The following is a 57,187-nucleotide window of genomic DNA, read 5'->3' on the forward strand; positions in this document are numbered from 1 at the left end:
GATCTCACGCAGTGCGGCGGGCGGGACCCGGAGACCTCGGGCGTAGTATTCGTAGACCCTGCCGTAGACATTGGCCGCGAAGCTGTAGGTCAGCGGTGAAACGATTCCGGAGAAGCTCTCGATGATGTTGGCGTTGTCCCAGATCCGGAGTTCGCCTTCGCTCGGCCCTAACTCATCCTCCGATGGCTGGATCGCATCCGGCAGCGCGGTGATCGGGCGGGCCTGCAAAATCCACAGGGCGTCGTCCGTGAGCGCCCACTCGATGTCCTGCGGAGCGTCGAAGACCGTCGCGATGTGTGCCCCGGCCTCGTGCAGCCGCGTTATGTCCTTCGGCTCCAGCGACAGCTTCTCCCGGTCGGCCCGCTCCACTTCGGCGACCAGATATCCGGAACCCGCCGGATCCAGGTGAAAACGCTCCTGCTTGTCGCCGACCACGGTGTCGGCCACCGCTCCCGTGGCGCCGTCGAGGACGACGGTGTCGGCGTCCACCGCGCCCGAGACCAGGCCCTCGCCCAGTCCGTACACGGAACTGATCACATACTGCCGCCGGTTGCCGGTCACCGGGTTGGCGGTGAACATGACGCCGCTGCGCTCGGCGTCCACCATGTCCTGCACCACGACGGCGATGCCCGCGTCGCGCAGCGGCAGCCCGTGGCGCAGCCGATAGTGCAGCGACCGCTCGGAGAACGCCGAGGCCCAGCACTTCTTGACATGCGCTATCACTTCCGGGAGCCCGGACACATTGAGGAAGGTGGCGAACTGTCCGGCGAAGGACAGCTCCGAGCCGTCCTCCTCGACGCCGGAAGAGCGCACCGCGACCCGGGGGCGCCCCACATGCGCATATGCTTCTTCGACGACCGACGCGGCCTCGCCGCTCAACTCCCCCGACTCGATGATTTCGGCCAACTGCCGGGAGATTCGGTTCACATTGTCCTGAGTGACCTCGGCCAGCAGACCCTCGACGCGTCCCGCCTCGTCAAGTGCGGCGATGAATTCCTGGAACACATCGAGCCCGACGACTGCCCACCGGGGGACGGCGAGCCCGTTCCTGGAGAGCTCATGGAGATTCTTCCCCTTCCCGCCCGCCAGCTTCGCAGCCTCACCTGGGAGGCTGTCGTCGACTATGGCTCGCATCGGTTTCCTTGACCTCCGGGCACGCATGTCGCGAAACACACCCCGCTTGATCACGAGGAAGTTTCACCGTACCCCACGGGTCTGGCGATTGCGATCCTTCCCTCTTTACAAGGCCACTTCATGACGTCTTGATTGAAGACGCCCCGACACTTTGGCCGGTTGTTACGCATTTCCCCGGCGATTGCCGGCCAACCACCCCTGGTGCTCGGCGTTCGCTGGGGGTAGTAGTGAGCTGGTAACACTAGGATCCTTGCCATTGCTCCGCCCCGTTTCCTGCCCCCACGCCCTTTGTTCTCCCCGGCCGGTGACGAATCCCTGGTGGGCCGCACAAGCGGCCACTAGTGGCCACTGCCTCGTGGACGCCGGAGAACCGAGCGGACGCTGGACAACTGGAGAAAACCGATGTCCCTCCCTCCCGGCTCCCGGCAGCCCGCCCTTCTGCAGACCATGCGCATGCGCGACCCGGTCCACTACTTCGCGTCACTTCGGCGGCGCTACGGTCCGGTGTTCCGCATGCAGCTGATCGGCTTCCCGCCCCAGGTGGTGGTGTCCACCGCGGAACTCGCCGCGGAGATCTACGGCACGGACGGCGACGGCAACCGGGCCGGGGCGCTGCGCGCGGGATACGTGCCCTGGCTCGGCGACTATTCGCTGTTCACGAACGACGGCGAGCCGTGGTGGCGGCACCGCAAGCTGCTCAGCCCGGCCCTGCACGGCCGGTCCATCGCGAGCTACCCGGACCTCATCGCCGAGATCGCCGCGGAGGACATCCGGACCTGGCCGCTCGGCAGGCCGTTCGCGCTCCAGGAGCATATGCAGGCCATTACGCTGGAGGTCACCCTGCGGCTGGTCTTCGGGATCCGCGACGTCACCCAGCTGGCCCGGCTGCGGGCGTTACTCCTCACCCTGTCCAAGGCCAGTGGCTCCCCGCTCCTGTTCCTGATGCCCGCGCGACTGCGGGCCTGGGCGGAGAAGTCGCCGCTGGCGATGCGCATACCGGTCCTGCCCACGACCCGCACCATGAAGGCCAGCGCGGCGGTGGACGAGATCCTCTTCGCCGAGATCGCCCGGCGCAGGGACGAGGAGGACGGCGGCGCCACCGATGTACTGGGGCGGTTGCTCCAGGCGCGGGACGACCAGGGCCGCTCGATGAGCGACCAGGAGATCCGCGATGAGCTGCTCACCCTGCTGGAGGCCGGACTCGAGACCACGGCGACCGGCCTCTCCTGGGCCTTCGAACGGTTGATGCGCTCCCCGGACGTACTGCGGCGGCTGCGGGAGGAGTTGGAGCGGGGCGAGGACGACAGCTACCTCGAAGCGGTCGTCAAGGAGGTGCTGCGGCTGCGCCCGGTGATCACCGGTTCGGGGCGTCTGCTGGACAAGCCGCTGCGGCTCGGCGCATACGAGATCCCGGCCGGGTGGGTGGCCATCCCCATGTTCTCGCTCATCCACCAGGACAGCGAGGCGTATCCGGACCCCGGGGAGTTCCGGCCGGAGCGGTTCCTCGGCGAGGGCGCCCAAGCGGCCCAGAAGTCCTTCCTGCCGTTCGGCGGCGGCCGACGCTACTGCGTCGGCGCGCAACTCGCCATGATGGAGATGAAGGTGATCATTCGGGAGGTGCTGCGGAGGGTGGAGCTGACCGCCGCCGACCCCGCGCCGGAGGCCCAGCGCATGTGGCACGTCACCCTGGTCCCGGGAAAGCGCGCCGTCGCGGTGGCCCGCGAACAGCCCCTGAACCCGGCGCCGTTGAGCGAGTCGAGGTGCCCCGTGCACCCATCCCCGTCCGCATAGGCCATCACTCGCGCGGGGCAGCGGCGAGTCGGTCGCCGAGGGGACTTCGCCGGTACAGCACCTGCCGCCCGTGGCGCGCCCGGGTGACCAGCCCCGTGGCGTGCAGGACGCGCAGGTGCTGGGACACGGCGCTCGGAGTCACCCTCAGGCGGCGGGCGAGCTCAGCCGTGGGCAGGGGCTCCTCGAGGAGGCCGAGGAGCCTCGCCCGGGGCGCGCCGATGAGCGACACGAGCGCGGACGCGTCGTGACTGGGCGCCGAGGCCCACAGCGTCGCCACGCCACGGCTCGGGTAGACCAGCGACGGAGGTTCTTCCGGACTCACCGGGGGCGCGGGCTTGTGTGCGAAGACGGAGGGCAGGAGGAGCAGGCCTCGGCCGGATGCCACGACCCGGTGCCGGCTGATCATCTTGGCGATGTGCAGCACCCCATTGTGCCAGCGCAGATGGGGATGCATGTCGGCGAAGAGCAAGCGGGCGCCTCCCATGGCCAGTTGGCGCGCACGGTAGGTCATGTCCGCCTCCACGACGAGTCGCATCCGCGGCCACATCGGCTTGACGGCGATCTCCCAGTACTGGTGCAGGAGAGCGCAGATGGTGTCGCGGAGTGCGGCGACGGACGCGTCGTCGGCGGCGGTGGCATCGCGCAGTGCCGGGGGCAGCGGGTCCGGCGCGTGTGTGGCCGGCAGATCGCGGCGGACCAGGCCGGGAGGGGTCTGACGGACGACGGCGAGCTCGTCCTCGAAGGCCGGGGCGAAGCTCGCGGGCCGCGGAGTCAGAAAGTCCGGAAGGGTGCGCCGCCGCGCCACCAAGGACATCAGCAGGCCGGTGTCCAGGTCGCCGAGTCTGCCCAGCACGGATCTGCGCCACGGCAGATGCACCGCGGACAGGCTCGGATCGTGCAGCACCCGCAGGCTGAACACCGTCTCGTTCAAGGGCGATACGGCGAACCGCGTGTCCGCCAGGTCCTCGACATCGAGCACAAAGCTGATCATTAAGTCATACGCTACATCGATTGGCAGCGGAGCTCCGGTGCCATGGACTTCGCCCCATGACACATTCCGTGAGAGACCCCCTGCGCGTGCGGATCACGGCCGGATGAGCCGCCGTATGGTCCTGCTCCTCGCCATCACCTGCGCGGTGGCGGTGGGCAACATCTACTTCCCGCAGGCCACCGGCCCGCTGGTGGCCGACGGGCTGCGGGTGTCCGCCGACTCGGCCGCCGCGGTGGTCACCGCCACCCAGGTCGGCTACACGGCCGGAATCGTCCTGCTGGTGCCGCTCGGCGACCGGATTCCACACCGTACGTTCCTCGTCGTCCTGCTCGGCCTCACCGGCCTGGCGCTGCTCGCCGCGGGTTGCGCACCGGCCCTGCGCCCCCTCGTCGCCGCCAGCGCTCTCGTCGGCCTGACCACCGTGGCGGCGCAGATCGTCGGCCCGCTGGCGGCCGGTCTCGTGGCCGCCGACCGCCGGGGAGCGGTGATCGGCACCCTGCTGAGCGGATCGACCGGCGGCATGCTGCTGGCCCGCACCTTCAGCGGCACCCTCGGCGAGTGGCTGGGCTGGCGGGCGCCGTATCTCGTGGCCGCGGTCCTGGCCCTGCTGCTCGCCACCGTCCTGGCGTTCGCCGTCCCCGCCACGGCTCCGGCCTCTCGGCAGTCCTACCCCGCGCTCCTGGCCGAACCGCTGCGTCTGCTGCGCACCGAGCCGGAGCTGCGCCGCTCCTGCTGGTACCAGGCGACCGTCTTCGCCGGATTCTCGGCCGTCTGGACCTGCCTGGCGCTGCTCCTCACCAGTCCCGCCTACGGGCTCGGTGCCCAGGCCGTCGGCGTGCTCGCACTGGTCGGCGGGGCGACCATGCTGTGCACTCCGCTCGCCGGGCGCCTGGTGGACCGCCGAGGGCCCGATCCGGTGAACCTCGTCTGCCTGCTCGGGGTGCTCCTCTCCACCGCGATCCTCGCCATCGGCGCTCTGGGCGGGACGCCGGGCCTGGCCGCCCTGGCGTTCGGCACACTGCTGCTGGACGTGGCGATGCAGTCCGGCATGGTGGCCAACCAGGCCCGCGTCTACGCCCTGCGCCCGGACGCCCGCTCCAGGCTCAACACCGCCTATATGATCTGCGCCTATCTGGGCGGCAGCGCGGGTTCCTGGCTCGGGGTACGCGCCTGGGGCCGGGCCGGCTGGTGGGGCGTGTGCGCACTCGTCGCGCTTCTCGCCGTTCTCGCCCTGGTCCGCCATCTGACGGCCCCGCGTCGGCCTCGGGGGGAGCCCGCCGGTTCCGGCTCGGGCTCCATGCCGTAGCACGGCCCCTACGCCTCCGGACCCTCCCCTTACAGCACGGTGAGGAGTTCGTTCGTGCCCACCCACTTCCGGGACGCCCTCGGCGTCCTCTATGGTAGGTAGACCTACCTACCTAATCTGCCGGGGTGCATGCGATGAGTGAGACCGGTGTGAGGACGACCGAGCCCGGGAGGCGGCGGCCGGCACGGGAGCGTCTGCTGGCGGCCGCCGCGCGCCGCTTCTACGCCGACGGCCTGACGGCGACCGGGATCGACACGATCACCGCCGAAGCGGGCGTGGCGAAGATGAGCCTGTACAACAACTTCTCCTCCAAGGCCGATCTCGTCAGGGCCTATCTCGACGCCCGCCACGAGGAGTGGCTGGCGATGTACCGGTCACGGCTGGAGCCGGCCGAAAGCCCCCGCGACGGCGTCCTCGCGGTCTTCGACGCCTACGCCGACCACGCGGCGTTCGCCTACGAGCGCGGCTTCCGCGGCTGCGGCCTGCTCAACGCGGCCGCCGAGCTGCCCGCCGGAGACGAGGGGCGGACCGTCGTACGCCGCCACAAGGAGGAGGTCGAGCGGCTGATCTCCGGTCACCTCGAGGAGCTGCTGCCCGAGCGCCCCGACGACGCTCGGACGATGGCGGAGCACCTGGCGTTCCTGCTGGAGGGCGCGATGGCGCGCGCCGGTCTGGAAGGGGACGACAGCCGTCTGCGGCACGCCCGAGCGATGGCGGCCGCCCTGCTGGAACGGCTGTGACGGCCCCCGGACCCGGCGCCCGCTCGGCGGGCGCCGGGTCGCTGTGCGTGCTCGCCGCGTCCGTACTGTGGGGCACCACCGGCACGGCGGCGACCTTCGCCCCGGACGTCGGCCCGCTCGCCATCGGTGCCGTCGCCATGGGCCTGGGTGGACTGCTCCAGGCCCTGGTCGCCGCTCGCCGCATCGCCCGCCAGGCCCCTCGACTGCGAGCCCGGCGCGGCACCGTACTGCTCGGCGCGGTCGCGGTGGCGGCCTACCCCTTGGCGTTCTACAGCGCGATGCACCTGGCCGGAGTGGCCGTGGGCACAGTGGTGTCCATCGGCATGGCCCCGTCGGCCTCGGCCGTGATCGAACGCGTCATGGACCGGCGACGGCTGACGCGCCGCTGGAAACTCGGCGCCGCCCTGGGCCTGTTGGGCACCCTCATGCTGTGCGCGGGCCAAGCCGCCGGGGCCCCCGGCGGCGCGGAGCGGACATCCTCGGCCGCCACGATGCTCGGTGTCGGGCTGGGCCTCGTCGCGGCCACGGCCTACGCCCTCTACTCCTGGGCGGCTCACCGCCTGATCACCCAGGGGGTCATCGCACGCGCGGCGATGGGCGCGGTCTTCGACGCGGGCGGACTGCTCCTGGTGCCGGTGCTCCTGGTCACCGGCGCCCCGCTCCTCGACTCCGGGTCCAGCATGGCCGTCGGGGCGTACATGGCGCTGGTGCCCATGTACGCGGGTTACGTCCTGTTCGGCTGGGGGCTGGCGCATGTGCCCGCCAGCACGGCCACCACGCTCTCCCTGCTGGAACCGGCCGTCGCGGCCGTACTCGCCGTGCTGGTCATCGGCGAACGCCTCCCCGCCGTGGGCTGGGGCGGTATCGCACTCGTCCTCGCCTGTCTGGCCGTCCTCACGGCCCCGGCGGGCGTCTCCGGGCGGCGCCGACAGCGGCGAGACGGCGTGACGCTGCCGCGGCGCACAACGGTGGAGCACACCCTTGCCCAGTCGGACCCGGCGCCGTAGCAAGAGTCCGGCCCGACGGCAGGGCGTCCGCCGTGCCGTGATGTCATTCAGCCCGCCGCGGGCCGGAAAACCTCTCCGCGAGCCCGCGATGGTTTTCGGCGGCCAGCTTGGCCTGAGCCGTGCTGATAGCCGATCCGGCCATCCCTCCCAGACGTTCGACCTCGTCCGCGAAGCGCAGATGCTCCTGCCGCGCATGCTCACGGCAGGCGAGGCAGGTGACGTTCTCCGGGCGCGGCGAGGTCATCGCGTACGGCGCCCGCAGTCCGCATCCAGTATCGACGAGGCTCGGCAGGTCACCGGCCAGGCCGAACGTCGATGCCATCATCTCGCGGACGGCGGCCACGCCACGGACGACCTTCGACTCGACATGGATGTGCGGATCGTCCCCACCCAATGCGTCCTCCTCGTCACGGCACCGTGGCCGACCGGGAGCGCTCCCGGTCGGCCGCGGAGTGCGGGACGAGTCTCCCACGTCCGCGCTCACCGGCCCGCCCATCCGGCCGCCGCCCGCCGGGTCAGGTCGCGGTCCTTGGTGTACGGGTTCTCGACTACGCCGGGACGCCGGTGACCATGAACTTCGGCGGTGAGCCGAGCCGGTCGGGCCAGTTCCGGCGGACGAGGTCGTGATTGGCGCCGATACCGCCGGAGGTGACGATCACGACCGGGGCGTTGAGCTCGAAGTCGCGGTGACGGAACTTGAAGGTCACCCGGCCGTCCTTCGCGGCGGCCCGCACCTTCTTCTCGAACGGCTCGACCACGGCCGGACCAGTGCCCCAGGTGACATGGAAACGCGGCACCGAGTTGCCGTGGCCGTCCGCGAGACCGCCGCCGCGCTCGGCCCAGCCGACGATCGGGAACCACCGCACACCGAGCCCGTGCAGCCAGGACCGCTTCTCCCCGGAGGCGAAGTCCACATACGCTTCGGCCCACTTGTAGGCCCAGTAGTCCTGGCCACCGGGTCGGTGACACCGCGGTCGAAGCCGGAACCGCCGCCTGGGCGAGCGCGGCACCGGCGAGCACACCACCCGCCGCCGTCAGGGCGCGGCGGCGGCTGATCCCGCCGATCCCGGCGGGCGACGCGGAATTCTCTGTGGAGTTCTCCATGAGCTGCCCTACGTGGCAGGGGACTTCGCGCTCAGCGACCGCCCGGTGATGGCTCGGCCGAGGCACTCCCCCGCGGCGAGAAGGCGTACAGATCGAGGATGTCGGGCAGCGGTGCCACCCCGGGGCCGCCGGCCCGGACCCAGGCCACGATGTCCTCCGTCGCGTCCGGGTCGTTGACCAGGCCGAGCCACACCGGCCGGCCCCCGGCGGCCCGCCCGGCGGCCGACGGCTGCACCACGATCACATTGGCCTGGTCGCAGACGTCCAGACACTCGGAGACGCGTACGGGCGCCTCCGCACCGAGCCGCGCGAATTGCGCGGCATGGTCGACGCCGGTCACCTTGGGGCTGCCGCAACAGCAGTCCCGGCACACGGTCACCCGACACGGCAGCGGGTCGGTCGGCCTTACGGGCACGCCGCATCCCTCGTTCCGCCGTGGCCTTTGTCGCCCGGCATCATCGCATCCCGGGGCCCCGCTCACTCCCTCGGGGCTCCGCAGCGCGCACAGCGAGCGAAGTGGGCGGTGTCCTGGATCGCGCCGCAGTCGGCGCAGACCCGCTCCAGCCAGCAGGCGGGGTCCCCGCCCTCGGGCTCGGCGGGCGCCGGGTCCGCGGTCTCCGGGTCCGCCCTCCCCCGGTCCGCCCTCTCCGGGTCCGCCGCCTCCCGGTCCTCCGTCTCCGGGCCCGGGTCGCCGGGCCGAGCCGTGCCGCTCATCGTGTGCGCCTCCTCGTCCGGACCGTGCGCGGGCCCGCCAGCCGACCCTCTACCCCTGGCGTCGCCTCCGGAAGCAGCCAAGCCATAGATCCGATCTCTCACCCTCCCACGACCCTTGATGGGGCCTAATACCGTTCAACCCCTCCCCAGTTATCGGATGACTCGGTAACGTATCCGCCTCGGGAGGCAACGATGCCGAGATCTTACCGACGCTCCGCAGTGGCATTTCTGCTCTGCGGCGTCCTGGCCATGACGCTCTTCATCACCGGGCCCGCACAGGCGAAGGACTCCGCCTGGACCGTGCGCGGCCCCTCGCCCCACTCCGGTCCCCTCGCCCAGCTGCGGCTGGACGGCGCATCGGGAGCGCTGACGCTCCAGGTGTCCCGGGGCGGACGTACGGTGGTCGAGCCCTCGCCCGTGGGCATCGTCACCGAGCGGGCGGATCTGTCGCACGGGCTGCGCTATCTGGGACGCCACGACCGCACCGTCGTGGAGCGCTACCGGTCGACGGCCGGCAAGCAGCGCTCGCGCACGGCGCGGATGACCGAGACCCGCTTCCGGTTCCGGGGCGGCGGGAACGCCCGGCTGGACCTCGTGGTGCGGGTCTCGGACGACGGGGTCGCCTATCGCTACGACCTGCCCTCCGGCAGCGGCGATGTCCTCGGCGAGACCTCGGCCTTCACCCTGCCCCCGGACGCGGCCGCGTGGCTGGGCGACTACCGCAAGGACAACGAGAACCTGTTCAAGGAGTACACCGCGGCGACCGCGCCCACCGGTGAGTACATGGCACAGGCGCTCTTCGAGACGGGCGGCGGCTACGCCCTGATCGCGGAGTCGGACCTCACCGGCCGCTACTCCGCCGCCCGGCTGACCCACCAGCAGGGGCTGCCCACCTACCGCATCGGCCTGTGGGACGAGCGGGTCGAGTCCGACGGGCCGCTCAGCACACCCTGGCGCGCCCTGATCGTGGGCGACCTGCCGACCGTCACCCAGTCCACCTTCACCGACGATCTGGCACCGGCGTCGCGCGTCGCCGACACCTCGTGGATCCGGCCCGGCCCCGCCCTGTGGACCTGGCTCGCGGGCGGCAAGCCGGCCGGGCAGAGCCTGTCGATGCAGAAGGGGTACGTGGACTACGCGGCCCAGCGCGGATGGCCGTATGTGGTGGTGGACGCGGGCTGGTACTTCGACCCCGACCAGTGGGACGTCACCGATCCCGACTGGCAGCGCAACAGCTGGATCCCACAGCTCGTGGACTACGCCCGCGAGCGGCAGGTGGGCATCCAGGTCTGGATCCACCACCGTGACCTCGACACCGCCGAGGAGCGCGAGCAGTGGCTGCCCACGCTCGAGCGGTGGGGGGTGAAGGGCGTCAAGATCGACTTCATGGACTCCGAGTCCCAGGAGACGCTGCGCTGGTACGACGAGATCCTCAAGGACACCGCGGCCCACCATCTGCTCGTCAACTTCCATGGCTCGACGATCCCCAAGGGCATTCAGCGCACCTGGCCGCAGGTGATGTCGATGGAGGGCGTGAACGGCGAGGAGAAGCGGACCAACACCCCGCAGCACCTGGCGACGCTGCCCTTCACCCGCAATGTCATCGGCTCCATGGACTTCACCCCCGGGGCCTTCCACCGGCCCCAGCGGCCCAACGCGGCGTCGGACGCGGGCGAAGTCGGACTGTCGGTGCTCTACGAATCCGGGATCCAGAACCTGGCGGGCACCCCGGAGTCCTACGACGCCCGTCCGCTCGCCCGCCGGTTCCTGGAGCAGATCCCGGCCACCTGGGACCGCACCCGGCTGCTGGCGGGGCGGCCGGGTGAGAGCGCCGTACTCGCCCGCGCCAGCGGCTCACGGTGGTTCATCGGCGGTACGTTCACCGGCCCCGCGCACACCGCCGAGGTGCCGCTGCGGCTGGAGCCGGGCCGCTGGCTCGTCGATCTGATCCTGGACGGCCCGGACGGTCTGGTCCGTACGCCCACCGTGGTGCGCGGCGGGCAGACCCTGTCCGTGCCGGTCGCGGCGGACGGCGGATTCGCCGCCATCGCCTGCCGCTGGCGGCCCGGCCTGTCGACCTGCGACCGCTCCTGACCCTCCCCTACGACCCGCACTGACCACCCGTCACGCGGACACCCGTCGCGCGGACACCCCGTCCAGGACGCCCGTCCGGATGCCGATCGCCGGAAGGCAGACGCCGGCCGCGAAGACCCATGCGGCGGCGACGGCACGGGCGTAGGGGGCGGGGTGGCCGCCGGTCCACCCTTGGGAGAGGGCCGGCAGCCGGTCGGCCTTCTGCCGTGTCGGGTTCTTCTTCTGCTGAGCGGTGCGGAAGGCGGACAGCCGGTTCGCCGACTCCGCGTCCGTGACCGCCACGGCGTATGGGAGTGATGGCGAGGGCCGTCACCGCGTCGAAGCACACGGCGGCCTTCCCCGCCGCCGGCACGTCCCGGACGGTGGGTCTCTCGCCACCCTCCGTGCCCGTCCCGCCGGAGGCGGCGTCGCCGCGCAGACAGCGCTTGAGGTGGCCGACGGCGTCCCGCACTCCGCGGTGGACTGCCATGGCCACCGTCACCTCCCGTGTCCCGTACGGCGCGGAGGCCTGCGGGTGCGGGTCCAGTCCACCAACTGCCGGGCGGTCCAGGTGGTGATGACGCGCTCCGCCGGCACCCCGCATTCCACGGCCCGGGCGCATCCGCCCGGCTGCCAGTCGAGCTGGCCGGGCGCGTGGGCGTCGGTGTCGATGGAGAAGAACGTCCCCGCCCGCACGGCCTCCCGCAGCAGTCTGCGCGGTGGATCCAGCCGCTCCGGGCGGCAGTTGATCTCCACGGCGGTGCCCGCCTCCGCGCAGGCGCCGAAGACCTCCTCATGGTCGAAGGCCGACTCGGGGCGCTTGCCGCCGAGCAGCCGTCCGGTGCAGTGGCCCAGCACATCGACCAGCGGATCGCTGACGGCGGTGACCATCCGGCGGGTCATGGGGCGGGCGTCCATCCGCAGCTTGGAGTGGACCGAGGCCACCACCACGTCCAACTGGTCCAGCAGCTCAGGCTCCTGGTCCAGGGAGCCGTCGGGGAGGATGTCGACCTCGATCCCGGTGAGCAACTGGAACGGGGCGAGCTTCGCGCGCAGCTCCGCCACCACGTCCAGCTGGGCGCGCAGCCGGTCCGCCGAGAGGCCCCGGGCCACCGTCAGCCGCGGGGAATGGTCGGTGAGCACCGCCCACTTGTGCCCCAGCCGCGCCGCCGTGCGGGCCATCAGCTCGATCGGGGAACCGCCGTCGGACCAGTCCGAGTGCATATGGCAGTCCCCGCGCAGCGCGGCGCACAGCTTCGCCGCATCCTCCTCGGGCTCGCGCGCGGCCTCGGCGGCCTCGGTCTCCAGCTTCGCCAGATACCCGGGCACCTGGTCCTTCAGCGCCTCCTGTACCACCTGCGAGGTCTTGGGGCCGAGCCCTTTGAGCGACCGGAGGGTGCCGTTCGTGGCACGCCGCTCCACCTCCTGGGGGTCCAGATCGGCGAGCACCGACTGGGCCGCGCGGAAGGCACGTACCCGGTAGGTCGGCGCCTGGGCGCGCTCCAGGAGAAACGCGATCCGGTCCAGGGCCTCCAGGGGGTCCATCGAGCGCTCCTCGCTGTGGGTGGCGTGGCGTGCCGGGGGTTGTGACGTGCGGGGTGTCGTGACGTGGGGCGTCGGTGCCTCAGGCGCGGCGGTTCGGGCGGCGGCCGGGGGGCTGATGGGGTTCGGGACGTGCCGTCAGCTCGTCGATTTCGCAGGTCCGGGGGGTCTTCTCGGAGACGGTGATGGGCCGGCCGTAGTGCCGGATCTCCAGGGGGGCGCCCTCGGCCAGGGAGTAGGTGACGGAGCGGTTGGTGATCTCCACACGCAGCTTCCGGCCCAGCACCTGCATGGTGAAGGCGAGCCGGGCCAGCTTCTCGGGCAGCTTGGGCGAGAACTCCAGCCTGCCGTCGCGGTGCCGCATCCCGCCGAACCCGGCGACCAGGGCGATCCAGGTGCCGGCGAGCGAGGCGATGTGCAGACCGTCGCGGGTGTTGTGCTCCAGGTCCTTCAGGTCCATCAGGGCCGCCTCGCCCAGATAGTCGTAGGCGAGCCGCAGATGGCCGACCTCGGCGGCCATGACGGCCTGGGCACACGCGGAGAGCGAGGAGTCCCGGACCGTCAGCCGCTCGTAGTAGTCGAAGTTGCGTGCCTTCTCCTCCTCGGTGAAGCACTCGCCGCGCAGATACATCGCCAGCACCAGGTCGGCCTGTTTGACCACCTGTTTGCGGTACATGTCGAAGTACGGGAAGTGGAGCATCAGCGGGTACTGGTCGGAGCGGGTGCCCTGGAAGTCCCACTCCTGGTGGCCGGTGAAGTCCGCGGACTGCTCATGGACGCCCAGGACCTTGTTGTGCGGGACGGACATGGACTCGGCGGCGTCCCGCCAGGCGGCGGCCTCCTCGTCGTCGACGCCCAGTTCGGTGCCCTTGTCCGGGTGGCGTTCGACGATGTCCGCGGCGGCCCGCAGATTCGACTGGGCCATGAGGTTGGTGTACACGTTGTCGTCCGCGACGGCGCTGTATTCGTCCGGGCCGGTCACCCCGTCGATGTGGAAGCGGCCGTGGTGGTCGTGGTGGCCGAGGGAGCGCCACAGCCGGGCGGTCTCCACCAGCAGTTCCACGGCGGTCTCGCGCTCGAACTCGTCGTCGCCGGTGGCCGCCACATAGCGCACCACCGCGTCCGCCACATCGGCGTTGACGTGGAAGGCCGCGGTGCCGGCCGGCCAGTAGGCGGAGCATTCGGAGCCGTCGATGGTGCGCCAGGGGAAGGCGGCGCCCTCGTGGCCCAGCTGCCGGGCCCGGTCCCGGGCGGCGGGCAGGATGGACTGCCGCCAGCGCAGTGCCTCGGCCACGGACTCCGGGAAGGTGTAGGTGAGCAGGGGCAGGACGAAGGTGTCGGTGTCCCAGAAGGAGTGGCCGTCGTAGCCGGAGCCGGTGAGGCCCTTGGCGGGGATGGCCCGTTCCTCGGCGCGGGCGCCGGCCTGGAGGACGTGGAAGAGGGCGAATCGCACGGCCTGCTGGATCTCGGCGTCCCCCTCGACCTCGACGTCGGCGCGGGACCAGAAACCCTCCAGCCAGGCGCGCTGCTGGTCCACCAGGCCACGCCAGCCGGTGCTGGCGGCCCCGGCCAGCGCGGCCTCGACCTGGTCCCGTACGGCGGGCAGCGAGCGGGCGCCGGACCAGCCGTAGGCCACCAGCTTCTCCAGCCGCAGCACCTGGCCCGGCTCCAGCACCGAGGTGACGGTCAGCCGGGCGACGTCGTCGGTGCTCTCGCTGGCGTGGCGAGTGGGTGGCGGCCCGGTGATCAGGTGGTCGGCGGCGGTCGCGACCCGCAGACAGCTGGCGTCGGTGCAGTGGATCAGCCGCAGCCTCTTGTCGTCGGCGGCGTTCTCCTCGGGCTTGAGCGGGGACTCCAGGGCCTCGGCCACCCGGGGGTCGCCGCCGCGCTCGGGGAGCTGCTCGTTGGCGACCAGTTCGGACTGGACGACGACGCGGATCTGGGCGTCGACGGCCTCCACCTCGTAGGCCACGGCGGCGATGGCCCGCTGGGTGAGGGAGACCAGCCGGGTGGAGCGGACCCGCACGCTGATGCCGGAGGGGGAGGTCCATTCGCAGGTGCGGTGGAGCAGTCCGCCGCGCAGATCGAGCACCCGCTCATGGGAGCGCAGCCGTCCGTAGCGCAGATCGAAGGGCTCGTCGTCCACCAGCAGCCGGATGATCTTTCCGTTGGTGACGTTGATCATGGTCTGGCCGGCCTCGGGGTAGCCGTATCCGGCCTCGGCGTAGGGCAGGGGACGCCGTTCGTACACCCCGTTGAGGTAGGAGCCGGGGAGGCCGTGGGGCTCCCCCTCGTCGAGGTTGGCGCGCCAGCCCACATGGCCGTTGGAGAGCGCGAAGACCGATTCGCTCTGGGGCAGCAGATCGAGCCGGAGATCGGTCTCCCGCAGCACCCAGGGGTCGACGGCGTACGAGGAATCGGTGATCACGAGTCGTCCTCCAGCAGCTCGGCGAGATCCTTGACCACGATGTCGGCGCCGTGTGCGCGCAGCGCGTCGGCCTGGCCCACTCGGTCCACGCCGACGACACAGCCGAAGTGTCCGGAGTGCCCGGCCTCCATGCCCGCCAGGGCGTCCTCGAAGACGGCGGCCGCCTCGGGCCGGATGGCCAGCTCCTGCCCGGCCTCCAGGAAGGTGTCCGGGTGCGGTTTGCCGGGCAGCTTGCGCTCGGCGGCCACCACACCGTCGATCCGCACCTCGAAGAGGTGCTCGATACCGGCGGCGACCAGCACATCGCGGCAGTTGGCGCTGGAGGAGACGACCGCGGTCCGCAGACCCTCGGCGCGCACGGCCTCCACGAAGCGCACCGAGCCCGGGTACGCCTCCACTCCCTCCTTGCGGATCTTCTCGAGGACGAGGATGTTCTTGCGGTTGCCGAGGCCGTGCACGGTGTCCTGGTCGGGCCGGTCGTCCGGCTCGCCGTCGGGGAGCTCGATGCCCCGGGAGGCCAGGAAGGTGCGCACCCCGTCGGCGCGTGGACGACCGTCCACGTACTCGTCGTAGTCACGGCCCGAGTCGAAGGGGCGGAACGAGGGGCCGTCGCGCCGCCGCAGATATTCGTCGAACATCTGTTTCCACGCCGCCGCGTGCACCACCGCGGTCCGGGTCAGCACGCCGTCGAGGTCGAACAGGCAGGCTCGAATGCCATCGGGCAGGCGGAGCTTGGTCATGGCCCCCGGTTCCCCCGGGAACGCCGGAATATGCGGGGGAAGGGCAAGCCTTCCCCCGTTCGGCGGAGCACGGCGGGCCCTCGGCGCGGTACGGGCGCGCTCAGCGCGGGGCGGCGCTCGTCCACCACGGGACAGCGCTCGCTCACCACCCGACAGCGCCGGCTCAGCGCGGCACGACGGTGCGCCCCTCGCGGCCTGAGCGGTCGGCGGCCTCCAGGACGGCGACGACCTCGCGGCCGAACCGTACGTCGCAGGGGTCGGCCGCGCCGCCGTCGCGGGCACTGCTCAGCAGCCGGTCGACGGCCGTGGCGAAGGCGTCCAAGGCGGTGGTCCCCGCCTCGGGCACCACGGCGATCCCCCGCTCGCCGTAGAAGTCGCACGAGAAGCCCTGGGCCGCGGGCCGGGCGTCCAGGGTGAGCGCGAGGGTGCCGATGGCGCCGGAGTGGTGGCGCAGCAGCACATGCGCCGCGCCGCGCGGCCCCTCCAGGGCGGTGACCTCGGCCACCGGGCCGAGGACCGGCAGCAGGACGGACAGCGAGTGCGGGCCGACGTCCCACAGCCCGCCGCGCTCCCGCCGCCAGCGGGAGTCGCCGTAGTGGCCGCCGGGCTGGAAGATCGAGGCGAAGGCGGTGGCACGGCCGCCGTCCCAGCCGCCGTCCGCCGCGGCCTGCCGGAGGAAGGTCTCGACGGGCGCCGCGAAGCGGTTGGTGAAGAACACCACGGAGGCCAGCCCGCGCTCGTCCACGGCCCGCACGATCCGGTCGGCCTCCTCGGTGCTGAAGGCCAGCGGCTTGTCCAGGAGCAGATGGCATCCGGCCAGCGCGGCCCGCTCGGCGAGGCCGCTCTGGATGTCCGGTGGGAGGGCGATGGCCACGGCGTCCACGTCGGCGATCAGGGCGTCGGCGTCCGGGTGGGCGCGGGTGTCCCAGCGGTCCGCCAGCGCCTTCGCCTTCGCCGGGTCGCGTCCCCAGATCCCGGCCAGTTCGGCCGCGGGGTGCGCGGCGAGCGCCGCGGCGTGGGTCTCGGCCGCCCAGTGTCCGGTGCCCAGCACTCCGAACCGCACTGTCCGTCCCCCTCCGCGCGAGGCCCCGGAGTCCTCCCCGGGCGTCGGCCGCGATCCTACGCCCGTGCGGCCCGGCCGCTTCGGCCGAGGGCGGTACGCCGCTCCCCCGCTTGGCCGCGGGCGGATGCCGGTGGCCGGGGGCGGTGCCAGGGTGAGGCCATGGCCGGCCACGGTGCGGGTGACGGCCGAAGCCCACCCTCACCGCTGGAGGAACCCGTGGCCCGTGGCTCGTCGCGCTCCCTCTCCCGCGCACACCTGCGGCGTGCCACGGTCCGGGCCGCGGCGGCCCTGATGCTGTGCGGGGCGGCGGTTCCGGCCTGCGCCTCCTCCAGCGAGCACCGGCCGGACCGTGCGGCGTCGGCGTCGGCTCGGCAGAGCGCGCTCCAGGCGTCGGCCGCGGCGAGGAAGAAGGCGGAGAAGAAGGCCGAGTTGGCCCGGCTGCTGCCGGGGATGCCGCCCCCGCTGGACCCGCATGACCTCTACGCGGCCGACCGGCCGGGGAAGCTGTCCCGGACGGTGAAGGACTATCCGTCGCGGGTGTACGTACCCAATACGCTCTCGGACACGGTGAGCGTCATCGACCCGAAGAAGTTCAAGGTCGTCCGCACGATCCAGGTGGGCCACCAGCCGCAGCACGTGGTGCCCTCGTGGGATCTGAAGACGCTGTGGGTCAACAACGACCTGGGCAACACCCTCACCCCCATCAACCCCGCCAACGGCCGGATGGGGCGCCCGGTGGACGTCCACGACCCGTACAACCTCTACTTCACCCCGGACGGGAAGTACGCCGTGGTGATGGCCTCCATGGACCGGGCGCTGGTCTTCCGGGACGCGCACACCATGAAGGTGGTCAAGTCGGTGCCGGTGGACTGCTACGGCGTGAACCACGCGGACTTCTCACCCGACGGGCGTTACTTCATCGTCTCGTGCGAGTTCTCCGGTGAGCTGCTGAAGGTGGACACGGCGAAGAAGAAGGTGGTCGCCAAGCGGCGGCTGCCGATCGCCGGGGCCATGCCGCAGGACGTCAAGATCTCGCCCAACGGCAAGACCTGGTACATCGCCGACATGGTGGCGAACGGCCTGTGGGTGCTCAACGGGGACAGCTTCGGCAAGCCGCGGCTGCTGCCCACCGGAAAGGGCACGCACGGCCTCTACGTCAGCCGCGACTCCCGCTCCATGTACATCTCCAACCGCGGCGAGGGCACCATCTCGGTGCTGTCCTTCAAGAGCGGCAAGCTGGTGCGACGGTGGCGGCTCCCCGGCGGCGGCAGCCCCGACATGGGCGGGGTGTCCGCCGACGGCAAGGTGCTGTGGCTCTCGGGCCGCTACAACGCCGAGGTCTACGCGATCGACACCCGCACCGGCCGGCTGCGCGCCCGGATCCCGGTCGGCGGCGGCCCGCACGGGCTCGCGGTCTACCCCCAGCCCGGCCGCTACTCCCTCGGCCACACCGGAATCTTCCGCTGAGGTGGTATTCCCGCGGGGCCGGACCGGGCCTGTGACCATCTGCATAGCCTGCCTATATAGAGGCATGATATAAAACTAGATGTGGAATACACACAGCAGTCCGGCACCCGGGAATCCGACGTCCCCGCCACCCGTGAGGAGGTCGCGGAAGCGCTGGAGCAACTGGCGTTCCTCGCGGTGCGCCATCTGACCAACCGGGACATCAGCTTCACCGCGGCCTCGACCCTCGGCCGGCTCAGCCGTGAGGGCCCGTCCCGTCTCACGGCCCTGGCCGCCGACGAGGGCGTCACCCAGCCTTCGATGACCCAGCTGATCCAGCGGCTGGAGCGGCAGGGTCTGGTGACCCGGGTCGACGATCCGCACGACGGTCGGGTGGTCCTGGTGGCGATCACCGACGCCGGGCGGGAGCTGCTCGCCGAGCGGCGCCGCGGCCGTACGAACCGGCTCGCCGAACTGCTGGCCACCCTCTCCCCCGAGGACGAACAGGCACTCGCCACCGCCGTCCGCGCCGCCACCCCCGCATTCCAGCGGCTCGTCGAGAACGCGGCACGGGCGCGAAAGTCCCCGGGAAACACCGCTTCCTGATCAACCGGCACCCTGCCGCGCCACGGCTCGCCATGTCGTCACGGCTCGGGCCCTGAACGACGGAGCATCTTTTGTCCGCTCATCACAGCGCCCCCAACCCCTTCAAGCAGCCGAAGGCCGTATGGGCGGTCGCCTTCGCCTGTGTGATCTCCTTCATGGGCATCGGCCTCGTGGATCCGATCCTGCCCTCCCTCTCCGCCAAGCTGCATGCCACGCCGAGTCAGGTATCGCTGCTGTTCACCAGCTATCTGGTGGTCACCGCCGTCGCCATGCTGGTCACCGGGTTCGTCTCTAGCCGTATCGGAGCCAAGCGCACCCTCGTGACCGGTCTGGTACTCATCGTGCTCTTCAGCGCGGCGGCCGGGGCCTCCGGCAGCATCGACGGGATCGTCGGCTTCCGCGCCGGATGGGGGCTGGGCAACGCCCTCTTCATCGCCACCTCGCTGGCCGTCATCGTGGGCTCGGCCAGCGGTGGCTTCGCCGGCGCGATCATCCTCTACGAGACCGCGCTGGGCATCGGCATCGCGATCGGGCCGCTGCTGGGCGGCGAGCTCGGCGCGATCAGCTGGCGCGGGCCGTTCTTCGGCGTGGCGGTCCTGATGGCCATCGCGCTGATCGCGACCATCGTGCTGGTCCAGCCGACCCCGACCCCGGCGCGCCGGGCCTCGATCGCCGACCCGCTCAAGGCGCTGCGCCACCGCGGGCTGCTCATCATGGGCCTGACCGCGCTCTGCTACAACTGGGGCTTCTTCACGGTGCTGGGCTACGCCCCGTTCCCGATGGACCTGGGCACCCATGAGCTCGGCTATGTCTTCACCGGCTGGGGTGTGCTCGTCGCCCTCTTCTCGGTCTTCGGCGCCCCCTGGCTCCAGGCGCGGCTCGGCATAGCCCGCTCCCTGTATCTGAATCTGGCGCTGTTCGCCCTCGACATCCTCGTCATCGGCCTGTTCACCGACTCCAGGACGACGCTGATCGTGGCGGTGATCGTGGCCGGCGCCTTCATCGGGATCAACAACACCATCACCACCCAGGCGGTGATGACCGTCGCCCCCGTCGAACGGCCCGTCGCCTCCGCCTCCTACGGTTTCGTCCGCTTCATCGGCGGCGGTCTGGCCCCGTACGCGGCGGGGAAGATCGCCGAGCACAGCGGTGTACATCTGCCCTTCTACATCGGGGCGGCGGCGGTCGCGCTGGGCATCGGCGTCCTGGCCACCGGGCACTCGCTGCTCGCCGAGGCCGAGCGCGTCCAGGCGGCGGAGGCGGCCGGACACACCCCGGCCGAGGAGCGGCGCGAGACGCTGGAGAAGCAGGCGCTCGCCGAGGAGCTCGGCTCGGCGGGCTGATGCGGGAGACGAGCCCGGCACGGTTCATTGGGTAGGTATGGACCAATCCGGCGGGCCCCAGTATGGTGCGCACACCATCGAACGGGGCCCATCCAAGGAGTGGCATGGTTGCCTTACGGTCCACCCGGCGCATCGCCGGACTCCGGTTCGCCGTACCCGCGGCCGTCGCGGCCGCGGGTCTCGCGTTCGCATGGCCCGCGGACGCCGCGTTCATCTGGAACGGCGACGCCTCCGGCGGCACCAAGGTCTACGGCCTGTTGAACTGCGACTCTCCCGGCAGCGTCACCGCCGTCTCGGACGCGCAGCGCGGCAAGGTCTGGAAGTACGACAAGCCGAGCGGCAGCAATCGCTGCGAAAGCCACGGCATCGCCGTGGGCGGCTCGAAATACGCCTTCCAGAACGGCGGGACCTACTGGTTCGGCTGGTCCAGCAAGCTCTCCAGCACCGTCGACAACAACGCCACCTTCCAGTGGAAGTCCTATGGGGACCACATCCAGAACTGGCCGGTGGTGCTGAAGACGCTCGGCGGCCGGACCACGATGATCCAGCGGCAGCCCGGCAACCAGGTCTTCACCATCTGGTCGACCCCGGCCTCGGCGAACGAGTGGAACCACTACACCATCGGGCTGCATCTGTCCGACGAGACCAAGGGTGGCTGGGTCGAGCTGTGGGTCAACGGCCGGCAGCAGAAGTTCAGCGACGGCACCACCCGGTGGGCCTGCCGCACCTGGGACAGCAGCAACGACCCCAAGTGGGGGGTATACGGGGCCGAGGACAGCCGGGTGGTCAACTACATCGACGACCTCAAGGTCGGCACCACACGCGGTGACGTCGACTGACCCCCGAACCCGGCGTCGCGGTGGCGGCGGCCTGTCGCGGCAGGCGCTCAGATCCGCCAGGAGCGGATGTGGCTGGCCGCTTCGAAGACATCGGACTTGCCCGAGAGGATGTCGCGGACCAGGTCGATCAGTGCCCCGTACGGCGGGTCGATGCCCTCGCCGGAAGCGTGCATATAGGCGACCGCGGTCGCGGCGGCGAACCGCGCGTTGCTCGCCGGGAGCGGTCTGAGCAGCGCGATGGTGTGCAGCAGGGCCGCGGCCCGCCACGCCGAGTCGGGATCGACGCCCAGGCGGGGCGGGTCGACGCGGTGGCGGGCGACGGCCGCGACCAGACCCGAGAAGTCCGAGATGGCCGGCTGTTCCGGCATGACCTCCTCATGGCGCTGGAGCAGCCAGGGGACGTCGATATGCAGCAGCGGGGCCATGGTCAGGCGGCCTGCCCGGACTGGCGGTGCTCATCGTCGGGGAACGCGTCCGCGAAGGCGTCGGCGTTGTCCGCGAAGAACCGCCGGAAGACCTCGGCGCCCTCCTGCAGAGCGCGGTGACGCGCGATGTCGGCCACGGTCGCCTCGCGGACGAGGGCTTTCATGGTGGTACCGCGCTCCTTGGCGATCTGGCGGAGGTCCTCAAGTTCCCGATCGCTGAATTCCACGTTGAGAGCTGACATGCGGGACACCCTACTCACCGGGTACCCCGTCAGCAATCGCCGCAGCTCAGGTCGTATTTTTGTAGGTACTTGACAAACCTTTCCAGCCGTCAGGGCCGGCTGCGGCCGGGGACGGGAGCGCCATCGGGCCCGACCCTGACGAATGGCTCGCGCACCTCATGGTCCAGCAGGCTGCGGTACGCGGCGGGGCGGCGGAAGGCGTCTCCCCAGGCCTCCCGGCGCCGGTTGGCGCGCAGCGCGTCGAGGTCGAAGACCGCCGGATAGACCCCCTCGGCCTCGCCCGCCTCGACCACCAGGGTGTCCCGCGACCGCCCGGCCACGAAGGCGATGCCGTCGTGGGCGACGGAGTGGCCCCAGCCGGGACCGGCGTAGTTGGCCATGGCCATGCCGGTCATGTTCTCCACGGCGCGGGAGCGGAACTGGGAGAGCCGGTTGATCTCCAGCTCGCAGGCGTTCGGGGTGAGGACGATCTCCGCCCCGGCGAGCATCAGTGCGCGGGCACTCTCCGGGAACTCCCGGTCGTAACAGATCATCGCCCCGGTCATCACCTCGCCCACCGCAGTGTCCAGGGCGCATACCTCGAACCCCTTCCCCGGGGTCAGACCGGCCTCCGGCAGGTCGAAGGCGCAGGTGTGCACCTTGGCGTAGGTCAGCACCAGGCGGCCGTGCCGGTCGATGAGGGAGAGGGTGTTGCGCGGCGGTCCGTCCCAGCGCTCCAGATAGGTGAGCGCGATGGCCATCTCGAGCTCGGCGGCCAGCTCGCGGAAGTGGGTCACGAAGGGCGAGTCACGGGTGATGGGCTCGCCGAGCCAGACGGACTCCGGCCACGGCCCGGCCGGAGTGCGGACGCCGTCCCACAGCGAGGGGTGGCGGTAGACGTCGCCGTCGGCGGAACCTTCGGGGACGGCGCAGCTGTAGCCGTTGCTCCACATCTCGGGGAAGAGCGCGATGTCGGCGCCGAGCGCCCGGGCCCGGCGGCAGGCCGCCTCGCCGAGGGTGAGGTTCACCGGCAGATCGGGCCCCGGCGGGGCGAGTTGGAGCAGGGCGACGGTGAGGGTGGTCATGGCGGATGCCTCCTTCGGTATCTGACGCCTCCGGATCCCGGCGGCGGGAAGCGGGTAGAGCTGCCCGTACGGCGTGATCGCCGAAGGGACCGGCCACAAGGAATGGGGTATGCGGTGAGGATCGAGTCGGCCGAGGTCGTCGTCACCAGTCCGGGACGCAATTTCACCACCCTGCGCATCGTCACCGAGGACGGGGTCACGGGTCTGGGGGACGCCACGCTCAACGGCCGTGAGCTGGCCGTCGCCTCGTATCTGCGGGACCACGTGGTGCCACTGCTGCTCGACCGGGACGCCTCGCGCATCGAGGACACCTGGCAGTATCTGTACCGCGGGGCGTACTGGCGGCGCGGCCCGGTGACCATGGCCGCCATCGCGGCCGTCGACACCGCGCTGTGGGACATCAAGGCCAAGGCCGCCGGGATGCCGCTGTACCAGCTGCTGGGCGGGGCGTCGCGCAGCGGCGCGCTGGCCTACGGGCACGCCTCCGGCCGGGACGTCCCCGAACTGCTCGACTCCATCCGCGCCCATCTGGAGCAGGGCTATCGCGCGATCCGCGTCCAGACCGGCATCCCGGGGCTGGCCTCGGTCTACGGCGTGGCCTCCTCGAGCGCGGGCGGCGGGGAGCGCTACGACTACGAACCGGCGCGCCGGGGCTCGGGGCCCCGGGTGCTGCCCGCCGAGGAGAGCTGGGACACCCGGGCCTATCTGCGTCATCTGCCGACCGTGTTCGAGGCCGTCCGGGCGGAGTTCGGCCCGGAGCTGCCGCTGCTGCACGACGGCCACCACCGGATGACCCCGATCCAGGCGGCCCGGCTCGGCAAGGTGCTGGAGCCGTACGACCTGTTCTGGCTGGAGGACGCCACGCCCGGTGAGGACCAGGCCGCGCTGCGGCTCATCCGGCAGCACACCACCACCCCCCTGGCCATCGGCGAGGTCTTCAACCACGTCCACGACTACACCACCCTGCTGAGCGAGCGGCTGATCGACTATGTGCGCTCGGCGGTGACCCACACCGGCGGGGTCACCGCCATGCGCAAACTGCTGGACCTGGCCGCGGTCTACGGGGTCAAGTCCGGTATGCACGGCCCGACCGACATCTCCCCCGTGGGCATGGCCGCGGCCCTCCACCTGGATCTGGCCGTCCACAACTTCGGCATACAGGAGTACATGCCGCATACCGCCGACACACTGGAGGTCTTCCGCACCTCCTTCCGCTTCGAGGACGGGCTGCTGCACCCCTCCGACACCCCGGGCCTGGGCGTCGAGCTGGACACGGAGGCCGCCGGGCGGTTCCCGTACCAGCCCGCGTATCTGCCGGTGAACCGGCTGGCGGACGGCACGGTGCACGACTGGTGAACGCCAGCTACGGTGAGCCGCGTCGCCGTAAGTGAGAAGAGGGAGCATGGAGCAGCGTGAGTTCGGCCGGCTCGGCCGGAAGGTCTCGGTCGTGGGCCTGGGCACCTGGCAGCTGGGCGCGGACTGGGGCGAGGTCGGCGAGAACGACGCCCTGGCCGTGCTGGACACGGCCGTCGAAGCGGGGGTGACGTTCTTCGACACCGCCGATGTGTACGGGGACGGGCGCAGCGAGCAGCTCATCGGGCGGTATCTGAGGTCGCGCCCGGACGCCGGGATCTTCGTGGCCACCAAGATGGGGCGGCGGCTGCCACAGCTCGCCGAGAACTACACACTGGACAACTTCCGTGCGTGGACCGACCGTTCGCGGGCCAATCTGGGCGTGGACACCCTGGATCTGGTCCAGCTGCACTGCCCGCCGTCCTCGGTGCACTCCTCGGCCGCGGTCTTCGACGCGCTGGACACGCTGGTGGCCGAGGAGCGGGTGGCGGCGTACGGGGTGAGCGTCGAGACGTGTGCGGAGGCGCTGGCCGCGATCGCGCGTCCGGGCACGGCGAGTGTGCAGATCATCCTCAACCCGTTCCGGCTCAAGCCGCTGGAGGAGGTGGTCCCGGCGGCGCGGGAGGCCGGTGTCGGGATCATCGCGCGGGTACCGCTGGCGTCCGGTCTGCTGTCGGGGAAGTACACCAAGGACACCGTCTTCGCCGAGAACGACCACCGCACCTTCAACCGGCACGGCGAGATGTTCGACCAGGGCGAGACGTTCTCCGGCGTGGGCTTCGAGGAGGGCGTCGAGGCGGCGGTGGAGTTCGCCGGGCTGGCCCCGCAGGGAGCCACCCCCGCGCAGACGGCGCTGCGGTGGATCATCCAGCAGCCGGGCGTGACCTCCGTCATCCCGGGGGCGCGTTCGCCCGAGCAGGCTCGGGCGAACGCGGCCGCGGCGGGGCTGCCCCCGCTGCCGGGCGCCACGCTGGAGGCCGTCGGCGACCTGTACGACCGACGGATCCGGGCCCAGGTTCACCATCGCTGGTAACGGTGGGCCACGGGGCTCAGAAGCCGGCGTCCGCCGCCCATTGCGCGAGTTCGCGCTGGGCGGCGGCGCGCTGTTCCGCCGAGGGAGCCGCGGTGCCGTCGGCGATCAGCGCGTAGTGCAGGGTGCCGGTGGACTCGTCGGCCGGGGCGGAGAGCACCAGCCGGTTCCCCTCGCTGTCGCCGGGCTCCGCCGCGGTGGCGACGGGGTGGTCGGCGGTGTGGCCGTGTGCGGTGTACGCGGGCGGGCCGGTGAGGGTGCCCAGATCGGAGACGACGGTGGTCCGGGCGGGGTCGAAGTCGCGGGGCAGCCGGAGTTCGGTGGGCGCGTCGGTGGCGCCGTCGGAGCGCCACACCAGCATGCCGTAGCGGCCGGAGCCGGTGACCTTGGCGACGTCTCGCAGGCTGCCGGGGATGCGGTCCCAGCTGAGCGTGGTGGAGCCGTCGCGTGAGCGGTCCTCGAAGGTGAAGGCGAGGGTGCGGCCCGCGACGGCGCGCGGATAGATCCGGTCGAGCAGCCGGGCGTCCTGGCGCGGCGCGGCGTTGCCGGAGTCGTCGAGGCGGACGGCCGAGAGATCCTCGTCGTTCCAGGCGTCGCCCTCGGTGAGGACCTTCCCGGTGTTGCCGTTCATGGCCTCGTGGTGGCGGCCGTTGTAGATGTCCCACTGCCACTGGGTGGAGGAGAGCACGGCGCCGGAGGCGGCCGGCCTGGTCCACCAGGAGGCACCGGGGAGACGCGAGTCCAGCGCCTGGTACATGCCCTTGACGACGGTGGGGGCCTTGTCGGAGGTGAAGCCGGCCAGCGGATGGCCGAACTCGCTCATGACGGCGGGCAGGTCCAGGGCGGTGGAGCGATCGCGCAGGGCGCCGAAGTCGCCCGCGTACTGGCCGTCGGCCGCCTTGCCGGGCATGAAGACCCCGGAGATGGCCTTCTGATCGTAGTAGTGGGTGTTGAAGACGTAGTCGGGGCCGGGTTTTCCGGCGTCGAGGAGTCCGCCCTCCTGGCGCTGGAAGTCCAGGTTGGAGTTCCAGAACATATTGGGCTCCACGAAGGCGGGCTTGTCCTGCCAGCCCGCGGCGTCCATGCGGGCGCGGAACTTCTCGTAGAAGGGCCACAGCACGCTCTTCTCCCAGGTGCGGCTGTTCTGGCCGTCGTCGTACGCGCCCGCGTACGGCTCGTTGAGCGGGTCGAAGCCGACGACGCGGGTGAACTGGTCGTCGGTGAGCTGCCGGGCGAGGTAGGTCATGGTCTTCTCGGCGGTGGCCAGGAAGGCGTCCTGGACGCGGACGGTGCCCGCGCCGGTGGTCAGGGCGCGGTTGTGCCAGAAGTCGCGGGTGGCGTCTCTGACGGCCTGGTTCTGGGTGATGTTCTGGCCCCAGTGGAAGCAGATGCCGCAGGACTCCTTGGGGTAGCCGCCCGCGTCGATGACCCACTTCGGGGCGCCGTCACCGCTGTACCAGCTGTCCTTGTCGAAGAGATGGCGGGAGTAGAGGTCCTGGTGGAAGTCGGGGAAGACCCGGATTCCGGCGTCGAGGAACGCCTTCATCTGCGCGGTGGCCTTCTCCAGATAGCCGGTGTCCACCTGGCCCGGCTCGGGCTCGGCATGGGCCCAGGACAGCAGGAACCGCACCGCGTTGGCGCCGGTCAGATGGCGCATGGCGGCGGCGGATTTCCTCGCGTCGGCGGTGGTGGCGAACGGGAGCCCGCCGTTCTCCTCCAGTTTGGTCTCGCCGGACACGTTGAAGCCGCGCAGCACGACCTCGCGGCCGTGGCCGTCGGCGAACCGGGTGCCGTCCACGGTCACCTGGTCCGCCGCCCGGCCGTCGAACCAGGGCGCCTCGGCCGCGGCCGCCGGAGTGCCCGGGGCCGCGGCCGCCGCCAGCAGCAGGACGGCCACCCCGAGCAGCCGGGTGCGACCCGGTCCGGGGCGGCCGGTCCGTATCCCTCGTGTCTCATGAGTCGGCATGGACCTACCGTCCAGTAAACATGAGGGATCGTCAACTACTCGCGTTCGAAGAGCGGTTCGGCGTCCAGGCGATGTGGTTACCGCTGGAAACCGTGGCCCAGGGCCGCACCGGCCTCCGGTGCCCCGAGGGAGTCCGGCCCGAAGGAGACGACACCGTCCGTGGTCAGGCCGCTCGCCTGGCCGCGCAGCACCCAGGCCGCGCCGCTGGTGGACTGGGCGCCGTCCTCGTCGGGCGCGCCCACGGCCAGGTCGTCCTTGCCGTCGCCGTCGGTGTCGGCGAGCCCGGTCGCCATGGCGAAGTGGTCCCCCGCCTCCGCGACACCGGGGACACCGGCGGTGTCCTGGGTGAACGCCTGGGCTCCGGTTCCGGACAGCCCGCCCCGGCCGCCGTAGAGCTGGACGACGCTGCCCGCCTCCTTGACCGAGTCCAGGCCCTCGTACGGGATGCCGACGGCGATGTCCGCGTAGCCGTCGCCGTTGACGTCGCCGGAGCTCAGCGCGTAGCCGAACTGGTCGCCGTCCTCGTTGACACCGGGGACGCCCGCGGTGTTCTGGTCGATGGTCGTGGTGCGGGTGGTGCTCGGCCCCGACGCGGTGCCGTAGAGGACCTTGAGCGTGCCGTGGTCGTACGGCAGGTTCTCGATGACGTCACCGGGGACGGTGCGCAGGACCAGATCGCCGTGGCCGTCCTTGTCGACGTCGGCGATGGTCGCGGAGGCGGCGTCGGTGAGGTCGGCGGCCTTCTGCGACAGGCCCTTGTCGTCGCCCTTGAAGAACAGGCTGGACTGGGACATCTCCTCGAAGGCGTGGGTGGAGACGAGGTCGTCCTTGCCGTCGCCGGTGATGTCGCCCGCGGTCAGACTGGTCGGCGCGTCGAACCGGCCGGTGTCGGAGAAGGAGCTGCCCGCGTCCTTGCCGTCGCGGGTGAACGGGCCGAGGCGGACGCGCACTCCGGTCTTCTCGTCGTCCGTGCCCTCGCCGGTGGTGACCACGTCGACCAGGTCGGCCCGGCCGTCGCCGTTGAAGTCACCGCCAGCGATGACGCTGTCGCCCCAGTGGTCGCCGTTGCCGGCGGGCAGCTGGGTGCCGCCGGTCAGCCCGTTCGGCGAGCCCCACAGGACCGTGACGGCCGGGGACTTGCCGGTCTGGATCGCCAGATCGGTGTAGCCGTCGCCGTCCAGGTCGCGGGCGACGGTGTGGGCCCCGAAGAACGCCGACGCGGCGGGGTCGCCGGGAACGCCCTCGGTCGCCTGGCTGACGACCTGGCGGTGGGCGGTGTCCGCGCCGGAGGCGGAGCCGTAGACGACGGCGACATAGCCCGCCTCGGACTTGCCGCCCACCGTAGCGGCGGGGGCGGAGACGGCGAGGTCGGCGCGTCCGTCCTTGTTGAAGTCGACCTTCGGGGCGGCGGCCGCGGCGGGGCGGGCCTCGGCGGCGCCCGCGGAGGGTACGGCGAGTAAGGCGGGGGTGGTCACAAGTGCGGCCACCGTCGCGCAGCGCACGACGGTGGTGAGGGAACGGGGGCGCACACTTCCTCCTGCTCGTTGATGAGCGTTTACCTCATGTACACCCAGCAGGACCCGTGACGCCGCCTCAGGGTTGCACGGCCGATTCCAGGGATTTCCCTAGTCCGTCCCGTTCACATAGCGGAACACGCCCATCATGTGCGTCTCGTCGATCTCTTCCTCGGGTGCCGCCACGCACTCGGCCAGCCGTTTGGTGAGAGTGTCGGCGTCGATCCCGGTGCCGATCATCACCAGCTGGGTCGTGCGAGGCTCTCCGCGCTCCCAGGGCGAGAGCTGGAAGCGGAGGTACGAGCCGACCGCGTGCAGCCCGAACTTCCGCTCCCGGCCCGCGCCCGCGAAGTGGAGGAACCCCTTGGCGCGGTACAGGCCCACCGGGCGGCTGTCGAGGAAGTCCATCAGCCGGCGCGGATGGAGCGGGTCGGCGGCGGAGAACTCCACGCTCTCGTAGGCGGCGTGGAGGTGGGCGCCGTGGTCATGGCCGTGGCCGCGGCTGTCGTCCCCGCACCCGTCGCCAGATGCCTCGTCGGCCCATACGTCGGCGAACGAGAGCTGCCGGAAGCCTTCCTCGGCGGTCTCGCGGGGCCGGTGGTCGAAGAGGAGAGCGGGGTCCACACGCCCGTGCGCGGCGGTCACGACCGGCACACCGGGGGCGATCTCCTGGAGGTTTTCCAGCAGACCCCGCCGCTCGTCCTCGGTGACGCGGTCCGTCTTGTTGAGCACGACGAGGTCCGCGGCGCGGACGTGGCGGTCGAGCTCGGGGTGACGGACGCGGGTGTCGGGGAACTCCGCGGCGTCCACGACCTCCACCAGGCCGCCGTAGACGATCCGCTCATTGCTGCTGGACAGCAGCGCGCGGATCATGCTCTGCGGCTCGGCGAGGCCGCTGGCCTCGATCACCACGACATCGATGCGCAGCTCGGGATCGGTGAGCCGCTCGAGCATCGCGTCCATCTCGGAGGCGTCCGCCGCACAGCACAGACAGCCGTTCTCGATCGGGATCATCGAATCGACCTGCCCGGCGACGGCCAGGGCGTCGATGTTGATCGATCCGAAGTCATTGACGATGACGCCGATCCGGGTGTCCGCGCTGTCCCGCATCAGATGGTTGAGCATCGTCGTCTTGCCGGAGCCCAGAAAACCCGTGATGAGAATGACCGGAATCCGTTGTGTGGCCAAGGCTGTGTCTCCGTGCGGCGGTCCGTGGTGATCTCGGGCGGACCGCTCATGTTATCCGGCCGCCGATGACCATGTCGCGCACATGGCCGTGGCCCGCCACGCCGGGCGCGGCGGGCCACGAGTCCCTCGTGCTCCCGGGACGGGGCCCGTCAGGGGATCTCGATCCCCGCCTCGGCCGAGAGCCGGTCGATCTCGGCCAGCTCGGCGTCGCTGAAGCCGGGCGAGTCCAGCACCGCGGCATTCTGCTCCAGCTGGGCGACGCTGCTCGCGCCGATCAGCACCGAGACCACCCGGGGGTCCCGCAGCACCCATGCGAGCGCCAGCTGGGCGAGGGTCTGGCCGCGCCCCTCCGCGAGCTTGTTGAGGGCGTGCAGCAGGGCCAGCCGCTCCTCGGTGAGCGTCTCGCGCTTGAGGAAGTGGCCGAGCGCCATGCGCGAATCGGCGGGCACCCCGTGCAGATAGCGGTCGGTGAGCTGCCCCTGCGCCAGCGGCGAGAAGGCGATCACCCCGGCGCCCGCCTCGGCGGACGCCTGGAGCACTCCGCCCTCGACCCCGCGCTGGAGGATCGAGTACGGGTACTGGTTGATCAGGTACGGGGTGCGCAGTTCCTTCAGGATCGCGGCGGCCTCCGCGATCGCCTCCGGCGGATAGTTGGACACGCCCGCGTACAGCGCCTTGCCCTGGCGCACCGCGCTGTCGAGGGCGACCATCGTCTCCTCGATCGGGGTGTCCGGGTCGAAGCGGTGGGAGTAGAAGACATCGACGTAGTCCAGCCCCATCCGGGACAGCGACTGGTCGAGGCTGGCGAGGACGTACTTGCGCGAGCCCCATTCGCCGTACGGCCCCGGCCACATGAGATATCCCGCCTTGGTGGCGATGAAGAGCTCGTCGCGGTAGGGGCGGAAGTCCTGGGCGAAGATCGAGCCGAAGTTGCTCTCGGCGCTGCCGGGCGGCGGACCGTAGTTGTTGGCCAGGTCGATATGGGTGACGCCCAGGTCGAAGGCGCGGCGCAGCACCGCGCGCTGGGTCTCCAGGGGGTGGGTGTCGCCGAAGTTGTGCCACAGGCCGAGCGAGACCTTCGGAAGCAGCACACCGCTGCGGCCGCAGCGCTGGTACTGCATGGAGTCGTAGCGGTTCTCGGCGGCGAGGTGGACCATGCGCGTCGTCCTTGTCCGTATGGTGCGGTTGGGAGCGGACGGGCCGTGGGGACGGCCCGTCCGCCTGAGCTTGTCAGCTTTGGGCCAAAGTGGCGACCTCATTAGCGCTGAGTGTCCTGCCGTACACACGGACGTCGTCGAACGCGGCCTTGAGGTACGGGTCCGGGTACTGCGACTTGCCGAGATAGCTGGCGCGGATGTGGTTGCCGAAGTGGACCGGCTCGACGGTGATGGCGGTGTTGCGTCCCACCTCGCGCCCGCCGACGTAGAGGACGGCGGTACCGCTGCCGTAGGCGACGGCCACATGGACCCACTGGCCGGTGGGCAGCGGGGCGGCTTCGATGCGCTGTTCGGCTCCGCCGCCGCCCGCGGTGATGGCGAAGCGCAGCTTTCCGGAGTCGGCCACGGGGGTGAGGAACATATTGGCGGTGACACCGGTGCCGATGTCGAAGATCCGGGTCCAGGTGGCGGGGGTGCCGTCCAGTCTGATCCAGGTGGCCAGGGTGTACGCACGGGCGCCGGCCAGGAGGTCGTCGGCGAGGACGACATGGCCGTCCGTGCCGTTCAGGGCGACCGCGCCACCGGTCCTGCCCGCCGTCCAGGAGGCGCCGCCGACGAGCCGGGCGGTCTTCTCCCGGCCGGTGGCGTCGGCCGCGGTGGTGCCGGAGGTCTCGTCGAAGCGGTGCCAGGCGGCGAAGGCGGGCGGCGGGGTGGGCGGCTGCCCGGTCAGCCAGTACACGTTGTAGTGCTGGTGGTGGACGCGGGCGACCGGCAGCAGGGTCACGCTCTCCCCACTGGCCGTGGCGCTGAACCGCAGGGGGTTGGTGGCCGTCCGGGACACGGATCCGGTGTCCAGGCGCGGCATGGTCATTCCGGTGCGGCCGCCGTACGCCCCGGCGAGCACCACCGGCCCGTAGAGCACCGCCTGGACGTCCGGGTCGTCGGGGGTGGGGTCGAACGTCAGCTTCATCGGCAGCGTCACCTCCACCCGGTCGCCGGTCTTCCACTGGCGGTCGATGATCAGCCAGCTGCCGGGGGCCGGCCGGTCGGCGAGGGCGGTGCCGTTGAGCGTGGCGCGGGCCCCGGCCGCCCAGGAGGGGATGCGGACGCGCAGTTCGAGGGAGGCCGCGCCGGAGGTGACGGTGAGGGTGGTGGTCTGCTGGTCGGGGAAGCCGGTGGTCTGGCGCCAGGTGATGCCCTTGTCCTGCCAGCGCAGCTCGGAGGGGATGAAGAGGTTCACCAGCAGGCTGCGGTCGGCGTGGGTGTAGATGGTGTCCGCGAACTTGGCCTGGGTCTCCATGCCACTGCCGTGGTCGCAGGAGAAGTTGTCGTAGTCGGTGGAGTACTGGTTGGGGTCGGTGCCCATGAAGGACGGCTGCTGTTTGAAGGAGCCGGGGGCGAGGCCCGTGTAGTAGATGTTGAAGCCGTGGGCCGAGTCCGGGTCCTGCTCGCCCAGCATCTGGTTGAGCAGGGTGCGCTCGTAGTAGTCGAGCAGGTCCACGCGCTCCGGCGCGTGGAAGTGGATCAGCCGGGTGAGCTTGAGCATGTTGTACGAGTTGCAGTTCTCGCAGCAGTTGTCGGAGAGCTGGGCGGCGATGGCGTCGGGCTCGTGGAACGCCTCACCGTTGCTGTTTCCGCCGATGACGTAGGTGTGGTGATCGGTGACGATCTTCCAGAAGTTCTCACCGATGGTGCGGTAGCGGCTGTCCAGCCCCTCCTCCCACAGCCGCATGGCGCCGACCATCTTGGGAATCTGGGTGTTGGCGTGCAGCCCGGCGAGCCGGTCCTCGTTGCGGGCCAGCGGGTCGAAGACGCGGGCGTGGGTGAAGCGCTCGGCCACCTTCAGCCAGCGGCTGTCGCCGGTGATGGCGTGCAGATCGGCGAGGACGTCGTTCATGCCGCCGAACTCGGTCTGCAGCACCCGCTGCATCTGGTCGTAACCGAGCTTCCCGGTGCGGGTGTCGACCCAGGCGGCCTGGCGCTCCACGGTCTCCAACGCCTCGGCATTGCCCGCGAGCCGGTACTGGTCGACGAGCCCCGCCATGATCTTGTGGATGGTGTAGGCGCCCACACCCCGGTACCGGCCTCCAGCCGGTCGAAGAAGCTCTCGGGGAACGCCGAGAGATAGCCCTGGCCGTAGCCCGCGGCCGGGGACTTGGCCTGGCAGGCGGCGAGCGCCGAGACCAGCTTGCGGCCCTTGTCGAGCAGGGCGGTGTCCCCGGTGGCCGCGTAGCTGAGGGCCAGTCCGGACAGGAGGTGGCCGGTGCTGTGGCCGCGCAGCTCCGTGCTGGGGCTCTCCCAGCCGCCGCAGGGCTGGGCGCTGCTGGGGAGCCCGACGTTGAGGCGGAAGGTGTGCAGCAGCCGGTCGATGTCCACGAAGCGCAGATAGGCGGTGTTGCGGGACTGGTTGTCCTTGAAGGCGCCGGGGAGCAGGGTCACGGCGGTGAGCGGAAAGGGCTGGGCACTGGTCAGCGCCTTGGGTTTGCGCTGGTTCGTGACCGGGGCGGCGCCGGGGGCGGCCGCCTCGGCGGTGCCTCCGGCGGCGACGGTGAGCGCCACGGCCGCGGCCCCGGAGGCCGTGGTGGCGATGAAGTGCCGTCTGTCGACTGGTTCGCTCATGACTTCCCTCACTGAGGTTCGAAATTACGAACAATGTCCGACATTGTGTGCACCGTGAAGGTACCGGCCCTCCTGGGGACGTCAACAGCCCCCGGGCACCGGAGCTCGGGCACCGGCGGTGCGTGGTCGGTCAGCCGCGCCGCCACTGCTGGTTGGCACCGCCGGTGCAGCTCCACTGGAGGAGCGCGGCCTTGTCCGCCGTGGACTCGTCCGCGACATCCAGGCACTTGCCGCTGGAGCGGGCGGTGTACCGGACGTATCCGTCACCGGCGTCGGTGGCCCGCCACTGCTGGTTCGTCCCCGTGCCACAGGCCGACTGGACCACGGCGGCGCCATCGGCCGTGGAGCCGCCCGCCACCGTCAGACACTGGGAGCTGTGCCGGGCGACCAGCTGGACCTGGCCATCGCCCATGTCCTTGGACCAGAACAGCTGATTGCCACCGCCGTTGCAGGTGTACTGGACGGCCGCGGTGCCGTCGGTCTGCGAGCCGGAGACGATGTCGGCACACTTGCCGCTGTGCCGCGCCGTGAGCGTGGTGTACGGACCGCCGGAGCCGGTCACCGTGCCCGCCGCCGTGTCGATGGTGAGCTGCGGGTACCAGTCCATGGTCAGGGTGGTGGCGGTGGGGAAGGCCAGCGGCAGCCAGATGTAGCGCGAGTCGTTGACAGTGCCGCCGAAGGAGTTCCCCCAGCGGTCGCCCAGATAGAGGTACGAGGTGGTCCCGCTGCCCTGCACCGGCAGGACGTACGCGGTCTGCGAGCCGTAGGCGGTGGCGTCGCCCACGTTGCGCATCGCGCTCCAGGGGCCCGCCAGGCTGGTGGCGGTGGCGTACTGCTGCTGGTTGGGGTTCCAGCCGGTGGCGCCGGAGGTCAGCATGAAGTACACGTTTCCGCGTTTGAAGAGCGCCGGTGCCTCGCGGTGGCCGCCGGGCCAGGGGTTGGCCACCAGGCTCGCCACCCCGGTGTAGTCGTCGGTCAGCCGGTAGATGTGCAGGTCGTAGTTGTCCCGGGCGGCCGAGACCATGTATCCGGTGCCGTCGCCGTCCCGGAAGAGGGTGATGTCCCGGGACATGTGCTGGCCCAGCGGGCGGAAGCTGCCCCGCCAGGTGTAGTCGCCGTCGATGGTGGCGGAGGTGGCGACGGCCGCGCGCGCCTCGCTGTAGTCGCTGCCGTTCTCCTTGTGCATCCACATCACGTACTGCCCGGTCCGCTCGTTGTAGAGCACCTTGGGCCGCTCGATGTTGGCGGAGGCCAGCTCGGGGTCGGTGGCCTGGGTGAGGACATGGCGGCGGAACTCCCAGGTCTTCAGGTCCGTGGAGCGATAGGCGGAGACATAGCGGAACGTGTTGTCGGCGTTGCGGTTCTCACCGAACCAGTAGTAGTAGCCACCGGACTTGATGACTCCCCCGCCGTGGGCGTGCACCGCCTCGCCCGCTGTGGTGGTGAACTGTGTGCCGTTGGCGACGGTGACGGGGGCGGCCTGCGCCGAGCCGGCTCCCGCCAACGGGGCGAGCAGCCCGAGGACGGCGGCCACGACGAGGGTCAACAGCCGTGCTCTGAGGCGTCCGCCCATCACACGGTCTCCTTCCACACGGTGAAGTGGCGGGCGAATCCGGTGAGTCCGGGCAGTTCCCGGATCGGGGTCCAGGTCCGGAAGCCGTCGAGGCTGTCGCTGTAGTAGTACTTCTGCTCGGTGTAGCCGTCGAAGTAGATCCGCCAGCCGCCGTTGTCCAGGCGCACCAGCGCGGGCCCCTCGCGCCAGCTGCCCCAGCCCGCCCAGTCGCCGGTGCCGCGGAAGGTGTACGGCCCGCCGAGGCTGTCGGCCGTGGCGTGCTCGATGTACTTGGTCGTCTCCTGCTTGGTGAAGGCGTGGTACTGCCCGGCGTGGCGGACCACGAAGGTGTCGATGTAGTTGGCGGTGTCCAGGCCCTTCAGCGGTGTGGGCGTGGTCCAGGACGACAGTGCGGCGTTGGTGGCGGTGAGCAGATGCGGCCGGAAGATGTAGTCGGGTGTGGAGGTGGTGTCCAGCGAGACGACGATGTGGACGCCACCGCCGTCGTCCACGAAGAACTCCGGCGCCCAGGTGCGCTCGAGACCGGCCACCGGGAGGGTGTGCTCGCGGACGAAGGTCCAGTTGACGCGGTCGCGGCTGCGCGCGAAGCCGATGGTGTTACCGGTCCAGTTGGTCGTGTAGACGATGTAGTAGTAGCCGTCGGCGTGCTTGATGACGCTGGGGTCGCGGATCAGCCCGGACGGAGGGGTGTAGGCGGGTCCCTTCAGCAGGGTGTACGTGGTCGCGTCGGACGACTGGTAGACGTACAGGTTCGACTCGCTGCTGTTGGTGAACGCCGTCATGGTGAAGCGGGTGGCGGCCGTGGTGTCCCGCGCGGGCGCGTCGGCCACGGGCACACCGAAGTCCGGGGTGCCATCGGCCCTCCAGCCGAGCGCCTGGACGCGGGTGTGCCGGTTGGGGTCGTTCAGCGGGTCGCCGGTGATGTCCTTGTACTGACGGGCGTGGTAGACGAGGAGGTCGGTGCGGCCGTCCTCGGCGACGGTGAAGGAGTTGTGGCCCGGCCCGTACTGCTTGGTGGTGTCGTTGCTGGTGAAGACCGGCTGCGGGCTCTTCTTCCAGGACGCGGCGGCGAGCAGGTCGCTGCCGGCGGAGGCGGTCAGCAGCCCCATGCAGTAGTTGGCGTCGGTGGCGCTGGCGGAGTAGGTGAGGAAGACCCGGCCGTTCCGCTGGAGGACCGAAGGGCCCTCATTGACCTTGAAGCCACGCGTCTCCCAGTCGTACGTCGGCCGGGAGATCTCCACCTGGGGCCCGGTGACGGTCCATGGATTGGCCATCCGGGCGAGGTAGATGCTCGAGTTGTTGCCGACGTCCGGGTTGCTCTGGGCCCAGACGAGATAGCGGGTGCCCTGGTGGGTGAAGGTGGAGGCGTCGAGGGAGAAGGAGTCGACGGGCGTGACGATGCGGCCCTTCTCGGTCCAGGTCCCGGCGAAGGGGTCGGCGCTCGCGTTCTCCAGCACCCACATCCGGATCTTCCAGACGTCGTTGGCGGGCGCCGAGGCGAAGTAGACGTACCACTTGCCGTCGATGAAGTGGATCTCCGGGGCCCATATGTGGGCGCCCATGTCGCCGCTGGTGTGCTTCTTCCAGATCACCGACTCGGCGGCGGTGGCCAGGCCGCCGATGGTCCTGGAGCGCCGCAGGACGATGCGGTCGTATTCGGGGACGGTGGCCGTGAAGTAGTAGTAACCGTCGGTGTGCTTGAGGATGTGCGGATCGGCGCGCCGGCGCACCAGCGGATTGGCGTACGCGGGGGCCTTGGCGGCCGCTTGCGGCGCCGCGGGGGTGGCGGCCCGCGCGATGCCGGGTGTTCCGGCGGCCGCCCCCAGGACGAGGGCGCCCATCACCACGCGTCTGCGGCTGGGCTGGTGCTCTTCGCTGCGGCTCATACGGTTCTCTCCTGCTCTGGCGGGTGATGCGCCTGACATCGGACGGGCGTGACGCCGGTCTATGGGACGGGCTCGATACCGGCCTGCGTCGGGCGGATCTTCTGGATGGTGCCGTCGGGGCCGAACCGCATCCGGTCGATGGCGACCTCGCGGTGGGTGCCGTCGCCGCCGGGGCGGGCGAAGCGGTGGTAGACGATGTACCACTCGTCGCGGCCCGGCACCTGGATGACGGAGTTGTGGCCGGTGCCGAGGATCTGATCGCCGGGGTCCTTGGCCAGGACCGGGTTGCCCGCCGCCTTGGTGAAGGGGCCGAGCGGTGAGTCGGAGACTCCGTAGGCCACGCGGTAGTCCGGGCTCCGGGTGTCGTCCTCCGACCACATCGCGTAGTAGCGGCCCGCGCGCTTGAAGACGGTCGGGGCCTCGTTGTAGCCGGGCGGGGTGATCTTCACCGGCTGGGTGGCGAAGGAGACCATGTCGTCGTTGAGGCGGGCCGCCTCGAAGGCGCCCTGCCCGAAGTAGAGGTACGGGGTGCCGTCGTCGTCGATGAAGGCGTCCGGGTCGATGGACTGATGGCCGAACTGCCCCTTGGCGACGAGTGGTTTGCCGAGGGCGTCGGTGAACGGCCCCTGCGGCTTGGAGGACTTGGCGACGCCGATGGACTGGCAGGCGCTGAAGTACATCCAGTAGGTGTCCCCCTTCTTCACCACCGAGGGGGCCCAGGCGTTCTGGTGGCACCAGGAGACATCGGCGAGGTCGAGGGCGGGACCGTGGTCGGTCCAGTGGACGAGGTCGGGTGAGGAGAAGCCGTTGAAGCGGGTGCCGCTCCAGCCGGGGTGGCCGTCCTCGGTGGGGTAGATCCAGTACCGCCCCTCGGCGTGCATCACATCGGGGTCGGCGTGGTAGCCGGGCAGGGCGGGGTTGGCATCGCCGGGCCGTACGGTGGCGGTCTCCCGGATGACGGTGCCGTGGCGTACCACCCCCGACAGGCCGGGCAGCTCCCGTTTGGGCGTCCAGTGCTCCAGGTCGGGGCTGTCGCTGTAGTAGTACTTCTTGACGGTGTAGCCGTCCATGAACATGCGATAGCCGCCGCCGGGGAGGGCGACGACGGTCTGGCCCTCCAGCAGGCTGCCCCATCCCGCCCAGTCGCCCTTGCCGGTGAAGCGGTAAGGGCCGGTGACGCGGTCGGCGACGGCGTGCTCGATGAGTTCGCCCGTGGCGTTCTTGGTGAACGCGTGATAGGTGGCGCCTTTACGGACCACGAAGGTGTCGATGTAGCCGTTGTAGTCGCTCTCGCTCGGCGAGATGCCCTCGAGCGGCCGGGGCTCGCTCCACTTGGTGAGGGTGTCGTCGAGGGCGGTGAGGACATAGGGCTGGAAGTGCCGGTAGGCGGTGGGCCCGGTGGACAGCGAGACGACGATGCGGACCTTGCCGTCGGGCGCGTCGGTGAAGAACTCCGGTGCCCAGGTGTTGTTGGCGGCCACGCCGTGGTCGACGTCGGCGAGATGGGTCCAGGTGCGGCGGTCGTCGCTCACGGCGAGGCCGAAGGTGGTGCCGGTCCATCCGGTGGTGTACGCGACGTAAGTGCGACCGCCGCGGTGGATGACGCTGGGGTCGCGGACGAGACCGGAGGGCGGGGTGTACGCCTTGTCCTGGATCGACCAGAAGTTCTGTGCGTCGTCGGACCCGTAGACGTACATGTTGCTCTCGCTGCTGTTCGTGAAGGCGGTGAACAGATAGCGGGAGGCCGTGGTGGACTGCTGCACGGCGCGTCCGCTCCCGTCGCTCCGGTGGTGCTCCGCGGCGTGCACTCGGTTCGCGGTGAGCGGGACCACGAGGGCGAGGGCGGCCAGCAGCGCGAGCAGCACTGCCGGCGCTCTCCGGGGTGGGGTGGCATGCGGGGGCATCAGAGGGCTCCTGCGATCCGAAGTGATCGATTTTGTTCGGAGATTAAGGGTTCTGATGACTTCCGACAGCCCCTGGAGAGGGTGCGAAAGTTTCGAAAACCCTGGAGCCCTGGAGGACGCGCGATGAAGTGGTGGGGTGAGAGGGTGACTTCGCGACGCGGTGACGGGAGCGATTCGGCGACGCGACGAGGGGGCGGATCAGACGAAGGTCTGGCGCTGCAGCCAGAGGTCCCTGGCGGTTCCGCTGCCCTGGATGAAGACGTAGAGCAGGTTCTCCTCGTTGAGGATGGGGACGCCGACGCCCGCGGAGCCGATGACCCCGCCCAGGGACTGGAAGCCGCTGTACGCCGTGCCGTTCTCCGTGCTCTGCACGGCGACCCACAGGGCGTTGTCGGTGGCCTTGATGAACACGTTGATCCGGCCGTCCTGGGCCAGGGCACAGGTGGGCCGCCAGACGATCTGCGCGCCGAGGCTCACGGCGGCGCCGAACGAGTCGTAGTCGTCGCTCTGTCCGACCCGACGGACGGACCCGTCGGAACCCCGGTAGAAGATCTGCACCCGTCCCGCCGCGTCCAGGCACACCGACGGACGGCTCGTCACATTGGCGGCATTGAGGGAGAACGCCTCCCAGAGGGCGGAGTTCTCGGTCTGCTGCTGGATGGTGTACAGGGTCTCGCCCGAGCCCTTGACCGCCACCACCAGCCGCCCTCCCCCGTCGAGGATGGGCGAAGGCGTGGCGAAGATGGCGCCCCCGAGTGAAGTCGCGGAGGTGTAGGTCTCGTACTGGAGGTCCTGGTTGCGGATGTACCACAGGGCGCTGTCGGTGCCGGGGAAGAACACATAGATGCGGCCGTCGGCGCCGAGCGCCGCGGCCGGGTCGTCCCCGATGCCGGTGACCAGGGTCTGGGGCGGTCCGTACCCGGAGTTGATGGCGGTCTGGGTGATGACCTCCAGATTGTTGCCCGGGGTGCGGTAGAAGACCCGGATCTTGCCGTCCTTGCCCCGGATCGGTGCCGGGATGCCGTCGACGGACACGCCCGGGTATTGCTGCCACGGCCCCCAAGTGCCGTCGCGGGCCTCCACCCTGCTCCACAGGACGTTCGACCCGCCCCGGATGAAGACCTGCACCCGGTCGTCGGCGAAGGCGACCGGGGCGGGCTCGGAGTGGATGCCACCCTGGAGATTGATCCAGGTGCCCCAGACGGTGCCGGGCGTGGTGGAAACGACCATGAGAGGACCTCCTTCTTCTCGTGAGGCCCGGTGAGGACTCATGAGGCCCCGAGAGTGTGCGGATACACCATCAATTCCCGGGGCAAGCATGACGGATACCCGAAGAAGCCAAGATGTATGGATATGACCGACTCATCGACATAAGAGGCTGCTATCGGATTGGATGTGCTCGCTTGCTTCGGAATTCGTCATGCGAGAAGAGCGATACTGATCGCCAGCCCGGCGGCACCCATCGCTCTTCGCCCCTTCGCCGATTGACCTTCCCCCTTGGGGAAGCCCGAGCATCGTGGTGGCCGGGCGAGGTGCCCGGCGACGAGGAGGGCGAGCATGGGGCTGCTGACCATCGGTGCGTTCGCGAGGGCGTCGCGGCTGTCCCCCAAGGCACTGCGCCTGTACGACGAGCTCGGGCTGCTGCCGCCCGCCCGCGTCGATCCGTACTCCGGCTACCGCCGCTACGATCCGGCCCAGCTGGAGCGGGCCCGTCTGGTGGCCTGGCTGAGACGGCTCGGCATGCCGCTGGCCGACATCCGGGCGGTGTGCGAGCTGGAGCCGGAGGCGGCGGCGCGGGAAGTGCGCGCGTACTGGGCGCGGGTCGAGGCCGACACCGCTGCCCGGAGGGACCTGGCCGCCTTCCTCGTCGACCATCTGTCCGGGAAGGACACCACGATGTCTTCTGACCACACCACCCTGGGGATCCGCTACGCCGTGCTCTCCGACACCGGCTCGGTCCGGGAGAGCAATGACGACGCCGGTTACGCCGGTCCGCGCCTGCTCGCCGTGGCCGACGGAGTCGGAGGCGGACGGCGCGCGGGCGAGGCGGCGATCGAGGCGCTCAAACCGCTGGACACGGGTGTCCCGGGCGGAGAATTGCTCAGCGCCCTGGAGGAGGCGGCGCACCGGGCCCATGAGTCGGTCTCCGCGCTGGCCGCGTCCGACCCCGCGCTGCGGGATGTCGGCACGACGCTCACCGCGATGGTGTGGTCGGGCTCCCGGCTGGGGCTGGTCCACATCGGCGACTCGCGCGCCTATCTGCTGCGCGACGGTGAGCTCTTCCAGATCACCCATGACCACACGGTGGTCCAGTCGCTGATCGACGAGGGGCGGATCACCCTCGAGGAGGCCGCCTCGCACCCCCAGCGGGCGCTGCTGCTGCGCGCCGTGGGCGCCGGTTCGGCGTTCGAGCCGGACTTCGCCCTGCGGGACGCCCGCGCCGAGGACCGCTATCTGCTGTGCTCCGACGGGCTGACGGGGGTCGTGCCCGCCGAGGAGATCCAGCGCGTGCTCGCCTCGGAGGACGACCCGGGCAGGGCCGTACGGGAGCTGGTCGCCCTCGCCAACCGGGCGGGCGGGCCCGACAACGTCACCTGTGTGGTGGCCCATGTGGCCGAGCAGGGGGCGCTGACCTCGGCGTGAGCCGCCGCTCCGGCCGTCTCGCCCGCCCGCCGATTCCGGTTGTCGGACGTTGATGAATGGTGTGTGCAAGGTCTTGTCGGCCGGAAGAACACGTCCATATGCTTCGCGGCGGAAACCGGTTTCCACTCCTGCGTGACCGGGAGACGGGCATGGCCGGGGGCGCGGCGTAAGGGGTGGGCGGATGTCCGCAGGTCCGATCCGGCTCTCTCGGGAAGCGCACACCGTGCTCCGCCCGGCCACCTCGGCGCGGATCACCGGGGGCTTCTGGGCCGCCAGACGCCGCGTCAACGCCGAGGTGAGCGTTCCCCAGGGACCGGACCGGCTGGAGCGGGCGGGCAATCTCGCCAACCTCCGGGCGGCCGCGGGAGCGGCGCCGGAGCAGTCCGGCTTCCGCGGCGCCTTCCCGTTCCAGGACTCCGATGTGCACAAGTGGCTGGAGGCGGCGTCCTGGCAGCTGGCGGACGGCGCCGAGGGACCGGCCGAGGAGGAGCTGTCCCGGCAGGTGGAGCGGCTGGCCGGGCTGGTCGCGGCCGCCCAGGCCGAGGACGGCTATCTCCAGACGTACTACCAGCTGGGCCCGGACGCCCGGCGGTGGGCGGATCCGCACTGGGGGCACGAGCTGTACTGCGCGGGCCACCTCCTCCAGGCCGCGGTCGCCCACCACCGGGCCACCGGCCGGGACGGGCTGCTCGATGTGGCGGTGCGGTACGCCGATCTGATCGACGCCACGTTCGGGCCCGGCAAGGACGAGAGGGTGTGCGGACATCCGGAGATCGAGACCGCGCTGGTCGAGCTGTACCGGGAGACCGGTGAGCGGCGCTATCTCGACCTGGCCGGGTACTTCGTGGACCGGCGCGGGCGGGGCAGCCTCGGCGACGGCCCGCCGGACGGCTCGCCCGGCCCCCGCCCCGGAGCGCCCTACTGGCAGGACCACATCCCGGTGCGGGAGGCGACGGCGGTCGCCGGTCACGCGGTGCGCCAGCTGTATCTCCTGGCCGGGGCCGCCGATGTGGCGGCGGAGACCGGCGACGAGGGGCTGCGGGACTCCCTGGTGCGGCTCTGGGAGGACATGGCCGCGACAAAGACCTATCTGACCGGCGGGGTGGGCTCCCGGCATGAGCTGGAGTCATTCGGCGACGCCTACGAGCTGCCGCCGGACCGGGCGTACGCCGAGACCTGCGCGGCCGTCGCCGCCATCCACTTCGGCTGGCGGATGGCGCTGCTGACCGGGGAGGCCCGCTACAGCGATCTGGTGGAGCGGACCCTGTTCAACGGCTTCGCGTCGGGAGTGTCGATCGACGGTGAGCGCTGGCTCTATGTGAACCCACTGCGCGTCCGCCACGACGGTGAAAACCGTATGGACGGTGAGAGCCGTAAGGACGATGAGAACCGTAAGGCCGCCGCCGGGGACCAGAGCGCCCACCGGACACCGTGGTTCCGGTGTGCCTGCTGCCCGCCCAATGTGATGCGGCTGCTGGCCTCGCTGCCGCACTACATGGCGAGCGGTGACGCCGAGGGGCTCCAGCTGCACCAGTACGCGTCCGGCTCGTACGAGGCGGGCGGCGGCGCGGTGCGGGTGGGGACCGGCTACCCCTGGGAGGGCCGGATCGCGGTGGTCGTGGACGCGGCCCCGCCGGAGGCGGACTGGACGCTGTCGCTGCGCGTCCCGCACTGGGCGCGGACGTACGAGGCGACGATCGGCGGGGAGCCGGTGGCCGAGCGGGCCGAGAACGGCTGGCTGCGGCTGCGGCGGCGCTGGCGGCCCGGTGAGACGGTCGTGCTGAGCCTGCCCCTCGATCCCCGGCTCACCCGGCCCGATCCGCGGATCGACGGGGTGCGCGGCTGTGTCGCGATCGAGCGCGGTCCGCTGGTGTACTGCCTGGAGCAGTCCGATCAGCCCGCCGGGCTGCGGCTGGACGACATCGACCTCGACCCGGATGCCGCGCTGACCCCGGAGCACCGGCCGGAGCTGCTGGGCAGGGTGACCGTGATCACCGCCCTGGCCCTGCCCCACGCCGTCGCGCGCGACGGCTGGTGGCCGTACCGGAGCGACGGCGCGGGACCCGGCGGGCCCGCGGGCGGCGCGAAGGCGCCCCAGCCGGTCCCGGTGACCGCGATCCCGTACTACGCGTGGGCGAACCGCGAGCCCGGCGCCATGCGGGTGTGGATCCCGGTCCGGACTCCACCCGGCTGACGTCCCGACCTCGCCCGGCCGGCCTCGGCGACCAGGCAGGGGGCACCCCGCACCCGCCGGAACTCGGCGGACACCCCACGCGTTCATCGCGCGAGGAACACGCTCCTGTGCCCGAGCGGCACCGGCCGACGGGAGGTGCCCCGTGAGCACCGGATCCACACCCCGAGGGGACGACGCCGACGACTGGGACGACGTCGTCCTCGACGCGGACTTCATACGGGACGCCGAGGTCACCGAGCCCGCCGCGCGCACCCGGATGCTGACCGCGCGCTGGCGGCGCGGCGCGCCCGAGCCTCAGCCCTGGCGGGCGGACGAGCCGCCCGCCGGCTGGTTCTGGAGCAAGCGCCGCAGGCGGCGCAGGCGGCGCTGACCTCCCCTCTCCGTTACCCGGTCGCAATTGCACGCGTAAAGACACCGCGCCACTTCCGGTGGGAGGATGCGGCCCGACTCACTGATCATGAGATCCGTGGTCGTACGCCGACCCTGCCCCCGGAGGTGCCGTGTTCGCTCGCTCCGCGTTGCCGCCCGTCATAGCCGTCGCCGCCGTATCCGCCCTGCTGGCCGGGTGCACCAGCACCAAGTCGTCGGGGTCCGGCGGCAAGGACATCAGCCTGGTGAACTCCGGGAAGCTCACGACCTGTACCCATCTCCCCTACCCGCCCTTCCAGTCCAAACAGGGCAAGAAGGTCGTCGGCTTCGATGTGGACATCGTCGATCTCGTGGCCTCCGCGCTCCATGTGAAGCAGGAGATCGTGGACACGCCCTTCGAGGGCATCCAGTCCGGGGAGGACCTCAACACCAACCAGTGCGACGTGGCCGCCGCCGGGATGACCATCACCGAGGTGCGCGAGAAGAACCTGGACTTCTCCGCCCCCTATTTCGAGGCCACACAGGCGCTGCTCACCGCCAAGGGCAAGCCGTTCAAGTCCCTCGCCGATCTCAAGGGCAAGAAGCTCGCGGTCCAGCAGGGGACCACCGGTGAGGCCTATGCCCAGAAGCACGCCAAGGGCGCGAAGCTGGTCCAGTTCGAGGACCTCGCGCTGCTGCTGACCGCCGTCAAGACCGGGCAGACCGACGCGGGCATCAACGACAACGGTGTGCTCTACGACTACGTCAAGGACAACCCCGACACCGCGGTGGCGGCCGAGTTCGACACCGGCGAGCAGTACGGCATCGCCGTACGGACCGGCAATGACGCACTGCGTAAGAAGATCAACGCGGTGCTGAAGGACGCCCGGGCGGACGGCTCCTACGACCGTGTCTACAAGAAGTGGTTCGGCACCGCGCCCAAGAAGTGACGCCCGCCGACGGCCATCGGAGCTGAGGAGTCCGCACACTTATGGCAATGACCCGCCGGCAGCGGGTGCGGGCGATACGAGCGGTGCAGTACGCCGTGCTCATCGCCCTGCTGCTCGCCATCGTCCTGGCCGCCGACTGGGGTGAACTGCGGCGCGCGTTCTTCGACGCCGAGGTCGCCCGGTCCCTGTTCCCCGACATCATCACCACCGCCCTGGTCAACACCGTCGTCTACACCCTGCTCGGGTTCGGCTTCGGCCTGGTCCTCGGGGTGGTGCTGGCGCTGATGCGGCTCTCGCAGGTGCCGCCGTACCGCTGGCTGGCGGTGGCCTACATCGAGTTCTTCCGCGGGGTACCCGCGCTGCTGGTGTTCATCGCACTCGGCTTCGGGGTGCCGCTCGCCTTCCAGGTGGCGCTGGACCGGTATGTCACGGTCATGCTGGCGCTGGGGCTCGTCGGCGCCGCCTACATCGCGGAGACGATGCGGGCGGGCATCCAGGCGGTGCCCAAGGGGCAGATGGAGGCGGCGCGTTCGCTGGGCATGTCCCACAGCCGGGCGATGGCCTCGATCATCATCCCGCAGGCGTTCCGGATCGTCCTGCCGCCGCTCACCAATGAACTGGTACTGCTGACCAAGGACTCCTCCCTGGTCTATCTGCTGGGGCTCTCCCTGGACCAGTACGAACTGTCCAAGTTCGGCCGGGACGCGCTCAATCAGCACCGCAGTCTCACCCCGATCCTGGTCGCCGGGGTGTGCTACCTGATCATCACCGTTCCGCTCGGCCACCTGGTGCGCCGACTCGAGGCCCGTTCGGCGAAGGCGAGGTGATCGGGGTGAAGGAGACGACGGAGGCGAAGGGGACCGGCGAGGCGGACGGCATCGCCATCCAGGTGGCCGGTCTGCACAAGTCCTTCGGTGAGCTGGAGGTGCTCAAGGGCATCGATCTCACCGTCCGGCGGGGCGAGGTGGTCTGTGTCATCGGGCCCTCGGGATCCGGCAAGTCGACGCTGCTGCGCTGTGTGAACCTCCTGGAGGAGCCGACCTCGGGCTCGGTCACCGTGGCGGGGACCGAGGTCACCGACCCGGATGTGGACATCGACCGGGTGCGGCGGCGGATCGGCATGGTGTTCCAGGCGTTCAACCTCTTTCCGCATCTGACGGCCCTGGAGAACCTCACCATCGCCCAGCGGCGGGTGCTGCGCCGCGACAAGGCGGAGGCGGTGCGGATCGGCCGGGAGACCCTGCGGCGGGTCGGCCTGAGCGACAAGGAGTCGGCCTATCCGGCGCAGTTGTCGGGCGGACAGCAGCAGCGGGTGGCCATCGCCCGGGCGCTGTCGATGGACCCGGAGCTGATGCTGTTCGACGAGCCGACCTCGGCGCTCGATCCGGAGCTGGTCGGCGATGTGCTCGCGGTGATGCGCGCCCTGGCCGACGAGGGCATGACGATGCTGGTCGTCACCCATGAGATGAGCTTCGCGCGGGAGGTCGCCGACCGGGTCGTGTTCATGGACGACGGGGTGATCGTGGAGGAGGGCGGACCGGAGCAGGTCGTGTCCGATCCGGTCCACCCCCGCACCCGGGCCTTTCTCACCCGGGTGCTCAACCCGGCCGCGGCGCGGGTCGGGGAGGTGCCGGACACGGGCCCGCACGGAGCGCGGATCGACCGCTGAGCTCCGTGCGGGCGCGGGTCCGCACGCGGGCGACGCCGCGGTGCGGAACGGGCAACCTTTCGACGGGCGGCGGCGACAAGGAGTACTCGGGCCTCCCACCTCGACGACCGGGGTCTTCCCGGCGCCTTGAGGCGGCCTTAGGGTTGGTAACCGATTGCTGCCCGGTCAGGGGTTCCACGTGGGCGGTTAGGGAAGGGAGTCTCAATGGCTCGTTCCTCGGGATCGACGGGCCCCACGCTGGCGGTCGTCGCCCGTGAGGCGGGTGTGTCGGTACCGACCGCGTCGAAGGTGGTCAACGGCCGGGAGGACGTGGCCCCCGAGACCCGCCGCCGGGTCACCGAGGTCCTGGACCGCCTTGGGTACATCCGCAGGCCGCGCGGCGAGGCGCCCAAGCCGACCGCGATCGTCGACCTGGTGGTGCACTCGCTCGACAGCGCCTGGTCGGGGGCGGTGCTGCACGGCGCGGCCGAGGCCGCGCACGAGGCGGGCCTCGAGGTGGTGGTCTCGGCCGCGGCCACCCGAAGTCGGGGCGGCCGGCTCGAGTGCGGCTGGCCGGAGAAGCTGTACGCCCGAGGCAGCTCGGGTGTGCTGTTCCATCTCATCGAGCTCGCCCCCGCCCAGTACTCCTGGCTCGACGAGCGGCGGATCCCGTTCGTGCTGATCGACCCCGCGAGCGACCCGCCGCCCGGGGTGCCGTCCGTGGCGGCCGCCAACTGGCAGGGCGGAATGGCCGCGACCGAGCACCTCATCGGGCTGGGACACCGCCGGATCGCGGTGCTCGGCGGCCTGGGGCGGGCGGTGCGCGACGGCGGCCGGGTCGCCGGATACCGTTCGGCGATGGCGACGGCCGGGTTGCCCGTGCCGTCCGCGTATGTGCGCTACGGCGAGATCAGCGAGGCCGGGGCGCGCCGCCGGATGGGTGAGCTGCTGGATCTGCCCGAGCCGCCCACGGCCGTCTTCGTGTGCTCCGATCAGATGGTGCCGGGTGTGTACCAGGCGGTCAGGGGGCGGGGGCTGAGGGTGCCGCGGGACATCAGCGTCGTGGGCTTCGACGATCTGCCACAGGCCCGCTGGATCACGCCCGCGCTGACGACGGTCCGTCAGCCGCTGTCGGAGATGGCGGCCGCGGCACTGCGCACGCTGCTGCGGCTGATGACCGGCGAGGTGCCGGAGGCCATCCGGACCGAGCTGTCCACCCGGCTCATGGTCCGGTCAAGTACCGCTCCGCCACTCCGCGCTCCCTTATGACCGAGGAGTCGAACGCTGCACGGACGACCGGACGAGCCCGTATCCCCCGCACCCGCCATCGCCCCCGCACCCTCCATAACCCCTGGCCCAATGCCCAAGCCCACTCCTCACCCGTAACCCCTTCACCGTCGCTACGGAGGTCCGCCCACCGTGTTCATCGACCTGCCCCTGGAGCAGCTGCGCACCTACCGGCCCCCGCTGCCCGAGCCGGACGGCTTCGACACCTTCTGGAAGCGGACGCTCGCCGAGGCCCGCACCCGCGAGCTGAACGCGGTGTTCACCGAGGAGGACACCGGGCTGACCCGTGTGCACACCTACGACGTGGAGTTCTCCGGCTTCGGCGGGCACCGGATACGCGGCTGGCTGCTCGCCCCGCGGGACGTGGCGGGCCCGCTGCCGTGCGTGGTGCAGTACCTCGGCTACAGCGGCGGCCGGGGGCTCCCGCACAACTGGCTGCTGTGGCCGTCGGTGGGCTATGCGGTCTTCGTGATGGACAGCCGGGGTCAGGGCTGGGTCCAGCACTCGCCCGGCGTCACCCCCGATCCGGTCGGCGGCACCGGGCCCGAGACACCGGGCAAGATGACCCATGGCGTCCTCTCCCCGGACGACTACTACTACCGCCGGCTGTACACGGACGCGGTGCGGGCGGTGGAGGCCGCCCGTGAGCATCCGCTGGTGGATCCCACGCGGATCGTGGTCAGCGGGGGCAGTCAGGGCGGTGCGCTGGCCCTGGCGGCGGCCGGGCTGGTGCCGGATCTGACGGCGGCGCTGGTGGATGTGCCGTTCATGACCCACATCCGGCGAGCGGTCGAGATCACCGACGCGGAACCCTATGGTGAACTGGCGCGGTTCTGCGCCACACAGCGCGAACTGGCCGAGCGGGTGTTCGCCACGCTCGACCACTTCGACGGGCTCAACTTCGCGGTCCGCGCCAACGCACCGGCGCTGTTCTCGACCGCGCTGCGCGATGAGACCACGCCTACCTCCTGCGGCTTCGCCGCCTATCACCACTACGCCGGTGAGAAGGACCTCAAGGTGTGGTCCTTCAACGGCCACGAGGGCGGCGGCACCCATCAGCAGGCCGAGCAGATCGCCTATCTACGGAGGCTGCTGGGCTGAGCCGGACGTGCCGGGCGGCGTTCGATCGCCGCCCGGCACCGGGTAGACAGGGGCTACCCGCATCGAAGCGAAGGAGCCGCCCGTGCCCGCACAGCCCCTGGAAGGCATCACCGTCGTCGCCCTGGAGCAGGCCGTCGCCGCCCCGTTCGCCACCCGTCAGCTCGCCGATCTCGGGGCCAGGGTCATCAAGGTGGAGCGGCCGGGGCGCGGGGACTTCGCGCGCGAATACGACCGCGAGGTCAAGGGCGCGTCGGCCTACTTCGTCTGGGTCAACCGCGGCAAGGAGAGCGTCGTCCTCGACGTCAAGGACGCCACCGACCGGGCGCTGCTCGAGGCGATGCTCGCCCGTGCCGATGTCTTCGTGCACAATCTGGCGCCCGGCGCCGTGGACCGGCTTGGCCTGGGGGCGGAGACGCTGCGGGCCGCCCACCCCCGCCTGATCACCTGCGCGATCTCCGGATACGGGGACAGCGGCCCGTACCGCGAGAAGAAGGCGTACGACCTGCTGATCCAGTGCGAGGCGGGGCTGCTGTCGATCACCGGCAGCCCGGAGGCACCGGCCCGCCCCGGGATCTCGATCGCCGATATCGCGGGCGGGATGTACGCCTACACCGGCATCCTCACCGCGCTGTACGAGCGGGAGCGCACCGGCGCGGGGACCGATCTGAGCGTGAGCCTGCTCGACGCGCTGGGCGAGTGGATGGGCCACCCCTTCTTCGCCCAGGCGTACGGCGGCACCGGAGTCGTCCGCAGTGGCGCCCGCCATCCGTCCATCTCGCCGTACGGCGCCTACCGCTGCGGGGACGGCGGTCAGGTGTTCCTGAGTGTGCAGAGCGACCGTGAATGGGTGGCCCTGTGCGAGCGGGTGCTGCGGCGCCCGGAGCTGATCCGCGATCCGCGCTTCGCGGACAATCCGCTGCGCCGCACCCATGACGAGGAGCTGACGGCCGAGCTGGAGGCGTGCTTCGCGGACCACACCGCCGAGGGGCTGATCGCGCTGCTGGACGGGGCCGGTATCGCCAACGCCCGGCTGCGCGACCTCGCGGAGTTCGCCGCCCACCCCCAGTTCGACGCCCGCGACCGCTGGGGCGAGTTCGGCTCGCCGGTGGGGCCGCTGCGCGGGCTGCTGCCACCGGTGGAAGTGGCGGGCCGCAGGGCGCCGATGCGGCCGGTGCCAGGGCTCGGCGAGCACACTCAGGCGGTGCGCGCCGAGTTCTCCGACCCGGTCCCCCGCCCCGGGAATCCGGGACCCGCCTGACGGGTGGCTCGACCTCCTGTGCTAGGACGCTGGTCATGGAGATCGAGCCGATCACCCTGTCCACGCCACGGCCCGTGCGACGGCCGACGCTGGTCCAGCGCTGGGATGAACTCACGTTCCTGCACTGGCCGGTGGGGCCGGAGCAGGTGGCCCCGCTGCTGCCCGCCGGTACGCGTCCCGACACCCTCGACGGCGTCACCTATGTCGGGCTGGTCCCGTTCCTGATGCGCGGTGTGGGCTTCGGGCCGGGACCCGGCCTGCCGTATCTGGGCACGTTCTGCGAGACGAACGTGCGGCTGTACTCGGTGGACGGGCAGGGCCGGCGCGGTGTGGTGTTCCGGTCCCTCGACGCGGCCCGGCTACTCCCCGTACTGGTGGGCCGGCTCACCGTCCGGCTGCCCTATCGGTGGTCCACGATGCGGCTGCGCCGCGAGAGCGACGTGATCACCTACAGCTGCGGCCTGCGACGGCGCTCGGCGAACCGGGATCGCACGAGCCGGGCCGTGGTGAGGATAGGCGGGTCCATCGCCGAGCCGACACCACTGGAGCGGTTTCTGACCGCCCGGTGGGGTCTGCACGTCTCCTGGCACGGCCGCACGGTGCACCTGCCCAACGACCACGCACCGTGGCCGCTGCACCGGGCCGAGCTGCTCGATCTCGACGACGGCCTGATCGCCACCGCGGGCCTGCCGCCCACGACGGGCCCGCCGGTGAGTGTGCTCTACTCCCCCGGGGTCGCCGTACGCTTCGGGACCCCGCAACGCGCGTGATCCTGTCACGGTGTAACGATCCCGGTGTCGTGCTCCGGCGTCGGCGCGGCCGGACGTCCCCGCCTGCGAACGGGTTCGGTCCGGTCAGCGAGACGTTCGCGGGCCTGTGGCAGGCGCATGTGGAAGGCAGCGGGCACCATACGCGACCACCTAGCTGTCGACGGCCGCCCGGGAGTGCCGCGAGGCGATGGAACTACCGCTCGATCCGCACGGTGCGAGCGGGCTCGTCCCGCTGCCTCTGTGATGCGGCGATGACCCCGGTTGGAGGCCGACCACGTGGGCATCCATCTGCTCGGCGAGGACGGCCAGGAGCCGGCCCGCGAGACGCGGTGCCGGTCCTCATCCGTGAGCTACGGCCACGCGCAGAGGCGCCCGGAATGACAGCAGCCCGAGCATCGGAGTGCCCTCCGTGCCTTCCACGAGGCGTGCCTTCGGCAGGCTGCGAGCCGCTGCCCGCAGGGCCACTGCCGCTTCCGTTCGGGCCAATGACGCACCTGGGCAGCGGTGGCGGCCGGTGCCGAAGGCCAGGTGGTGGCGGATGTTCGCCCGGTGTGGACACATCTGTTCCGGATCGGTGAAGACCTCCGGGTCCGAGCCGCTGCCCATGAGCATCAACAGCAGCTGTGCTCCCGGGGTCAGTTCCACTCCGCCCAGTTCCACCGGTCGCGCTACGATCCTGCGCCAGGTGGTCACCGGTGGCTCGCGCCGCAGCACCTCCTCCACCCAGCCGCCGGCCACTTCCTTCTCCTGTGCCGCGCGCGTCCACAGTCCGGGCTCGGTAAGCGCTCGGCGCAGTACGGTGGCGATGAGCTGGCCGGTGGTCGACTGGCCGGCGATGAAGACGAAGAAGCAGGCGCCGACCGCCGTCTGGGGGTCCAAGGGCGCTCCGTCGGGCAGACGGTGCCGGGCGAGTGCTCCGATGAAGGTGTCGGCGGTGGCCTTGGTGGTGCGCACGGTCGTGGTCAGCCATTGGTGGAACTGACCCGCCTGTTCGGCCAGTTCCAGCTGTCGGTCCGGTGTGGGGCTGCCCCAGAACAGTTCCAGTGAGGCGTCGCTCCAGCGGATCAGCGTGGCCGGGTCGACGTCGTGGACACCCAGCAGCTCCATCAGTACCCGGCAGGGAAGGACCTGGGCGAAACAGGTGAACAGGTCGTACTCACCGTCGGCCGCGATGCGCGCCCGCGCCGTGTCGAGCAGTTCCGCGGCCAGGCGCTCGATCGCCGGTACGGCGGCCGCGACGCGCCGGGCGTTGAAGAACCGGGTGACCACCCGGCGCAGGCCGGGGTGGCTGTCGGTGCCGTTGTTGGCGAGCGCGGGCGGGAGCTGGAAGCCTGCCCGGGCGAGCACCCGCAGCACGGCCACGGGCAGCGGTGTGACCGCGTGCTGGGCGTTGTCCGGTCGGAAGGTGGCGGGGTCGAGCAGCACCCGGCGGATGTCCCGGTGGCGGCTGACCAGCCACAGACCGGTGCCCGCGTCCTGATGCACAGGCGCCCGCGAGCGGAGCAGGTCCAACCAGGGGTGGGGGTCGCGGACGAAGCCGTCCCCGAACACGTCCAGACCGTCCAGCGGACCGTCCGCGCCGGGCGGTAGGGGCCCCGCCATCCCGCTGCCGGGTCCGCCGTCGCGGGCCTCCGTACCAGGTGCGGAGGTGTCCAGGGCCGGGATGTGCACGCATGGACGCTAACACGTGGGCCACCCCGGCACCGCCGCCCTGTGCGCGGTATCACCCGGACACACGGCGGCCGCCCCGGTTGACCGCACCGGAAGCCTCCCCCACCCGCCGACCGGCCACCAGGCGCGTGCCAGAGTACCGGTCATGGCCCAGCACCCCGTCCAGCCGACCACACCCGCCCCGGCCCCGGGCGATCGGTCCATCCCCGCACCGGAGGCCACCGCACCTTCCGAGAGCCGGACCGATCCGCACCGCGACCACCCCGGACGTGTCGCCCCCGCCCCGACGGCGGTCTTCGACTGGATCGACCGGCGCACCGAGTTGCGCCGCCGCGCCGGGTTGACCCGTCACGTGCGCCCACGACCGGCCGAGGAGCCCGTACTGGATCTGGCGGGCAACGACTACCTGGGCCTGGTCCGCCATCCGCGAGTGGTGCGGGCGGCCACGGAGGCGGTGGCGCGCTGGGGCGGCGGTGCCACCGGTTCACGCCTGGTCACGGGCACCACACAGCTGCACCAGGAACTCGAGGAGGAACTCGCGGACTTCTGCGGCTTCGAGGCCGCGCTGGTCTTCTCCTCCGGATATACGGCCAACCTGGCCGCCCTCACGGCTCTGACAGGGCCGGGAACACTCATCGTCTTCGACGCCTACAACCATGCCTCCCTGGTCGACGGCTGCCGACTTTCCCGGGCGAAGGTCACGCAGGTGCCACACCGCGAGCCGGACGCGGCGCGTACCGCGCTCACCGAGCACGGCGGGGGCCGCGCCCTGGTGGTGACCGACTCGGTCTTCTCGGTGGACGGCGACGCCGCGCCGCTGACGGAGCTGGCCGAGGCATGCCGTGCGCATGGCGCCGCGCTGCTGGTGGATGACGCGCACGGCCTCGGGGTCGTCGGCGACGGGGGCCGCGGCGCCCTGTCGGCCGCCGGTCTGGCCGGTTCCCCCGATGTGGTGGCCACCATGACGCTGTCGAAGTCGCTGGGCTCCCAGGGCGGGGCGGTGCTGGGCCCTCGCAGGGTCATCCGGCACCTCACGGAGACGGCCCGCACCTTCGTCTTCGACACCGGGCTCGCCCCGGCCGGCGTGGGCGCGGCCCTGGGCGCGCTGCGGCTGTTGCGCGAGGAGCCGAAGCGCGCCGCACGAGCCCGCGAGGTGGCCCGGCGGCTGTCGACGGGCCTGGCGTCCGCCGGGCTGGAAGCGAGCGTGCCGGACGCCGCCGTGGTATCCGTCCGCGCGCCCTCGCCGGAAGCCGCCGTGGCATGGGCGCAAGCCTGCCGGGAGGCAGGCGTGGCGGTGGGCTGCTTCCGGCCGCCGTCCACGCCCGACCGCCACTCCCGGCTACGACTCACCGCACGCGGCGACCTCACCGACAACCAGATCGAGCAAGCAGTGTCGGTGGTCGCCAAGTGGGCCCCGCGCAGCGGCACGGACGCCTGACTCACCAACGCCATATGCGTCGCCGGAGCCGCTGTTGTCGCTCCGACACGGCCACGGCCGCCGCGCTGTCTCCGGCCCACTTCAGCCGTCGTTTCCAAGCCGTGTATGGACTTCGATCCGGAACGGCACCGACCCGCAGCGGGGACATGTCGCGCGTCACTCCGGATGGGCCACCGCGTCATCCCGTAGCCGCACCGCCGCCAGCAGACTCAGCCCCGGCTCTGCCCCGCGCAGCGCCTTTATCGCCGCGACCGACGTGAGGTCCCCGGAGAAGCCGACGTCGGCCAACCGGGACCGGACCCAATGGCCCCGCACCTGGGTTTCGGTGGCGGCAGCGGTGGATTCGACGAGCGCGACCGCGTGTTCCAGACCCGGGCGCGTCTCGGCCGAGGCCTGGTCCAGTGCCTGGCGCAGGGCCGCCGCGACCACATGCGCGTCCCGGATCAGCACGACGCTGTGACTCTTACCCATTCTTCGGTTCCTCCCATATGGATCATTGGACTTGTCATGTCCGAGGTCCAGGCATACGGGAGCGCTGGAACCGAGTCACCTTGCGCCCCGGGCCGCCCTCCCCCGCCTGCCGGCGGGCCTCGACCAGTCCGTCGTTGGCCGCGGAGCCGCGACGTCAGCCGATGGAGAGACCCAGGTCCGTCACATACCAGCGGCCCTCCACGACGCCGGCCTCGATCCTGATACCGACCTGGTCCTCCTCCACTCCGGTGGAGTGCGACAGGACGATGGCCTTCAATGTCTGACCGTCCACGGTGATCTGCTCACCGTCGACCGTCGCCTTCTTGTCCTTGACCGGGACCTCGGCCACCTTCACCGTCGGGGGATTCTTCGGCTGGTCGGGCGTGAACGAGGTGTGCATGCGGTGAATTTGATCCGCCATCCGTTGTGCCTCCGGCCCCTTGCCTCCGCACATCGCCTCGGCGCTGGGCTTCGCGGGAGACCCGTCGGTGGCCGGTGTCGCCATGACCGAGCAGGCTTCCTTGGGACGGTCCTCGACGACCGCGGTCACCCACTTGGCCACCACCCCCCGCACTGTGGACTGATCAGCGGACTGCCCCTCCGGGGATGGAGTGGCCCTGGGGGTGGTCGAGGTCGAGCCCTTCGTGTCCTTCGCGTCCTCCGTGTCCTTCGTCTTCGTCGAGTCCGCCGAACACCCCGCGAGGACTGGCACCGCGGCCATCACACATATGCCGACGATCCAGCCGGCAGCGTTCTTCTTCGACCTGGTCATTCCCATGTGCTCACACTTCCTCAATGGTTCCTCACGGTCCGGCGTCCCCGGAACGCATTGCGCGCCTTGCCGAGGCGGCGGGGAGGCTCAGCCTCCCGGTATCCCGTCAAGGGGATGATCGTTCCGCGTTATGTCTAGGCGATTTCCATGTCCATGAGAGGGGCGTACTGCTGGCCGGCGTAGCAGTCGGTGTCATGGAGGTCGCCCTGGACGGTGGGCCGTGGGAGGGAGACCTTGACGGCGAGGGCAAGGGGGTGGTTGACCACGAGGATCTGGTCGGGCTCGGTGCCGTAAAGGGCGGCGAAGAGGTGCTTGTCGAGGAAGCCGGTGGCGACGAGGGCGTCGTAGGCGGCCTCGTCGTGGCACATGAAGTCGAAGGTGAGGGTGAAGGGGCCGGCGTTCTTCGAGCGGACCAGGGAGCAGTAGTCGAGCAAGGTGGTCATGGGGTCAGAGCTCCTCTGTGACGGTGCGGAACAGTTCGGTGGGGGTGACGCCGGTGGCGACGTGGTGGAGGGTGAAGCGGTACAGGGCTCCGCGGTCCATCTCGGGCGGGGAATAGGGATAGGCGAGGGTGGAGACCAGGCCGTCGTACTCGGCGATGGGCAGGTGACTGCTGGCGTGGGCGACGAATGTGGCGATGGTATGGGCCGTCTCCTGGTCGGGTGCGGTGATGGTGATCAGGACGCCCAGTTCGTGTGGGTCGAGCGGAGCGGGTTCGCTGCCGGTGAGGACGGCTCCCGCGCCGTAGAGGCGGTAGTCGATGTCGATGTCGGCCGGGTCGACCCGGCCGTTGAAGACGTCGAGGATCTTGGCTTCGAAGTACTGCTTGGCCGTCGGCAGGAGCTTGGGGAGGGCGTCGATGACGACGCGGTCGCGCACACCGCCGATGATGACCGTCTGGTAGCCGACGAGTTCGGCGCCTTCGAGCTTGTTGGTATAGCCGTCGGCCGGGATGTAGCGGGCGCCGCGGACGCGGACGGTGCGCTCGTCGACCGGCTCGTAGGTCGCCTCGGTGGTGTCCAGCGCGCCTGAGGGCTCGGCGATGTAATACGGGTCGGCGTTCTCGTACAGGGTGTGCGCGGCGACCGACCTGGGGGTCAGCCGGGTGCCGGAGGCCAGTGTGGTGACGTCGAAGTGGTCCTCCCGCAGCGTGACGAGCAGGCCGTTGGCGGACGGCGGGATGGCACAGGCGGCGCCGCACTCGATCGTCTTGGCCATGTGCCAGGTCAGGCCCGGGTCGGCACCTCGCATATGGGGCAGTGCCGCGAACAGGGCGGTGTCGCTGGCCCGGCCGGCGAGGACGACGTCGCAGCCGTTCCGGAGGGCTTCCTGGAGGGGCTCGACGCCCATCACCGCGACGGTGTGGCTGCGCTCGAACAGCTCCCGGTCGATCTCAGGCGCGTTCGCCAGGCGCCGGATCCGACCAGTGTCGTAGAGATCCTTCAGGCGCTGGACGGGCTGGTCCGCGTAGATCAGGCCGAGCTTGAAGTGCAGATTCTCCTCAGTGGCGAGGGAGCGGGTGAAGGAGGCGACCTGGTCGACTCCCCGGTCGCGGCCTGCGGTGCCGCAAGAGCCGATGATCAGCGGCACACCGAGCTCGTCACGAGCCTTCAGAAGCAGCCGCAGATCGCGGATGACCGCCTCGTCGGACAGCTTCGGAGTGCCCGAGCCGAGGGCGGCGGGGCCGGAATCGGTGGAGCCGGCGTCGCAGGCGATCACGTCCGGGCGGGCGGCGAGGCCGCGCGCGAGCGCGTCGGCGTCGAACCCGGCACCGAGCGCGCCGGTGGGGGCCAGGATGCGGAGTTCCATGAGTGTGGAGCCTTTCCTCATGCCCGAGGGGGCGGAAGT

48 protein-coding genes and 2 pseudogenes (1 of these 50 cut by a window edge) are annotated in these 57,187 nt (G+C 70.9%); 22 read left to right on the forward strand and 28 right to left on the reverse strand.

The genetic code is table 11. The features are described from left to right. Positions 1–1,134 carry the 5' end (the start) of a phosphoenolpyruvate synthase gene (locus tag ACMTAK_RS05370; RefSeq protein WP_413805075.1) on the reverse strand. Its footprint begins 1,626 nt before the window's first position, so only the first 1,134 of its 2,760 coding nucleotides appear in the window; it begins with the start codon at positions 1,132–1,134; the stop codon falls past the left edge of the window. 402 nt (positions 1,135–1,536) lie between these two features. Here ACMTAK_RS05370 and ACMTAK_RS05375 point away from each other — a divergent pair, with 402 nt between their 5' ends. After that, on the forward strand, positions 1,537–2,925 hold the full coding sequence (locus tag ACMTAK_RS05375) for a cytochrome P450 (protein ID WP_413805076.1): 1,389 nt from the start codon (positions 1,537–1,539) through the stop codon (positions 2,923–2,925). 4 nt (positions 2,926–2,929) lie between these two features. Here ACMTAK_RS05375 and ACMTAK_RS05380 read toward each other — a convergent pair whose 3' ends face one another. Further along, positions 2,930–3,916, reverse strand: a complete 987-nt coding sequence (locus ACMTAK_RS05380; protein ID WP_413805077.1) for an ArsR/SmtB family transcription factor — start codon at positions 3,914–3,916, stop codon at positions 2,930–2,932. A 103-nt stretch (positions 3,917–4,019) separates the two neighbouring features. On the opposite strand from ACMTAK_RS05380, the gene ACMTAK_RS05385 reads away from it, so the two are divergent. The 3 genes from ACMTAK_RS05385 to ACMTAK_RS05395 all read left to right on the forward strand — a co-directional run bounded on the left by ACMTAK_RS05385 (position 4,020) and on the right by ACMTAK_RS05395 (position 6,969). Then, on the forward strand, positions 4,020–5,222 hold the full coding sequence (locus tag ACMTAK_RS05385; protein WP_413805078.1) for an MFS transporter: 1,203 nt from the start codon (positions 4,020–4,022) through the stop codon (positions 5,220–5,222). A 134-nt stretch (positions 5,223–5,356) separates the two neighbouring features. Next, on the forward strand, positions 5,357–5,962 hold the full coding sequence (locus ACMTAK_RS05390) for a TetR/AcrR family transcriptional regulator (protein ID WP_413805079.1): 606 nt from the start codon (positions 5,357–5,359) through the stop codon (positions 5,960–5,962). 47 nt (positions 5,963–6,009) lie between these two features. After that, a complete protein-coding gene (locus ACMTAK_RS05395; protein WP_413812808.1) occupies positions 6,010–6,969 on the forward strand; it encodes a DMT family transporter in 960 nt (319 codons plus the stop codon). Between the two features lie 43 nt (positions 6,970–7,012). On the opposite strand, the gene ACMTAK_RS05400 is transcribed toward ACMTAK_RS05395, so the two are convergent. From ACMTAK_RS05400 to ACMTAK_RS05415, 4 genes and pseudogenes are all read right to left on the reverse strand, one after another. Beyond that, positions 7,013–7,312 carry a hypothetical protein gene (locus ACMTAK_RS05400; RefSeq protein WP_413805080.1) on the reverse strand — a complete coding sequence of 100 codons (300 nt, stop codon included), beginning with the start codon at positions 7,310–7,312 and terminating at the stop codon, positions 7,013–7,015. Between the two features lie 208 nt (positions 7,313–7,520). Further along, positions 7,521–7,960: pseudogene (locus ACMTAK_RS05405) on the reverse strand (FAD-binding protein); the annotation flags it as partial. Positions 7,961–8,104: 144 nt separating this feature from the next. Continuing rightward, entirely contained in the window at positions 8,105–8,488 is a 384-nt protein-coding gene (locus ACMTAK_RS05410) for a (2Fe-2S) ferredoxin domain-containing protein (protein ID WP_413805081.1), read from the reverse strand. Positions 8,489–8,550: 62 nt separating this feature from the next. Then, positions 8,551–8,787, reverse strand: a complete 237-nt coding sequence (locus ACMTAK_RS05415) for a hypothetical protein (RefSeq protein ID WP_413805082.1) — start codon at positions 8,785–8,787, stop codon at positions 8,551–8,553. Positions 8,788–8,979: 192 nt separating this feature from the next. Here ACMTAK_RS05415 and ACMTAK_RS05420 point away from each other — a divergent pair, with 192 nt between their 5' ends. Beyond that, complete coding sequence (locus tag ACMTAK_RS05420) at positions 8,980–10,881, forward strand: glycoside hydrolase family 97 protein (protein ID WP_413805083.1); 1,902 nt, start codon at positions 8,980–8,982, stop codon at positions 10,879–10,881. A gap of 30 nt (positions 10,882–10,911) precedes the next feature. Here the strand turns inward: ACMTAK_RS05420 and ACMTAK_RS05425 are convergent, their stop codons facing one another. The 5 genes from ACMTAK_RS05425 to ACMTAK_RS05445 form a co-directional block, all read right to left on the reverse strand. Further along, the gene (locus ACMTAK_RS05425) at positions 10,912–11,163 is read right to left on the reverse strand and encodes a hypothetical protein (protein ID WP_413805084.1); all 252 of its coding nucleotides are present in this window, start codon (positions 11,161–11,163) and stop codon (positions 10,912–10,914) included. A 195-nt stretch (positions 11,164–11,358) separates the two neighbouring features. Then, the gene (locus ACMTAK_RS05430; RefSeq protein ID WP_413805085.1) at positions 11,359–12,405 is read right to left on the reverse strand and encodes a PHP domain-containing protein; all 1,047 of its coding nucleotides are present in this window, start codon (positions 12,403–12,405) and stop codon (positions 11,359–11,361) included. 79 nt (positions 12,406–12,484) lie between these two features. Then, a complete protein-coding gene (locus ACMTAK_RS05435; RefSeq protein WP_413805086.1) occupies positions 12,485–14,830 on the reverse strand; it encodes a glycoside hydrolase family 65 protein in 2,346 nt (781 codons plus the stop codon). Then, a complete protein-coding gene (locus ACMTAK_RS05440) occupies positions 14,827–15,570 on the reverse strand; it encodes an HAD family hydrolase (protein WP_413805087.1) in 744 nt (247 codons plus the stop codon). Before ACMTAK_RS05440 ends, ACMTAK_RS05435 begins: the two co-directional genes overlap by 4 nt. 163 nt (positions 15,571–15,733) lie before the next feature. After that, positions 15,734–16,633, reverse strand: coding sequence for a Gfo/Idh/MocA family protein (locus tag ACMTAK_RS05445; protein WP_413805088.1), 900 nt, complete (start codon positions 16,631–16,633; stop codon positions 15,734–15,736). Between the two features lie 159 nt (positions 16,634–16,792). Between ACMTAK_RS05445 and ACMTAK_RS05450 the strand changes: the two genes are divergently transcribed. From ACMTAK_RS05450 to ACMTAK_RS05465, 4 genes are all read left to right on the forward strand, one after another. Beyond that, positions 16,793–18,100, forward strand: a complete 1,308-nt coding sequence (locus ACMTAK_RS05450; RefSeq protein WP_413805089.1) for a YVTN family beta-propeller repeat protein — start codon at positions 16,793–16,795, stop codon at positions 18,098–18,100. A gap of 81 nt (positions 18,101–18,181) precedes the next feature. Continuing rightward, positions 18,182–18,685, forward strand: coding sequence for a MarR family winged helix-turn-helix transcriptional regulator (locus tag ACMTAK_RS05455; protein WP_413805090.1), 504 nt, complete (start codon positions 18,182–18,184; stop codon positions 18,683–18,685). A 71-nt stretch (positions 18,686–18,756) separates the two neighbouring features. Next, entirely contained in the window at positions 18,757–20,028 is a 1,272-nt protein-coding gene (locus ACMTAK_RS05460; RefSeq protein ID WP_413805091.1) for an MFS transporter, read from the forward strand. A gap of 104 nt (positions 20,029–20,132) precedes the next feature. Continuing rightward, the gene (locus tag ACMTAK_RS05465) at positions 20,133–20,867 is read left to right on the forward strand and encodes a heparin lyase I family protein (RefSeq protein WP_413805092.1); all 735 of its coding nucleotides are present in this window, start codon (positions 20,133–20,135) and stop codon (positions 20,865–20,867) included. A 47-nt stretch (positions 20,868–20,914) separates the two neighbouring features. Here the strand turns inward: ACMTAK_RS05465 and ACMTAK_RS05470 are convergent, their stop codons facing one another. The 3 genes from ACMTAK_RS05470 to ACMTAK_RS05480 all read right to left on the reverse strand — a co-directional run bounded on the left by ACMTAK_RS05470 (position 20,915) and on the right by ACMTAK_RS05480 (position 22,598). Next, a complete protein-coding gene (locus ACMTAK_RS05470) occupies positions 20,915–21,292 on the reverse strand; it encodes a toxin Doc (RefSeq protein WP_413805093.1) in 378 nt (125 codons plus the stop codon). Positions 21,293–21,294: 2 nt separating this feature from the next. Continuing rightward, complete coding sequence (locus ACMTAK_RS05475; RefSeq protein WP_413805094.1) at positions 21,295–21,534, reverse strand: hypothetical protein; 240 nt, start codon at positions 21,532–21,534, stop codon at positions 21,295–21,297. 89 nt (positions 21,535–21,623) lie between these two features. Beyond that, a complete protein-coding gene (locus ACMTAK_RS05480; protein WP_413805095.1) occupies positions 21,624–22,598 on the reverse strand; it encodes a carbon-nitrogen hydrolase family protein in 975 nt (324 codons plus the stop codon). 114 nt (positions 22,599–22,712) lie between these two features. Here ACMTAK_RS05480 and manD point away from each other — a divergent pair, with 114 nt between their 5' ends. Both manD and ACMTAK_RS05490 read left to right on the forward strand, forming a co-directional pair. Beyond that, positions 22,713–23,954, forward strand: a complete 1,242-nt coding sequence (gene manD, locus ACMTAK_RS05485; protein WP_413805096.1) for a D-mannonate dehydratase ManD — start codon at positions 22,713–22,715, stop codon at positions 23,952–23,954. Positions 23,955–24,000: 46 nt separating this feature from the next. Beyond that, positions 24,001–24,984: an aldo/keto reductase gene (locus tag ACMTAK_RS05490; RefSeq protein ID WP_413805097.1), complete on the forward strand. Its 984-nt coding sequence runs from the start codon at positions 24,001–24,003 to the stop codon at positions 24,982–24,984. 16 nt (positions 24,985–25,000) lie between these two features. Here the strand turns inward: ACMTAK_RS05490 and ACMTAK_RS05495 are convergent, their stop codons facing one another. The 9 genes and pseudogenes from ACMTAK_RS05495 to ACMTAK_RS05535 form a co-directional block, all read right to left on the reverse strand. After that, positions 25,001–26,947 carry a cellulase family glycosylhydrolase gene (locus tag ACMTAK_RS05495; RefSeq protein WP_413805098.1) on the reverse strand — a complete coding sequence of 649 codons (1,947 nt, stop codon included), beginning with the start codon at positions 26,945–26,947 and terminating at the stop codon, positions 25,001–25,003. 77 nt (positions 26,948–27,024) lie between these two features. Next, on the reverse strand, positions 27,025–28,476 hold the full coding sequence (locus ACMTAK_RS05500) for an FG-GAP and VCBS repeat-containing protein (protein WP_413805099.1): 1,452 nt from the start codon (positions 28,474–28,476) through the stop codon (positions 27,025–27,027). A gap of 96 nt (positions 28,477–28,572) precedes the next feature. Then, positions 28,573–29,649 (reverse strand): CobW family GTP-binding protein, encoded by a 1,077-nt coding sequence (locus ACMTAK_RS05505; protein ID WP_413805100.1) that lies wholly within the window; start codon positions 29,647–29,649, stop codon positions 28,573–28,575. 149 nt (positions 29,650–29,798) lie between these two features. Then, a complete protein-coding gene (locus ACMTAK_RS05510; protein ID WP_413805101.1) occupies positions 29,799–30,806 on the reverse strand; it encodes an aldo/keto reductase in 1,008 nt (335 codons plus the stop codon). A 73-nt stretch (positions 30,807–30,879) separates the two neighbouring features. Continuing rightward, a pseudogene (locus ACMTAK_RS05515) lies at positions 30,880–33,425 on the reverse strand (glycoside hydrolase family 127 protein). A gap of 130 nt (positions 33,426–33,555) precedes the next feature. Next, the gene (locus tag ACMTAK_RS05520) at positions 33,556–34,998 is read right to left on the reverse strand and encodes an RICIN domain-containing protein (protein ID WP_413805102.1); all 1,443 of its coding nucleotides are present in this window, start codon (positions 34,996–34,998) and stop codon (positions 33,556–33,558) included. Further along, complete coding sequence (locus ACMTAK_RS05525; protein WP_413805103.1) at positions 34,998–36,884, reverse strand: family 43 glycosylhydrolase; 1,887 nt, start codon at positions 36,882–36,884, stop codon at positions 34,998–35,000. The genes ACMTAK_RS05520 and ACMTAK_RS05525 overlap by 1 nt, the downstream gene beginning before the upstream one ends. A 59-nt stretch (positions 36,885–36,943) precedes the next feature. Further along, on the reverse strand, positions 36,944–38,788 hold the full coding sequence (locus ACMTAK_RS05530; protein WP_413805104.1) for a family 43 glycosylhydrolase: 1,845 nt from the start codon (positions 38,786–38,788) through the stop codon (positions 36,944–36,946). Between the two features lie 198 nt (positions 38,789–38,986). Further along, on the reverse strand, positions 38,987–40,018 hold the full coding sequence (locus ACMTAK_RS05535; protein ID WP_413805105.1) for a PLL family lectin: 1,032 nt from the start codon (positions 40,016–40,018) through the stop codon (positions 38,987–38,989). Between the two features lie 327 nt (positions 40,019–40,345). On the opposite strand from ACMTAK_RS05535, the gene ACMTAK_RS05540 reads away from it, so the two are divergent. From ACMTAK_RS05540 to ACMTAK_RS05585, 10 genes are all read left to right on the forward strand, one after another. Then, positions 40,346–41,431 carry a MerR family transcriptional regulator gene (locus tag ACMTAK_RS05540; protein ID WP_413805106.1) on the forward strand — a complete coding sequence of 362 codons (1,086 nt, stop codon included), beginning with the start codon at positions 40,346–40,348 and terminating at the stop codon, positions 41,429–41,431. Between the two features lie 181 nt (positions 41,432–41,612). Then, positions 41,613–43,625, forward strand: coding sequence for a glycoside hydrolase family 127 protein (locus tag ACMTAK_RS05545; RefSeq protein ID WP_413805107.1), 2,013 nt, complete (start codon positions 41,613–41,615; stop codon positions 43,623–43,625). Between the two features lie 142 nt (positions 43,626–43,767). Next, positions 43,768–43,995, forward strand: coding sequence for an SGM_3592 family protein (locus tag ACMTAK_RS05550; RefSeq protein ID WP_210943942.1), 228 nt, complete (start codon positions 43,768–43,770; stop codon positions 43,993–43,995). A 130-nt stretch (positions 43,996–44,125) separates the two neighbouring features. Then, a complete protein-coding gene (locus ACMTAK_RS05555) occupies positions 44,126–44,923 on the forward strand; it encodes a basic amino acid ABC transporter substrate-binding protein (protein WP_413805108.1) in 798 nt (265 codons plus the stop codon). Positions 44,924–44,964: 41 nt separating this feature from the next. Next, entirely contained in the window at positions 44,965–45,750 is a 786-nt protein-coding gene (locus ACMTAK_RS05560; protein ID WP_413805109.1) for an amino acid ABC transporter permease, read from the forward strand. Between the two features lie 5 nt (positions 45,751–45,755). After that, a complete protein-coding gene (locus ACMTAK_RS05565) occupies positions 45,756–46,592 on the forward strand; it encodes an amino acid ABC transporter ATP-binding protein (RefSeq protein WP_413805110.1) in 837 nt (278 codons plus the stop codon). Between the two features lie 204 nt (positions 46,593–46,796). After that, positions 46,797–47,840 carry a LacI family DNA-binding transcriptional regulator gene (locus ACMTAK_RS05570; protein WP_413805111.1) on the forward strand — a complete coding sequence of 348 codons (1,044 nt, stop codon included), beginning with the start codon at positions 46,797–46,799 and terminating at the stop codon, positions 47,838–47,840. Between the two features lie 150 nt (positions 47,841–47,990). Then, positions 47,991–48,959: an acetylxylan esterase gene (locus tag ACMTAK_RS05575; RefSeq protein WP_413805112.1), complete on the forward strand. Its 969-nt coding sequence runs from the start codon at positions 47,991–47,993 to the stop codon at positions 48,957–48,959. Positions 48,960–49,041: 82 nt separating this feature from the next. Next, complete coding sequence (locus ACMTAK_RS05580; RefSeq protein WP_413805113.1) at positions 49,042–50,217, forward strand: CaiB/BaiF CoA transferase family protein; 1,176 nt, start codon at positions 49,042–49,044, stop codon at positions 50,215–50,217. Positions 50,218–50,252: 35 nt separating this feature from the next. Then, on the forward strand, positions 50,253–50,987 hold the full coding sequence (locus ACMTAK_RS05585; protein WP_413805114.1) for a YqjF family protein: 735 nt from the start codon (positions 50,253–50,255) through the stop codon (positions 50,985–50,987). Between the two features lie 339 nt (positions 50,988–51,326). Here ACMTAK_RS05585 and ACMTAK_RS05590 read toward each other — a convergent pair whose 3' ends face one another. Then, positions 51,327–52,658 (reverse strand): cytochrome P450, encoded by a 1,332-nt coding sequence (locus ACMTAK_RS05590; RefSeq protein ID WP_413805115.1) that lies wholly within the window; start codon positions 52,656–52,658, stop codon positions 51,327–51,329. Between the two features lie 145 nt (positions 52,659–52,803). Between ACMTAK_RS05590 and ACMTAK_RS05595 the strand changes: the two genes are divergently transcribed. Beyond that, positions 52,804–54,096, forward strand: a complete 1,293-nt coding sequence (locus tag ACMTAK_RS05595; protein ID WP_413805116.1) for an 8-amino-7-oxononanoate synthase — start codon at positions 52,804–52,806, stop codon at positions 54,094–54,096. Between the two features lie 156 nt (positions 54,097–54,252). Here the strand turns inward: ACMTAK_RS05595 and ACMTAK_RS05600 are convergent, their stop codons facing one another. From ACMTAK_RS05600 to ACMTAK_RS05615, 4 genes are all read right to left on the reverse strand, one after another. Continuing rightward, positions 54,253–54,567 carry a hypothetical protein gene (locus ACMTAK_RS05600; RefSeq protein WP_413805117.1) on the reverse strand — a complete coding sequence of 105 codons (315 nt, stop codon included), beginning with the start codon at positions 54,565–54,567 and terminating at the stop codon, positions 54,253–54,255. Positions 54,568–54,721: 154 nt separating this feature from the next. Continuing rightward, positions 54,722–55,345 carry a hypothetical protein gene (locus tag ACMTAK_RS05605; protein WP_413805118.1) on the reverse strand — a complete coding sequence of 208 codons (624 nt, stop codon included), beginning with the start codon at positions 55,343–55,345 and terminating at the stop codon, positions 54,722–54,724. 128 nt (positions 55,346–55,473) lie between these two features. Then, entirely contained in the window at positions 55,474–55,782 is a 309-nt protein-coding gene (locus tag ACMTAK_RS05610; protein ID WP_413805119.1) for a DUF4387 domain-containing protein, read from the reverse strand. A 4-nt stretch (positions 55,783–55,786) separates the two neighbouring features. Then, positions 55,787–57,148 carry an acyclic terpene utilization AtuA family protein gene (locus ACMTAK_RS05615; protein WP_413805120.1) on the reverse strand — a complete coding sequence of 454 codons (1,362 nt, stop codon included), beginning with the start codon at positions 57,146–57,148 and terminating at the stop codon, positions 55,787–55,789. Positions 57,149–57,187: the final 39 nt, after the last annotated feature.

This window comes from Streptomyces lacaronensis (genome assembly GCF_047337785.1).
Lineage (GTDB): Bacteria > Actinomycetota > Actinomycetes > Streptomycetales > Streptomycetaceae > Streptomyces > Streptomyces lycopersici.

Excerpts from the sequence above, each read along its gene's own strand:
- ACMTAK_RS05375 (WP_413805076.1), top strand. The coding sequence starts at position 1,537 with ATGTCCCTCCCTCCCGGCTCCCGGCAGCCCGCCCTTCTGCAGACCATG.
- ACMTAK_RS05380 (WP_413805077.1), bottom strand. The coding sequence starts at position 3,916 with ATGATCAGCTTTGTGCTCGATGTCGAGGACCTGGCGGACACGCGGTTC.
- ACMTAK_RS05385 (WP_413805078.1), top strand. The coding sequence starts at position 4,020 with ATGAGCCGCCGTATGGTCCTGCTCCTCGCCATCACCTGCGCGGTGGCG.
- ACMTAK_RS05390 (WP_413805079.1), top strand. The coding sequence starts at position 5,357 with ATGAGTGAGACCGGTGTGAGGACGACCGAGCCCGGGAGGCGGCGGCCG.
- ACMTAK_RS05415 (WP_413805082.1), bottom strand. The coding sequence starts at position 8,787 with ATGAGCGGCACGGCTCGGCCCGGCGACCCGGGCCCGGAGACGGAGGAC.
- ACMTAK_RS05420 (WP_413805083.1), top strand. The coding sequence starts at position 8,980 with ATGCCGAGATCTTACCGACGCTCCGCAGTGGCATTTCTGCTCTGCGGC.
- ACMTAK_RS05430 (WP_413805085.1), bottom strand. The coding sequence starts at position 12,405 with ATGGACCCCCTGGAGGCCCTGGACCGGATCGCGTTTCTCCTGGAGCGC.
- ACMTAK_RS05440 (WP_413805087.1), bottom strand. The coding sequence starts at position 15,570 with ATGACCAAGCTCCGCCTGCCCGATGGCATTCGAGCCTGCCTGTTCGAC.
- ACMTAK_RS05450 (WP_413805089.1), top strand. The coding sequence starts at position 16,793 with ATGGCCGGCCACGGTGCGGGTGACGGCCGAAGCCCACCCTCACCGCTG.
- ACMTAK_RS05465 (WP_413805092.1), top strand. The coding sequence starts at position 20,133 with ATGGTTGCCTTACGGTCCACCCGGCGCATCGCCGGACTCCGGTTCGCC.
- ACMTAK_RS05470 (WP_413805093.1), bottom strand. The coding sequence starts at position 21,292 with ATGGCCCCGCTGCTGCATATCGACGTCCCCTGGCTGCTCCAGCGCCAT.
- ACMTAK_RS05475 (WP_413805094.1), bottom strand. The coding sequence starts at position 21,534 with ATGTCAGCTCTCAACGTGGAATTCAGCGATCGGGAACTTGAGGACCTC.
- ACMTAK_RS05480 (WP_413805095.1), bottom strand. The coding sequence starts at position 22,598 with ATGACCACCCTCACCGTCGCCCTGCTCCAACTCGCCCCGCCGGGGCCC.
- ACMTAK_RS05490 (WP_413805097.1), top strand. The coding sequence starts at position 24,001 with ATGGAGCAGCGTGAGTTCGGCCGGCTCGGCCGGAAGGTCTCGGTCGTG.
- ACMTAK_RS05495 (WP_413805098.1), bottom strand. The coding sequence starts at position 26,947 with ATGCCGACTCATGAGACACGAGGGATACGGACCGGCCGCCCCGGACCG.
- ACMTAK_RS05510 (WP_413805101.1), bottom strand. The coding sequence starts at position 30,806 with ATGGTCCACCTCGCCGCCGAGAACCGCTACGACTCCATGCAGTACCAG.
- ACMTAK_RS05520 (WP_413805102.1), bottom strand. The coding sequence starts at position 34,998 with ATGGGCGGACGCCTCAGAGCACGGCTGTTGACCCTCGTCGTGGCCGCC.
- ACMTAK_RS05525 (WP_413805103.1), bottom strand. The coding sequence starts at position 36,884 with ATGAGCCGCAGCGAAGAGCACCAGCCCAGCCGCAGACGCGTGGTGATG.
- ACMTAK_RS05530 (WP_413805104.1), bottom strand. The coding sequence starts at position 38,788 with ATGCCCCCGCATGCCACCCCACCCCGGAGAGCGCCGGCAGTGCTGCTC.
- ACMTAK_RS05535 (WP_413805105.1), bottom strand. The coding sequence starts at position 40,018 with ATGGTCGTTTCCACCACGCCCGGCACCGTCTGGGGCACCTGGATCAAT.
- ACMTAK_RS05540 (WP_413805106.1), top strand. The coding sequence starts at position 40,346 with ATGGGGCTGCTGACCATCGGTGCGTTCGCGAGGGCGTCGCGGCTGTCC.
- ACMTAK_RS05545 (WP_413805107.1), top strand. The coding sequence starts at position 41,613 with ATGTCCGCAGGTCCGATCCGGCTCTCTCGGGAAGCGCACACCGTGCTC.
- ACMTAK_RS05560 (WP_413805109.1), top strand. The coding sequence starts at position 44,965 with ATGGCAATGACCCGCCGGCAGCGGGTGCGGGCGATACGAGCGGTGCAG.
- ACMTAK_RS05570 (WP_413805111.1), top strand. The coding sequence starts at position 46,797 with ATGGCTCGTTCCTCGGGATCGACGGGCCCCACGCTGGCGGTCGTCGCC.
- ACMTAK_RS05585 (WP_413805114.1), top strand. The coding sequence starts at position 50,253 with ATGGAGATCGAGCCGATCACCCTGTCCACGCCACGGCCCGTGCGACGG.
- ACMTAK_RS05595 (WP_413805116.1), top strand. The coding sequence starts at position 52,804 with ATGGCCCAGCACCCCGTCCAGCCGACCACACCCGCCCCGGCCCCGGGC.
- ACMTAK_RS05600 (WP_413805117.1), bottom strand. The coding sequence starts at position 54,567 with ATGGGTAAGAGTCACAGCGTCGTGCTGATCCGGGACGCGCATGTGGTC.
- ACMTAK_RS05605 (WP_413805118.1), bottom strand. The coding sequence starts at position 55,345 with ATGGGAATGACCAGGTCGAAGAAGAACGCTGCCGGCTGGATCGTCGGC.
- ACMTAK_RS05610 (WP_413805119.1), bottom strand. The coding sequence starts at position 55,782 with ATGACCACCTTGCTCGACTACTGCTCCCTGGTCCGCTCGAAGAACGCC.
- ACMTAK_RS05615 (WP_413805120.1), bottom strand. The coding sequence starts at position 57,148 with ATGGAACTCCGCATCCTGGCCCCCACCGGCGCGCTCGGTGCCGGGTTC.